Annotated in this window: 58 protein-coding genes and 3 pseudogenes; 27 read left to right on the top strand and 34 right to left on the bottom strand. The window is 69.6% G+C overall.

What is annotated here, in order from left to right:
- Window positions 1-92 precede the first annotated feature (92 nt).
- A complete protein-coding gene (locus AB0915_RS13360) occupies window positions 93-1,061 on the bottom strand; it encodes an EamA family transporter (protein ID WP_366691196.1) in 969 nt (322 codons plus the stop codon).
- A gap of 146 nt (window positions 1,062-1,207) precedes the next feature.
- On the opposite strand from AB0915_RS13360, the gene AB0915_RS13365 reads away from it, so the two are divergent.
- Window positions 1,208-2,098, top strand: a complete 891-nt coding sequence (locus AB0915_RS13365) for a LysR family transcriptional regulator (protein ID WP_366691197.1) — start codon at window positions 1,208-1,210, stop codon at window positions 2,096-2,098.
- A 95-nt stretch (window positions 2,099-2,193) separates the two neighbouring features.
- On the opposite strand, the gene AB0915_RS13370 is transcribed toward AB0915_RS13365, so the two are convergent.
- Window positions 2,194-5,019 (bottom strand): FAD-binding and (Fe-S)-binding domain-containing protein, encoded by a 2,826-nt coding sequence (locus AB0915_RS13370; RefSeq protein WP_366691198.1) that lies wholly within the window; start codon window positions 5,017-5,019, stop codon window positions 2,194-2,196.
- A gap of 268 nt (window positions 5,020-5,287) precedes the next feature.
- On the opposite strand from AB0915_RS13370, the gene AB0915_RS13375 reads away from it, so the two are divergent.
- From AB0915_RS13375 to AB0915_RS13410, 8 genes and pseudogenes are all read left to right on the top strand, one after another.
- Complete coding sequence (locus AB0915_RS13375) at window positions 5,288-6,766, top strand: ATP-binding protein (RefSeq protein ID WP_366691199.1); 1,479 nt, start codon at window positions 5,288-5,290, stop codon at window positions 6,764-6,766.
- A complete protein-coding gene (locus AB0915_RS13380) occupies window positions 6,763-7,200 on the top strand; it encodes a roadblock/LC7 domain-containing protein (RefSeq protein WP_366691200.1) in 438 nt (145 codons plus the stop codon). The genes AB0915_RS13375 and AB0915_RS13380 overlap by 4 nt, the downstream gene beginning before the upstream one ends.
- Complete coding sequence (locus AB0915_RS13385; RefSeq protein ID WP_366691201.1) at window positions 7,197-7,559, top strand: DUF742 domain-containing protein; 363 nt, start codon at window positions 7,197-7,199, stop codon at window positions 7,557-7,559. The genes AB0915_RS13380 and AB0915_RS13385 overlap by 4 nt, the downstream gene beginning before the upstream one ends.
- Window positions 7,540-8,178, top strand: a complete 639-nt coding sequence (locus AB0915_RS13390; RefSeq protein ID WP_366691202.1) for an ATP/GTP-binding protein — start codon at window positions 7,540-7,542, stop codon at window positions 8,176-8,178. Before AB0915_RS13385 ends, AB0915_RS13390 begins: the two co-directional genes overlap by 20 nt.
- Window positions 8,179-8,209: 31 nt before the next feature.
- Window positions 8,210-8,400, top strand: a pseudogene (locus AB0915_RS13395) (cytochrome P450); the annotation flags it as partial.
- Window positions 8,401-8,469: 69 nt separating this feature from the next.
- Window positions 8,470-9,678 (top strand): cytochrome P450, encoded by a 1,209-nt coding sequence (locus tag AB0915_RS13400; protein WP_366691258.1) that lies wholly within the window; start codon window positions 8,470-8,472, stop codon window positions 9,676-9,678.
- A 95-nt stretch (window positions 9,679-9,773) separates the two neighbouring features.
- Window positions 9,774-10,892 carry a phosphoserine transaminase gene (gene serC, locus AB0915_RS13405; RefSeq protein WP_366691203.1) on the top strand — a complete coding sequence of 373 codons (1,119 nt, stop codon included), beginning with the start codon at window positions 9,774-9,776 and terminating at the stop codon, window positions 10,890-10,892.
- Window positions 10,893-11,056: 164 nt separating this feature from the next.
- Window positions 11,057-11,668 (top strand): Uma2 family endonuclease, encoded by a 612-nt coding sequence (locus AB0915_RS13410; RefSeq protein ID WP_366691204.1) that lies wholly within the window; start codon window positions 11,057-11,059, stop codon window positions 11,666-11,668.
- On the opposite strand, the gene AB0915_RS13415 is transcribed toward AB0915_RS13410, so the two are convergent.
- From AB0915_RS13415 to AB0915_RS13430, 4 genes are all read right to left on the bottom strand, one after another.
- Window positions 11,669-11,806 (bottom strand): DUF4259 domain-containing protein, encoded by a 138-nt coding sequence (locus AB0915_RS13415; protein WP_366691259.1) that lies wholly within the window; start codon window positions 11,804-11,806, stop codon window positions 11,669-11,671.
- Between the two features lie 75 nt (window positions 11,807-11,881).
- Window positions 11,882-12,343, bottom strand: coding sequence for a hypothetical protein (locus AB0915_RS13420; RefSeq protein WP_366691205.1), 462 nt, complete (start codon window positions 12,341-12,343; stop codon window positions 11,882-11,884).
- Between the two features lie 159 nt (window positions 12,344-12,502).
- Window positions 12,503-14,314, bottom strand: a complete 1,812-nt coding sequence (locus tag AB0915_RS13425; protein ID WP_366691206.1) for an alpha/beta hydrolase — start codon at window positions 14,312-14,314, stop codon at window positions 12,503-12,505.
- Between the two features lie 9 nt (window positions 14,315-14,323).
- Window positions 14,324-14,782 carry a hypothetical protein gene (locus AB0915_RS13430; RefSeq protein WP_366691207.1) on the bottom strand — a complete coding sequence of 153 codons (459 nt, stop codon included), beginning with the start codon at window positions 14,780-14,782 and terminating at the stop codon, window positions 14,324-14,326.
- A gap of 246 nt (window positions 14,783-15,028) precedes the next feature.
- Here AB0915_RS13430 and AB0915_RS13435 point away from each other — a divergent pair, with 246 nt between their 5' ends.
- Complete coding sequence (locus AB0915_RS13435; protein ID WP_366691208.1) at window positions 15,029-15,640, top strand: Uma2 family endonuclease; 612 nt, start codon at window positions 15,029-15,031, stop codon at window positions 15,638-15,640.
- Here AB0915_RS13435 and AB0915_RS13440 read toward each other — a convergent pair.
- From AB0915_RS13440 to AB0915_RS13450, 3 genes are read right to left on the bottom strand one after another with little or no spacing between them, the layout of a single operon-like run.
- Window positions 15,615-16,142: a GNAT family N-acetyltransferase gene (locus tag AB0915_RS13440; RefSeq protein ID WP_366691209.1), complete on the bottom strand. Its 528-nt coding sequence runs from the start codon at window positions 16,140-16,142 to the stop codon at window positions 15,615-15,617. The two genes, AB0915_RS13435 and AB0915_RS13440, sit on opposite strands and share 26 nt — an antisense overlap.
- A gap of 36 nt (window positions 16,143-16,178) precedes the next feature.
- Window positions 16,179-17,006, bottom strand: a complete 828-nt coding sequence (locus tag AB0915_RS13445) for an ABC transporter permease (RefSeq protein ID WP_366691210.1) — start codon at window positions 17,004-17,006, stop codon at window positions 16,179-16,181.
- Window positions 17,003-17,971, bottom strand: a complete 969-nt coding sequence (locus AB0915_RS13450; RefSeq protein ID WP_366691211.1) for an ATP-binding cassette domain-containing protein — start codon at window positions 17,969-17,971, stop codon at window positions 17,003-17,005. The genes AB0915_RS13445 and AB0915_RS13450 overlap by 4 nt, the downstream gene beginning before the upstream one ends.
- 133 nt (window positions 17,972-18,104) lie before the next feature.
- On the opposite strand from AB0915_RS13450, the gene AB0915_RS13455 reads away from it, so the two are divergent.
- On the top strand, window positions 18,105-18,887 hold the full coding sequence (locus AB0915_RS13455) for a TetR/AcrR family transcriptional regulator C-terminal domain-containing protein (RefSeq protein ID WP_366691212.1): 783 nt from the start codon (window positions 18,105-18,107) through the stop codon (window positions 18,885-18,887).
- 41 nt (window positions 18,888-18,928) lie between these two features.
- On the opposite strand, the gene AB0915_RS13460 is transcribed toward AB0915_RS13455, so the two are convergent.
- A complete protein-coding gene (locus AB0915_RS13460; protein ID WP_366691213.1) occupies window positions 18,929-19,930 on the bottom strand; it encodes a WD40 repeat domain-containing protein in 1,002 nt (333 codons plus the stop codon).
- A 58-nt stretch (window positions 19,931-19,988) separates the two neighbouring features.
- On the opposite strand from AB0915_RS13460, the gene AB0915_RS13465 reads away from it, so the two are divergent.
- On the top strand, window positions 19,989-20,684 hold the full coding sequence (locus AB0915_RS13465) for a GDSL-type esterase/lipase family protein (RefSeq protein WP_366691214.1): 696 nt from the start codon (window positions 19,989-19,991) through the stop codon (window positions 20,682-20,684).
- A gap of 21 nt (window positions 20,685-20,705) precedes the next feature.
- Here AB0915_RS13465 and AB0915_RS13470 read toward each other — a convergent pair whose 3' ends face one another.
- The 4 genes from AB0915_RS13470 to AB0915_RS13485 form a co-directional block, all read right to left on the bottom strand.
- Window positions 20,706-21,323, bottom strand: coding sequence for an XRE family transcriptional regulator (locus AB0915_RS13470; RefSeq protein ID WP_366691215.1), 618 nt, complete (start codon window positions 21,321-21,323; stop codon window positions 20,706-20,708).
- A 36-nt stretch (window positions 21,324-21,359) separates the two neighbouring features.
- Window positions 21,360-21,998, bottom strand: coding sequence for a TetR/AcrR family transcriptional regulator (locus AB0915_RS13475; RefSeq protein WP_366691216.1), 639 nt, complete (start codon window positions 21,996-21,998; stop codon window positions 21,360-21,362).
- Window positions 21,999-22,328: 330 nt separating this feature from the next.
- Window positions 22,329-23,276 (bottom strand): hypothetical protein, encoded by a 948-nt coding sequence (locus AB0915_RS13480; RefSeq protein ID WP_366691217.1) that lies wholly within the window; start codon window positions 23,274-23,276, stop codon window positions 22,329-22,331.
- 185 nt (window positions 23,277-23,461) lie between these two features.
- A complete protein-coding gene (locus AB0915_RS13485) occupies window positions 23,462-23,890 on the bottom strand; it encodes a hypothetical protein (protein WP_366691218.1) in 429 nt (142 codons plus the stop codon).
- Between the two features lie 117 nt (window positions 23,891-24,007).
- Between AB0915_RS13485 and AB0915_RS13490 the strand changes: the two genes are divergently transcribed.
- Entirely contained in the window at window positions 24,008-24,784 is a 777-nt protein-coding gene (locus tag AB0915_RS13490) for a helix-turn-helix transcriptional regulator (protein ID WP_366691219.1), read from the top strand.
- The gene (locus AB0915_RS13495) at window positions 24,781-25,023 is read left to right on the top strand and encodes a DUF397 domain-containing protein (RefSeq protein ID WP_366691220.1); all 243 of its coding nucleotides are present in this window, start codon (window positions 24,781-24,783) and stop codon (window positions 25,021-25,023) included. The genes AB0915_RS13490 and AB0915_RS13495 overlap by 4 nt, the downstream gene beginning before the upstream one ends.
- An 82-nt stretch (window positions 25,024-25,105) precedes the next feature.
- Here the strand turns inward: AB0915_RS13495 and AB0915_RS13500 are convergent, their stop codons facing one another.
- The 8 genes from AB0915_RS13500 to AB0915_RS13535 all read right to left on the bottom strand — a co-directional run bounded on the left by AB0915_RS13500 (window position 25,106) and on the right by AB0915_RS13535 (window position 32,203).
- Window positions 25,106-25,354, bottom strand: a complete 249-nt coding sequence (locus AB0915_RS13500) for a hypothetical protein (protein WP_366691221.1) — start codon at window positions 25,352-25,354, stop codon at window positions 25,106-25,108.
- Between the two features lie 20 nt (window positions 25,355-25,374).
- Complete coding sequence (locus AB0915_RS13505) at window positions 25,375-26,238, bottom strand: peptidoglycan-binding protein (RefSeq protein ID WP_366691222.1); 864 nt, start codon at window positions 26,236-26,238, stop codon at window positions 25,375-25,377.
- A 42-nt stretch (window positions 26,239-26,280) separates the two neighbouring features.
- A complete protein-coding gene (locus AB0915_RS13510) occupies window positions 26,281-26,928 on the bottom strand; it encodes a hypothetical protein (protein ID WP_366691223.1) in 648 nt (215 codons plus the stop codon).
- Entirely contained in the window at window positions 26,925-27,119 is a 195-nt protein-coding gene (locus AB0915_RS13515) for a hypothetical protein (protein WP_366691224.1), read from the bottom strand. Before AB0915_RS13515 ends, AB0915_RS13510 begins: the two co-directional genes overlap by 4 nt.
- Before the next feature lie 101 nt (window positions 27,120-27,220).
- On the bottom strand, window positions 27,221-29,605 hold the full coding sequence (locus tag AB0915_RS13520; protein ID WP_366691225.1) for a hypothetical protein: 2,385 nt from the start codon (window positions 29,603-29,605) through the stop codon (window positions 27,221-27,223).
- Window positions 29,592-30,425, bottom strand: coding sequence for a hypothetical protein (locus AB0915_RS13525; protein WP_366691226.1), 834 nt, complete (start codon window positions 30,423-30,425; stop codon window positions 29,592-29,594). The genes AB0915_RS13520 and AB0915_RS13525 overlap by 14 nt, the downstream gene beginning before the upstream one ends.
- Window positions 30,426-30,470: 45 nt before the next feature.
- Window positions 30,471-31,418 (bottom strand): hypothetical protein, encoded by a 948-nt coding sequence (locus tag AB0915_RS13530; RefSeq protein WP_366691227.1) that lies wholly within the window; start codon window positions 31,416-31,418, stop codon window positions 30,471-30,473.
- Between the two features lie 23 nt (window positions 31,419-31,441).
- Entirely contained in the window at window positions 31,442-32,203 is a 762-nt protein-coding gene (locus AB0915_RS13535) for a hypothetical protein (protein WP_366691228.1), read from the bottom strand.
- A 21-nt stretch (window positions 32,204-32,224) separates the two neighbouring features.
- On the opposite strand from AB0915_RS13535, the gene AB0915_RS13540 reads away from it, so the two are divergent.
- Window positions 32,225-32,464, top strand: a complete 240-nt coding sequence (locus AB0915_RS13540) for a hypothetical protein (RefSeq protein ID WP_366691229.1) — start codon at window positions 32,225-32,227, stop codon at window positions 32,462-32,464.
- A 26-nt stretch (window positions 32,465-32,490) separates the two neighbouring features.
- Here AB0915_RS13540 and AB0915_RS13545 read toward each other — a convergent pair whose 3' ends face one another.
- Window positions 32,491-32,826 carry a hypothetical protein gene (locus tag AB0915_RS13545; RefSeq protein ID WP_366691260.1) on the bottom strand — a complete coding sequence of 112 codons (336 nt, stop codon included), beginning with the start codon at window positions 32,824-32,826 and terminating at the stop codon, window positions 32,491-32,493.
- Window positions 32,827-32,891: 65 nt separating this feature from the next.
- Window positions 32,892-33,182, bottom strand: coding sequence for a hypothetical protein (locus AB0915_RS13550; RefSeq protein WP_366691230.1), 291 nt, complete (start codon window positions 33,180-33,182; stop codon window positions 32,892-32,894).
- A 212-nt stretch (window positions 33,183-33,394) separates the two neighbouring features.
- Here AB0915_RS13550 and AB0915_RS13555 point away from each other — a divergent pair, with 212 nt between their 5' ends.
- The gene (locus AB0915_RS13555; RefSeq protein WP_366691231.1) at window positions 33,395-33,799 is read left to right on the top strand and encodes a hypothetical protein; all 405 of its coding nucleotides are present in this window, start codon (window positions 33,395-33,397) and stop codon (window positions 33,797-33,799) included.
- Window positions 33,800-33,839: 40 nt separating this feature from the next.
- Window positions 33,840-34,283 (top strand): Scr1 family TA system antitoxin-like transcriptional regulator, encoded by a 444-nt coding sequence (locus AB0915_RS13560; protein ID WP_366691261.1) that lies wholly within the window; start codon window positions 33,840-33,842, stop codon window positions 34,281-34,283.
- Window positions 34,284-34,702: 419 nt separating this feature from the next.
- Here AB0915_RS13560 and AB0915_RS13565 read toward each other — a convergent pair whose 3' ends face one another.
- The gene (locus AB0915_RS13565) at window positions 34,703-35,239 is read right to left on the bottom strand and encodes a GNAT family N-acetyltransferase (RefSeq protein WP_366691232.1); all 537 of its coding nucleotides are present in this window, start codon (window positions 35,237-35,239) and stop codon (window positions 34,703-34,705) included.
- A gap of 313 nt (window positions 35,240-35,552) precedes the next feature.
- Here AB0915_RS13565 and AB0915_RS13570 point away from each other — a divergent pair, with 313 nt between their 5' ends.
- Window positions 35,553-36,611: a hypothetical protein gene (locus AB0915_RS13570; RefSeq protein ID WP_366691233.1), complete on the top strand. Its 1,059-nt coding sequence runs from the start codon at window positions 35,553-35,555 to the stop codon at window positions 36,609-36,611.
- A gap of 305 nt (window positions 36,612-36,916) precedes the next feature.
- On the opposite strand, the gene AB0915_RS13575 is transcribed toward AB0915_RS13570, so the two are convergent.
- From AB0915_RS13575 to AB0915_RS13590, 4 genes are all read right to left on the bottom strand, one after another.
- Complete coding sequence (locus AB0915_RS13575) at window positions 36,917-37,780, bottom strand: ABC transporter permease (protein ID WP_366691234.1); 864 nt, start codon at window positions 37,778-37,780, stop codon at window positions 36,917-36,919.
- Complete coding sequence (locus tag AB0915_RS13580; RefSeq protein WP_366691235.1) at window positions 37,740-38,588, bottom strand: ATP-binding cassette domain-containing protein; 849 nt, start codon at window positions 38,586-38,588, stop codon at window positions 37,740-37,742. The genes AB0915_RS13575 and AB0915_RS13580 overlap by 41 nt, the downstream gene beginning before the upstream one ends.
- Window positions 38,585-39,040 (bottom strand): MarR family transcriptional regulator, encoded by a 456-nt coding sequence (locus AB0915_RS13585; RefSeq protein ID WP_366691236.1) that lies wholly within the window; start codon window positions 39,038-39,040, stop codon window positions 38,585-38,587. The genes AB0915_RS13580 and AB0915_RS13585 overlap by 4 nt, the downstream gene beginning before the upstream one ends.
- Before the next feature lie 172 nt (window positions 39,041-39,212).
- Window positions 39,213-39,719, bottom strand: a complete 507-nt coding sequence (locus tag AB0915_RS13590) for a hypothetical protein (RefSeq protein ID WP_366691237.1) — start codon at window positions 39,717-39,719, stop codon at window positions 39,213-39,215.
- A 63-nt stretch (window positions 39,720-39,782) separates the two neighbouring features.
- Here AB0915_RS13590 and pip point away from each other — a divergent pair, with 63 nt between their 5' ends.
- The 5 genes from pip to AB0915_RS13615 all read left to right on the top strand — a co-directional run bounded on the left by pip (window position 39,783) and on the right by AB0915_RS13615 (window position 47,924).
- Window positions 39,783-40,760 carry a prolyl aminopeptidase gene (gene pip / locus AB0915_RS13595; protein ID WP_366691238.1) on the top strand — a complete coding sequence of 326 codons (978 nt, stop codon included), beginning with the start codon at window positions 39,783-39,785 and terminating at the stop codon, window positions 40,758-40,760.
- A gap of 191 nt (window positions 40,761-40,951) precedes the next feature.
- Window positions 40,952-42,397: a Gfo/Idh/MocA family oxidoreductase gene (locus tag AB0915_RS13600; RefSeq protein WP_366691239.1), complete on the top strand. Its 1,446-nt coding sequence runs from the start codon at window positions 40,952-40,954 to the stop codon at window positions 42,395-42,397.
- Window positions 42,398-42,474: 77 nt separating this feature from the next.
- Complete coding sequence (locus AB0915_RS13605; protein WP_366691240.1) at window positions 42,475-43,473, top strand: NEW3 domain-containing protein; 999 nt, start codon at window positions 42,475-42,477, stop codon at window positions 43,471-43,473.
- A gap of 400 nt (window positions 43,474-43,873) precedes the next feature.
- The gene (locus tag AB0915_RS13610; protein WP_366691241.1) at window positions 43,874-45,310 is read left to right on the top strand and encodes an MFS transporter; all 1,437 of its coding nucleotides are present in this window, start codon (window positions 43,874-43,876) and stop codon (window positions 45,308-45,310) included.
- A 334-nt stretch (window positions 45,311-45,644) separates the two neighbouring features.
- Entirely contained in the window at window positions 45,645-47,924 is a 2,280-nt protein-coding gene (locus tag AB0915_RS13615; protein ID WP_366691242.1) for an N-acetylmuramoyl-L-alanine amidase, read from the top strand.
- 99 nt (window positions 47,925-48,023) lie between these two features.
- Here the strand turns inward: AB0915_RS13615 and AB0915_RS13620 are convergent.
- Window positions 48,024-48,152: pseudogene (locus AB0915_RS13620) on the bottom strand (aldo/keto reductase); the annotation flags it as partial.
- 51 nt (window positions 48,153-48,203) lie between these two features.
- Here AB0915_RS13620 and AB0915_RS13625 point away from each other — a divergent pair.
- Window positions 48,204-49,193, top strand: coding sequence for an aldo/keto reductase (locus AB0915_RS13625; RefSeq protein WP_366691243.1), 990 nt, complete (start codon window positions 48,204-48,206; stop codon window positions 49,191-49,193).
- Between the two features lie 196 nt (window positions 49,194-49,389).
- Window positions 49,390-49,503, top strand: a pseudogene (locus tag AB0915_RS13630) (alpha/beta hydrolase); the annotation flags it as partial.
- A 132-nt stretch (window positions 49,504-49,635) separates the two neighbouring features.
- Here AB0915_RS13630 and thpR read toward each other — a convergent pair.
- Window positions 49,636-50,199: an RNA 2',3'-cyclic phosphodiesterase gene (gene thpR / locus AB0915_RS13635; protein WP_366691262.1), complete on the bottom strand. Its 564-nt coding sequence runs from the start codon at window positions 50,197-50,199 to the stop codon at window positions 49,636-49,638.
- Between the two features lie 109 nt (window positions 50,200-50,308).
- Between thpR and AB0915_RS13640 the strand changes: the two genes are divergently transcribed.
- A complete protein-coding gene (locus AB0915_RS13640; protein ID WP_366691244.1) occupies window positions 50,309-50,899 on the top strand; it encodes a Uma2 family endonuclease in 591 nt (196 codons plus the stop codon).
- Window positions 50,900-50,975: 76 nt separating this feature from the next.
- Here the strand turns inward: AB0915_RS13640 and AB0915_RS13645 are convergent, their stop codons facing one another.
- Together AB0915_RS13645 and AB0915_RS13650 are read right to left on the bottom strand one after the other, a co-directional pair.
- Complete coding sequence (locus tag AB0915_RS13645; RefSeq protein ID WP_366691245.1) at window positions 50,976-52,310, bottom strand: MFS transporter; 1,335 nt, start codon at window positions 52,308-52,310, stop codon at window positions 50,976-50,978.
- 82 nt (window positions 52,311-52,392) lie between these two features.
- Window positions 52,393-52,833 carry a MarR family transcriptional regulator gene (locus AB0915_RS13650; protein ID WP_366691246.1) on the bottom strand — a complete coding sequence of 147 codons (441 nt, stop codon included), beginning with the start codon at window positions 52,831-52,833 and terminating at the stop codon, window positions 52,393-52,395.
- A 133-nt stretch (window positions 52,834-52,966) separates the two neighbouring features.
- Between AB0915_RS13650 and AB0915_RS13655 the strand changes: the two genes are divergently transcribed.
- Window positions 52,967-53,158, top strand: a complete 192-nt coding sequence (locus AB0915_RS13655; RefSeq protein ID WP_358862349.1) for a ribbon-helix-helix protein, CopG family — start codon at window positions 52,967-52,969, stop codon at window positions 53,156-53,158.
- On the opposite strand, the gene AB0915_RS13660 is transcribed toward AB0915_RS13655, so the two are convergent.
- Window positions 53,151-54,605: an NCS2 family permease gene (locus AB0915_RS13660; protein WP_366691247.1), complete on the bottom strand. Its 1,455-nt coding sequence runs from the start codon at window positions 54,603-54,605 to the stop codon at window positions 53,151-53,153. The genes AB0915_RS13655 and AB0915_RS13660 overlap by 8 nt on opposite strands.
- Window positions 54,606-54,611 lie beyond the last annotated feature (6 nt).

Below are 54,611 nucleotides of genomic sequence, written 5' to 3' on the forward strand. Positions count from 1 at the left end.
AGGTCATGTGGCGGAGCCACCTGTCCTGCGGCGCCGTGCGGCGAGCGTGCGTGCCGGGCGCCGGGGCGCAGGCGGGGAACTCAGAACAGGCCCTAAGGGGTGTCCGGCCTCGCGCGGCGGGCGCCGCGGACCTGGCTGCGGACCGCTCCCATGCTCGCCCCGATGACCAGGGCGATGGCGAGCGCGTCGGTGGCCGTCAGCGCCTGGTCAAGGATCAGGAAGCCGGCCGTCGCCGCGATGGCCGGCTCGAGACTCATCAGGACCGCGAACGTCGCCGCGGGCAGCCGGCGCAGCGCCATCAGTTCCAGCGTGTACGGCAGCACCGAGCTCATCAGGGCCACCGCCGCGCCCATCGCGAGCGTCGACGGGACCGCGAGCTTCGCGCCCGACTCCAGGACCCCCAGCGGGAGCGACAGGACCGCGGCGACCGTCATCGCCAGGGCCAGTCCGTCGGCCTGCGGGAAGCGGCGGCCGGTGCGGGCGCTGAAGACGATGTACGCCGCCCACATCGCCCCGGCACCGAGCGCGAACGCCGCGCCGACCGGGTCCAGGCGGTCGAAGCCACCACCACCCAGCAGGAACACCCCGCCCAGCGCGAGCCCCGCCCAGACGAGATTGATCAGCCGGCGGGAGGCGGCGACCGAGAGCGCGAGCGGGCCGAGCACCTCCAGGGTGACGGCCGCACCCAGCGGGATGCGGTCGAGCGCTTGGTAGAAGAGCATGTTCATGGCGCCCATCGCGACGCCGAACGCGACCACCGTCCCCCAGTCGGCCCGGGAGTGGCCGCGCCACTTCGGGCGGCAGACCATCAGCAGGACGACCGCGGCGACGGCCAGCCGGAGCGTGACCACACCGAGCGCGCCCGCCCGCGGCATCAGCAGCGCCGCGACCGCGGAGCCGAACTGGACGGAGAGTCCGCCCGCGACCACCAGCGCCACCGGAGCGAGCGCTGCCCTGCGGCCGCCCGGTCGTGCGGGGCCCGCCCCGTCGAGGGCGGACACCGCCTCCGGTACGGCGACGGCTGCTGCGGCCGGCTCCACGGCACTGCGCTGGTCATTCACGGGCGGCCTTCATCCTCGAAGAGTTCACTGTGTTGCACTTGGTAATTGAAGATACTGCACTCTTGTGGTGCGGCTCGTTTCTTCACCGTAGAGACGTCCGCGCGGCGCGTGAAATGCCGACTGCGCTCCCGTTATGCTCCACACGCATGAGCACAGGACAGGGCCCCGGCCGCACCGTCGAGCTGCGTCATCTACGGGCCTTCCTCGCCGTCGCCGAAGCGGGCAACGTCACACGCGCCGCCGCCGCGCTCCGGCTCACCCAGCCCGCCGTCTCCCGCACCCTGGCCGCCCTGGAGCAGCACCTCGGCGTCCGGCTCGTCGACCGCTCCACCCACCACCTCTCCCTCACTCCCGAGGGCGTCGTCTTCCGCGACAAGGCCGCCGCGGCGGTCGCCGCCTTCGACGAGGCCGTCGACCCCGGCGGTCTGCGTCGCTGGCCGCTACGGCTCGGACACGCCTGGGCGGCGCTGGGCCCGTACACCACTCCGCTGCTCCGCTGCTGGCAGCAGCGGCACCCGGAGACGCCGCTCGAACTGCTGCGGATCGACGACCGCACCGCCGGGCTCACCCGCGGCGAGGTCGACGCGGCGCTGCTGCGCGGCCCCGTCGACGCGCCGGGGCTCGTCACCGAGGTGCTGCTCAGCGAGGACCGGGTGGCGGCGGTGACCGCGGACGGGCCGCTCGCCGCGCACGCCACGCTCCGTCTCGCCGATCTCGCGGGCGGCCCGATCGTCCTGAACACCGTCTCCGGCACCACCACCGTCGACCTGTGGCCACGTGGAGCGCGGCCCTCCGCCACCGTCACCGTCGCCAACACCGACGACTGGCTGACCGCCATCGCGGCCGGGCGCGGCTCCGGGGTGTCGGCCGCCTCCACCGCCGGCATGCATCCGCACGCGGGGGTCGCTTACCGCCCGCTCGTCGACGCCCCGCCCGTCCCGCTGCTCCTCGCCCGGCGCGACGCCCCCGGCCACCCGGCGCTGCCCGAACTCGCCACACTGGCCCGCGAGATCATCGGGCAGAACATCAACCGGTGAGGGAATGCCCGGGCGGTGCCCGGCGGTTGTGGTGCGGTGAACGCCACGCGAGGGGGCTCGAGTCAGGCGCCGCAGGGGTGGAGCGGACGCTTGGGTCAGTTGCCGCAGCGGTGGGCAGCGGGCCCGTCCAGTCCCTCCGCCAGCAGCTCCGCCAAGTGCCTCGCCCGCACACCCGCCAGCTGTGCCAGCTGGGTCCGGCACGAGAAACCGTCCGCCAGGATGTCCGTGTCGGGCTCCGCACCCCGTACCGACGGCAGCAGCTGCTCCTCCGCGCACGCCACCGACACGTCCCAGTGGCCCCGCTCGAAACCGAAGTTCCCCGCAAGACCGCAGCACCCTCCGCTCAACTCGCCCTCCAGTCCAGCTCGTTCGCGCAGCCTGCGGTCGGCCGTGTCACCGAGGACCGCATGCTGGTGACAGTGGGTCTGGCCCGCGACCCGGCGGTCCAGGCGCGGCGGCCGCCAGTCGGGGGCGTACTCCTCCAGGTACTGCGCCAACGTCCGTACCGAACCGGCGAGTTCGGCGGCTCGGGGGTCGTCGGGGAGGAGCTCCGGCAGGTCCGTACGGAGGGTGGCGGCGCAGCTCGGTTCGAGGACGACGAGCGGGTCGCCCAGGAAGAACCCCATTCGGTCCAGGGTGCGACGCATGACGGTGCGGGCCTTGTCCAGTTGCCCCGTCGACACGTAGGTGAGTCCGCAGCACACGCTCCGTTCCGGGTGCAGGGCTGTCCGGCCCGCCGCCTCCAGGACCCGGACGGCTGCCTTCCCGACCTCCGGGGAGAGGTGGTTGGTGAAGGTGTCCGGCCAGACGGCCACCACCTGATCGCTCGACAGGATCACCGTCCCGCGGCTCCTGCGCTTTCGGGCCCACCGGGTGAACGTCTCCCCCGCCAGCACCGGAATCGTCCGCTCCGCAGTGATGCCCGCCAGCCGCTTCGCCAGTGCGGCGAACGGGCGGATCCGGGCGAGTGCGTTCAGCACGGGCGCGATCGGGGCCACGAGCCGCAGCCACTGCGGCAGCCGGCCCATCACGTAGTGGGCGGCGGGCCGCAGCCGCCCCCGGTAGTGGTGGTGCAGGAACTCCGCCTTGTACGTGGCCATGTCCACGCCGACCGGGCAGTCGCTGCGGCACCCCTTGCAGGACAGGCAGAGGTCGAGCGCGTCACGCACCTCCTTTGACCGCCAGCCGTCCGTGATCACCTCGCCGGCGAGCATCTCGTGCAGCAGGCGGGCCCGGCCGCGGGTGGAGTGGGCCTCCTCGCCGGTCGCCCGGAAGGACGGGCACATCACGTCCGCGCCCGCCGGCTGCGCCGTACGGCATTTCGCGACGCCGACACAACGTCGTACGGCCGCCGTGAAGTCGCCGCCGTCGTGCGGGTAGCCGAAGGTGACGTCCACGGGGCGTTTCGGCAGGACGTCGAAGCGGATGTTCTCGTCGAGGCGGGCGGGGCGGGCGAGGATGCCGGGGTTCATGCCGCCGTCCGGATCCCAGAGGTCCTTGAACCGGCCGAAGAGCGCGACAAGTTCGTCCCCGTACATCCGGGGCAGCAGCTCGGCCCGCGCCTGCCCGTCGCCGTGTTCCCCGCTCAGCGAGCCGCCGTGCGCGACGACGAGCGCGGCGAGTTCTTCGGAGAAGCGGCGGAAGCGGGCCACACCGTCGCCGCTCAGCAGGTCGAAGTCGATCCGCACGTGGATGCAGCCGTCGCCGAAGTGCCCGTACGGCGTGCCGCGCAGCCCGTGTGCGGTGAGCAGGGCGCGGAAGTCGCGCAGATACGGGCCGAGGCGGGCGGGCGGTACGGCGCAGTCCTCCCAGCCGGGCCAGGCCTCACTGCCATCGGGCATCCGGGTAGCGGTGCCGGACGCGTCCTCCCGGATGCGCCACAGGGCCCGCTGTCCGGCCGGGTCGGTGACCACGGCCGCGTCCACCGCGTCGGCCGCCCGCAGGATCCGTTCGGCGTGCGCCCGCGCCTCGGCCGGGGTGTCCCCGCCCGTCTCGACGAAGAGCCAGGCTCCGCCGCGCGGCAGCCCGGCCGGTTCCCGTACGAGATCGGCGGCCATGCCCTCGACCGTCAGGGGGCGGTACCGGAGGAGACCGGCGGCGGCTTCGGCGGCCGCGGACTCGTCGGCGTAACCGAGTACGGCGAGGGCGCGGGATCCGGGCGCCTCGACCAGTCGTACGGTCGCCTCCGTCACCACGCCGAGCGTGCCTTCGCTGCCGCAGAAGGCGCGGGCCAGGTCCGGGCCGCGCTCGGGGAGCAGGGCGTCGAGGGCGTATCCGGAGATGCGGCGCGGGAGTTCTGGGAAGCCGGTGCGGAGGAGCGCGAGGTGGGAGCCGACCAGTTCGCGCAGGCCGGCGGGGGCGCCGTCCCACCTCCCCCGGTCGAGCCGGAGCGTGTCGCCGCCATAGCGGGCGACCGTCAGTGCGTGGACGTTGTCGGCGGTGGTGCCCCAGGCCACCGAGTGGGAGCCGCAGGCGTTGTTGCCGATCATCCCGCCGAGCGTGCACCGGCTGTGCGTGGAGGGGTCGGGGCCGAAGGTGAGGCCGTGGGGTGCGGCGGCGGCGCGCAGGTCGTCCAGGACCACGCCCGGCTGGACGACGGCCGTCCGGGACGCGGCGTCCAGTTCGACGATCTTCCCCAGGTGACGGGTGAGGTCGAGGACCACACCGGTGCCGGTGGCCTGCCCGGCGATGGAGGTGCCGCCGCCACGCGGCACGACAGGCACCGCGTGCGCACGGCAGACGGCGAGCGCGGTGGCGATGTCGTCGGCGTCGCGCGGGGCGACGACGCCGAGCGGCACCCGGCGGTAGTTGGAGGCGTCCATCGTCGTCAGCGCCCGCGCGGTGGTGCCGAACTCCACCTCTCCGCGCACAGCGCTGCCGAGGGCCCGTACAAGAGCGGTCCGGTCCTGTCGTTCAGCCATGGGCCCAGCATGCCGCTGGTCGGGGCGGTGGGCCCGTCGCTCCCTCGCGTTTCCCCCGAATACGTCAATCCGTCGGAATACGTCGGATGCGTAGTCACATACGTGACAGAAAAGACCACAAGGCCTTCCCAAACAGATCGTCAATTCTCATATAGTGGCCCCGACTTGATTAGGAATTATCAACTCCGGTTGACCTCTTTCGCCCCCTGCCGTACTGAAGTGTCCGGATCCGCCCCCTGTCCGTAGCCGTCCGCCCCGAGGACTCCGCTTGCGCCCCACATCCCGGCCGACCGCACTGGCCCTGCTGGTCTCGGTGGCCGTCACCGGTTCCTGCTGTCTGTGGGCGGTCCTCGCCGCTCCCGCCTCGGTCAGAACCCCGCTGTCCTGGGGGGCGGGCGCAGCCGCCCTGCTGCTGTCCGTTGCCATGGCGACCGCCGTCCATGCCCGGGCCACCACGCGCCTGCTGCGCGCGCGCAACGCCGCCGAGGCCCAGCGGTTCACCGCCGAGACGTCGCGGCTGGTGTCGTCGTCCGCGGCCGACGCCCAGCGGTTCACCGCGGAGACGGCCAGGATCAAGGCCGCGGCAGCGGCCGAGAACACCCGGATCACCGAGCTGGCCGCCGCGGAGACCGCCCGGCTGGAGGACGAGGTCAAGCGGCTGGGCGACCGGCTGCGCGACGAGGTCGAGCAGCTGGGCGCGCGCGTGGCCCGCAGCGAGACCGAGCGCTCCGCCGCGATCGCCGCCTGCGCCAACGCCGCCGGACGGATGCAGGCGCTCGCCACCAGCATGCTCGCCGACCTGCGCGAGATGGAGCACCGGCACCCCGCCGAGGACATCCTCGGCGATCTGCTGCACCTGGACCACCGCACCGCCCAGGCGGGCCGGCTGGCCGACTCCATCGCCGTGCTGACCGGCGCCCGCTCCGGGCGGCGCTGGGCGAAGCCGATCGTGATGGAGTCCATCCTGCGTGGCGCGATGGGCCGGATCAGCGGCTATCAGCGGGTACGTCTCCACTCGACCAGCGACGTCGCGATCGCCGGTCACGCAGCCGAGGGCGTCATGCACGCGCTCGCCGAACTCCTCGACAACGCTGCCAACTTCTCGCCACCCACCGCGGAAGTCCATGTGTACGTGGAGGAGGTGCCCGCCGGCATCGTCCTCACCGTCGAGGACAGCGGTCTGGTGATGAGCGATGTGCAGCTGCGGCGCGCCGAGCGTGCGGTGTCCGCCACCCACCAGGACCTGGCCGGTCTGTCCGGCACCCGCCTCGGTCTCGCCGTCGTGGGCCGGCTGGCCCGTAAGCACGGTCTGACGGTGTCGTTCCGGCCGTCCGCGCGCGGCGGCACGGGCGCCCTGATGATGCTCCCGCAGGAACTGATCACCCGGACACCGGTGACCGCCCCGGCGCCCGCCCCGGTCGCGGAACCGGCGGCGGAACCGGAGCCCGTCCACACCCCCGCCCCGGCCGCCCGGCCCGCCCCCGAGAACGCGGAGACCGGCTCCGGCTCCGCGTCCGAGACCACCGGCAGCCTCCCCCGGTTCGGCGGGAGCGGCCTCCCCAAGCGCACCCGGGGCCGTACCCTCGCCGCCGCCGAATCCCGTAACAACGCGGGCGGCGCCACCGCCGGCGCCACCGCGACTTCCCTGCCCCGTACTTCCGACCCCAAGGAACAGGCAGCCCGCTTCAGCAGCTTCCGCCAGGCAGTACGGCCCAATCCCCCGCACCCGGAAGGCAACACCCGATGACCGCGACCACCGACGAGAAACTCAACTGGCTGCTGGAGGGGCTCCTGGAGCGCACCCCCGGTGCCCGGCACGCCCTCGTCCTGTCCAGGGACGGCCTCAAGCTCTGCCGTACCCCCGAGCTCTCCGTCGATCAGGCCGACCAGCTGGCTGCGATCTCGGCCGGTATCCAGAGCCTGTCGCACGGCGCCTCCGTCGAGTTCGGTGACGGCACCGGCGGTGTACGGTCCGCGATGGCCGAGTTCTACGGCGGCGTGCTGTTCATCGTCGAGGCGGGCGCGGGCGCTCATCTCGCGGTCGTCGCCTCGGAGGACTCCGACGTCGGCCTCATCGGTCACAACATGACCGAGCTCATCGAGCAGCTCGGCGAACACCTCAGCGCCCCGCCGCGCTCCTCCGCGACCTCCGGAGCCGCCGACGCGACCGCGGCCGTATGACCCGCCCCCGTCCCGGCCGGGACGACGACCCGGACCGGCTGTACACCCTCACCGGTGGCCGCAGCCGGTCCGGTTCGGACGTGTTCGACCTGGTGACGCTGGTGGTCTCCGAATGCGAGCCGGCCCCCGGTATGCAGTCGGAGCACGTCACGATCCTGCGGATGTGCCAGAGCCCCACCGCGGTCGTCGAGATCGCGGCAGGCCTCAGGCTGCCCGTCAGCATCGTCCGGATCATGCTGTCCGATCTGCTGGACACCGGCCGGATCAGCGCCCGTCACCCCCGTACCGCCCGTGTCGCGGACCGGCTCCCCGACCCCGACATCCTGGAACAGGTGCTCGTTGGACTCCGCAACCTCTGACCGTGCCGCCCTGCAGGCGACGGCCGACAACGGACTGAAGATCGTCGTCGTCGGCGGCTTCGGGGTCGGCAAGACCACCATGGTCCGCTCCGTCAGCGAGATCCGCCCGCTGAACACGGAAGAGACCATGACCCGCGCGGGCGAGGCCGTCGACCACCTGGACGGTGTGCAGTCGAAGACGTCCACGACCGTCGCCTTCGACTTCGGCCGGATCTCCCTCAACGAACGCTCGGTGCTGTACCTCTTCGGCGCACCCGGTCAGGAACGCTTCTGGTTCCTGTGGGACCGGCTGTTCTCGGGCACGCTCGGCGCCGTCGTCCTCGTCGACACCCGCCGGCTCGCCGACTCCTGGTACGCGATCGACCGCCTGGAGCACCACGGCACGCCGTTCATCGTGGCGTGCAACGACTTCGGCGGCCCGCTCCACACCGAACAGCAGATACGTGAGGCGCTCGACCTCTCGGACGACGTGCCCCTGGTGGAGTGCGACGCCCGGGACCGCTCGTCCAGCAAGTACGTACTGATCACGCTGGTCGAGCACCTCCATGCCCTGGCGGTCGGCACAGCGTCCGCCCCGTCCGCCGCCCGTCCGGAGAAGACCCCGGAGCCCACCCCGTGACCCGGCCCCCGGCGCCGCCCTCCGGCTGCCCCGCGACCACGGGGCCGTGGCACCCGTCGTCTTGGACGGCGACATCCCTGCCTGGCTGGTCCTCGGCTACCGCGACTGCACCAGCTCACCGGCGACCCGGTGCTGTTCAGCCGCGACTCCGGCCTGTGGAACCAGTGGGACCGCATCCCGGACGACTGGCCGCTGCTGCCGATGATCGGCCGCAAGCAGCCACCCCTGGCTGCGCGGTCTGACCGACCTGCCGGTGACCTTCACTCCCATCCCCGTCCTTGGAGGCCAGAGATGACCCGTATCGCCCTCGACCCCTTCGTCGCCGATCTCGACGGCGAGAGCGCCCGGCTGCGCGCGGCGGGTCCCCTCGCCGAGGTGGAGCTGCCGGGCGGGGTGCACTGCTACGCGGTCACCCACCACGCCGAGGCACGCCAGCTGCTCACCGACAGCCGGATCGTGAAGGACATCAACGTCTGGGGCGCCTGGCAGCGCGGCGAGATACCCATGGACTGGCCGCTGATCGGCCTCGCCAACCCGGGCCGCTCCATGCTCACCGTCGACGGCGCGGACCACCGCCGGCTGCGCGCGCTGGTCGCGCAGGCGCTGACCGTGAAGCGGGTGGAGCGGCTGCGCGCCGGTATCGAGGCGCTGACCACGGCGAGCCTGGACCGGCTGGCGGCGCTGCCCCGGGGCGAGCAGGTCGACCTGAAGGCCGAGTTCGCGTACCCGCTGCCGATGAACGTGATCAGCGAGCTGATGGGTGTGGACGGCGCCGACCACCCGCGACTGAAGGAGCTGTTCGAGAAGTTCTTCTCGACGCAGACGCCGCCGGAGGAGGTCCCGCAGATGATGGCGGACCTCGGCACGCTCTTCACGAGGATCGTCGACTCCAAGCGGGAGAACCCGGGCGACGACCTGACCAGCGCCCTGATCGCGGCCTCCGAGGACGGCGACCACCTCACCGACGAGGAGATCGTCAACACCCTCCAGCTGATCATCGCGGCGGGCCACGAGACCACGATCAGCCTGATCGTGAACGCGGTCGTCGCACTCCAGACCCACCCGGAGCAGCGCAAGCAGGTGCTGAGCGGGGAGGTGCCGTGGGAGAACGTGATCGAGGAGACCCTGCGCTGGAACACGCCCACCTCGCACGTGCTGATCCGGTTCGCCACGGAGGACGTCGAGGTCGGCGACAAGGTGCTGCCGAAGGGCGAGGCGCTGATCGTCTCCTTCGGCGCGCTGGGCCGCGACGAGGCGCAGTACGGGCCGACCGCCGGTGACTTCGACATCACCCGCTCCCCCAACCGCCACATCGCCTTCGGCCACGGCCCGCACGTGTGCCCGGGCGCGGCGCTGTCCCGGCTGGAGGCGGGGGTGGCGCTGCCCGCGCTGTACGAGCGGTTCCCGGAGCTGGAGCTCGCCGTCCCGGCGTCCGAGCTGCGGAACAAGCCGATCGTCACCCAGAACGACTTGTACGACCTGCCGGTCGAACTGGGCTGACCCCGGCCGCGCGATGTGGTCCACACGCCGGAGCGGGCGTCTCATCCGACGGACACGGCGCTCGACCGTGCCCGTGAGGTATTACGCTCCGGTTCGTGGCCGATATCCAGATTCCCGCTGACATCAAGCCCTCCGACGGACGCTTCGGCGCCGGTCCTTCCAAGGTGCGGACGGAGGCGCTCGACGCGCTGGCCGCCACCGGTACGTCTCTTCTCGGTACGTCCCACCGCCAGGCCCCGGTCAAGAACCTGGTCGGCGCGGTGCGTCAGGGTGTACGCGACCTCTTCTCCCTCCCCGAGGGCTACGAGGTGATCCTGGGCAACGGCGGCTCCACCGCCTTCTGGGACATCGCGACGCACGGTCTGATCGAGACGAAGTCCCAGCACCTCAACTTCGGCGAGTTCTCGTCGAAGTTCGCGAAGGCCGCCAAGCTCGCCCCGTGGCTGGCCGACCCGACCGTGATCGCCTCCGACCCGGGCACCCACCCGGACCCGCGGGCCGAGGCGGGCGTGGACGTCTACGCGTTCACGCACAACGAGACCTCGACGGGTGTCGCCGCGCCGGTCAAGCGCGTCGCGGGCGCCGACGAGGGCTCCCTGGTCCTGGTGGACGCCACCTCGGGCGCGGGCGGCCTGCCGGTCGACATCACCGAGTCGGACGTCTACTACTTCGCCCCGCAGAAGTCCTTCGCCTCCGACGGCGGTCTCTGGATCGGCGTCTTCTCCCCGGCGGCCCTGGAGCGTGCCGCGCGCATCCACGCGTCGGGTCGTCACATCCCGGAGTTCTTCAGCCTGCCCACGGCGATCGACAACTCCCTCAAGAACCAGACGTACAACACCCCGGCCCTGGCCACGCTGTTCCTCCTGAACGAGCAGCTGAACTGGCTGAACAGCCAGGGCGGCCTGGACTTCTCGGTCCGCCGCACGGCCACGTCGGCGCGGAACCTGTACGGCTGGGCGGAGGAGTCGAAGTACGCGACCCCGTTCGTCACCGACCCGGCGAAGCGCTCGCAGGTCATCGGCACGATCGACTTCTCGGACGAGATCGACGCCTCGGCCGTCGCCAAGGTGCTGCGCGCCAACGGCATCGTCGACACCGAGCCATACCGCAAGCTGGGCCGCAACCAGCTGCGCGTGGCAATGTTCCCGGCGATCGACCCGTCGGACATCCAGGCGCTGACGGCCTGCATCGACTACGTGATCGAGAAGCTGTAACGCGTACGCCCTCACGCACAGGAAGGGCCCCGCATCCATCTGGTACGCCAGGTGCGCGGGGCCCTTCGCGTTCACTCGACCGGGTGGCGCAATGCCTTCCGGGCGATCGCGGTCCTACCGTCCTACGATGATGGCCTCGACATCACCCCTTCAGGAGGCCCGCAATGTCTGCAGCAGCAGTCGAGCACCCCTGTGACGGTGAGCCGGAATCGCTGCTCGAAACGGCCAACAGCCTCATGGAACAGCTCACGGGTTACCGCGTCGAGATCATCGGAGGCGTCATCACCGTGGCTCCACCCCCGGACGGCCCGCACGCGGATGCATTGACCACGCTCATGATTCCCTTCCTGGCCGCGGGTCTCCACGGCCAGGAGACCAGAGTCCTCCAGGGAATCGGCCTGTGGCTGCCCGGCGGACCTGAGGACTACGCCATCCCCGACCTGGCGGTCGTCGACGCCGATTTCGGCGAGCACCTGGCCGAGAACAACTGCTACGACCCCGCCGTCTTCCGCCTCGTCCTGGAGGTCACCTCCAGCAACTACAACAACGACCTGCGCAACAAGGTCGCCGCCTATGCCGAGGCCAAGATCCCGGTGTATGTGATCGTCGACCGCAAGCACGGCCGGGTCCATGTCCTGACCGAGCCCATGGGCGGCGGCTACGACAGCCACCAGGTGTACGCCCCGGGGCAGACGGTCACGCTGCCCGATTCGATCGGCGCCCCGGTGACTCTCGACGTCGACGAGCTCATCCGGGTCGGCCGCCCCCGGATCTGATCAACCGGCCGAGGCCACCAGCACCTCCCGGAGCCGGGTGATGCCGGCCGTCCCCTTCTCGTTGTCCTCCCACAGCTCGCGCAGCTCCGATGCTTCGCCCAGCACCCGGTCGAGGGCCCGCACCGCGAGGGGGCTCAGGCCCGGCGAGCGAACCGGGTGGTGCGGACGGCAGACCGAGCCATCCCGCGCTCACCCGTCACGGAAGCGGCACCTTCAGAACCGCTGGACCTTCTTGCCGTCCGGCACCTGATAGCAGCCGGAGACGACCATCAGGCTCAGCTTCGGCGGATCATTCTTGGGCATCTGAACGATCTTGACGCTGTACTTCTTCTTGTCGTTGTCGGCCGTGAGGTTGATGTTCTGGTTCTTGCTTGTGTCCGGCCCGTAATCGACGACCTTCCAGCCGTGCTTGGGCAGCTCCTCCTTGAGCCGATCCATCGCCTCGTCAAGCTCGCTCGCCGATGCCGGGTAGAAGCTCCATGGGTGGAAGATCTGGAAGTACTTCTCCCGGTCCCTGCCCGAGCACTCCGTGACTCCCGGACGGCTGTCAGACGCCTTCCCCTTGATGCCGATCAGATCGTAGAGCCCGCTGGAGACCTGCTCCATCTTGTCGGCGGCGGCAAGCGAGGTGCTGGTGCCCGCGAGCGGAATGTCGGAGTTGTTGGTGCCAGTCATGCTGCATCCAGTGAGGGTCGCGAGGGCGAGGGACAGGAGGAGCGCCGGGGCGCTCAGTTTACTCTTCAAGTCGAAGGCCTCAATGAGTCGGACCGGGACACGGGCCGGTCATGTCGTCAGGTACTTCGTGGGTCGGTTCTCGGACGGGCACCGACACCCCTACTTCACATGCGCCCAGTGGTCCGGCGGCGGCTTCAACTTCACTTGGTCACTATGGCCTGCCACGACCTGGCCCTGGTTCCACAGGCTCTCGGTGTTCTCTTTCCAGTAGTCGCTGTGGCCCTCGGTGTCCGTGGTCATCTGGTTGGCGCCAAAGCGTTCGTCGCTGGGGATGGTCCAGAGGCCGTCCCAGTCGGTTCCGCCGTGCCCGTAGCGACCGATGTCCGGGACGGGGTCCCCATCGGCCTCCTGGTTCCAGACATGCCCCGCGGGCACGTCCAGTTGCTCGGCCTTGGGTACCTGGACACCGGGGCTGCCCGCGAGGATCACGTCATCGGCGTTCAGGTCGCCCTGCCGGGCCGCGGAACCGATGAGGGTCGTGCCGTACGAGTGGCCGATCGCGGTGCGGTGTGGTTCCGAGTCGCCGGTGTGCGACGCGTCGAGTCCGTCCATGAACCGGTTGAAAGCCGGGGCGCCGTCATTGGCGTAGTGGCTGAACGGCGAGTCCTTGACGATGTTCTGCGGGGCGTCGTACCCGAGCCAGGTGATTGTGGAGACCGACTTGCCGTCGGCCGCGTCGTTGGCCACATTCCAGACATTGACCATGCGGTCGATGTCCCCGCCGATGCCGCCCAGGTTCGACGTCGTACCCGGCACATAGACCGCCTGATGATCAGCCGTGTCCGGATTCCCGTTGGCGACGATCGCCCGCCCATTGCCCTCGGGACTGAATCCCAGCAGATACGCCTCCGGCAGGCCCTTGACGCCTGTCGCGTCGAAACGGTCCTGGATGCTCTGCATACCCTTGAGGGACTTGTTGAGCTGCTCGTACCGGTCCCCGTACTTGTTGTGCCACTCCATCCATTCGTCGGTGTGCACCTTGGACGGGTACATACCTGCGGTGATCCACGTCCACTCGTTGGCAGGCGGCTTCGGGATGGAGTCCAGCTCCAGCTGGAGTTCGCCCCGCTTCTCCGCGAGGACGACACGATTCGCCTCGTCACGGACCGTGGAGGACAGTCCGTCGAGCGCCCCCACGGTGTCGGGCCGGAGGGAGAGCCACGCCGCCTGTTCCTCCGGGCTGAGCCCCTTCCACCACGACGCGTTGTCCTTCGGGCTGCCGTCCTTCGGGGGCTCCGGCAGGGAGTCGAGATAGCCCTTCCCCGCCTCGCGGACCCCGCCCATGTCCGACTGCGCGTCGGCCCAGTCCCGCTTGGAGACCGTCAGATCGTCGTCGGCCTTCAGTGCGCGCAGCTTCGGCGCCCACTTCTCGTCCACATCCGTGGCTTCCTTCAGCGCATCGGCGATCCGGTTCGCATACCCCATCGCCCGGCCGTAGTTCGGGTTCGGGTGGATGTTCGCCGCCTGGCGCTCCAGGGCATCGGACGTCGGTCCGCCCCCAGTACTCCCGGTCACCGTCCCGCCGTCAGCGATCTTCTCGTCGCCGGGCTTCTTGCCTGCCGGATAAGCGACCGAGCCGTCCGCGTTCACCGTGCAGTGGTCCGCGCGAGCGTCCTCGATCGCCGCGTCCAGCTTCTGCTTGGCCACCGCCATATCGAAGGCGAAACCATTGAGCGCGGCGCTTGCCAGACCGCACTCGGTCTGCACGTAGTGGAAGTTCTTCGACAGCTCCTGGAGCTCTCGCAGGGCGGCCGTCGCCGCCTCGCCCTCAAGCTGGTTGCGCACCCCCGCACAGATCTGGTTGTCGATCGTGTCCTTCGCCGCACTGGCCATGTCACCGGTCGCCCGGTAGCCATCCCCGGATTCCTCGTACTCCGACGGCTTGAAGGCTTTCAGCGTCGCAAGATCCATGACCGCGAATCACTTCTCCTTCGCCTGGCCGCCGACGGCCTCCGTGTCCTCGTACTTCAGCGTCAGCTTGTCCAGCTCCTCCCTGACCGTCTGGTCGGACTTTGACAGATCGTGACCCGCCCCCTCCAGAAGCCCGCCCAACCCGTCACAGCGGCTGCTCACATCGCCGACGTACTTCTTCCAGGAGTCGTACAGCTCCTTCTGCGCCGCCGCGCTCTGGCACCCGCCGGTGTCACCCAGCCCCGCCTGCCCGTCGTCAAGCTTCGCCAACACCTTGTCTATGCCGTCCTTCAGGCCTTTGACACCCTCGCCGGCCTTCACCCATGCCTTCTTGTCCGACTTCAGATCCTCCGAAGCCGCGCGCCGGAGCCCCGCCCCCTGATCGGCCGGATACTGATTCAACTGCATCTGTGCGGAACCGCGCCCCACCGCATCGGACTTGAGCCGCTCCCACTCATCCCACGCCATCCGCAAGACCCTCCCCGTTTCCCCGTTCCCGGGTGACCCCGGGCCGAGCCGCCATAATCTCCGGCTCCGAGGAGCGAAATCAAACGCTCACACCCGGTACCAGCACCGGCCCGCCGCCGCGCAGAGCGCCTCCGCATAGGCCCGGCCGCCTCGTTCACTCGACCGAGTGGACGATCACCAAAGGGACATGTGGGGGCGCACCGCCCTACGATGATGCCCTCGACACCACCCACCAGGAGGCCCGCAATGTCTGCAGCAGCAGTCGAGCACCCCGGTGACAGTGAGCCGGAATCGCTGCTCGAAACGGCCAACAGGCTGATGGAGCAGAATCCGGGCTACCGCGTCGAGATCATCGGAGGCGTTATCACCGTGACCCCGCCCCCGGACGGCCCGCATGCCCGTGCACTGACCAAGCTCATGCGCCCGTTCCTCGCGGCAGGGCTCGATGACGGAGAGACCGAGGTCCTCCAGGGGATCGGCTTGTGGCTTCCTGGCGGGCCCGAGGACTACGCGATCCCCGATCTCTCCGTCGTCGACGCCGATCTCGACGAGCATCTGATCGAGAACAACTGCTACGACCCTGCCGTTTTCCGTCTCGTCCTGGAGGTCACCTCCAGCAACTACAACAACGACCTGCGGAACAAGGTCACCGCGTACGCCGAGGCGAAGATCCCGGTCTATGTGATCGTCAACCGCAAGCACGGCCGAGTCCACGTCCTGACCGAGCCCCTCGCCGACGGGTACGCCAGCCACCAGGTGTACGCCCCCGGCCAGCAGGTCGCCCTCCCCGCCTCCATCGGCGCCGAGGTCACCCTCGATGTCGCGGACCTGCTCAAAACCGGGCAGCGCCGGAAGTGACGTCCGTGCGGCGCCACCGCCGCTCCCCGTCCTCCCATTCGTCGGTGGGGACGAGTCCCGCCGCCGCGGCCACCGCGGCGGACGCGGTGTGGTCGGGGTGGATGTGCGCGACGACCGTACGGACCGTGCCCCCGGTCAACAGGTGCGCCACCAGTCCGGCCGCCGCTTCCTTCGCGTAGCCCAGGCCCTGCCACTCGGTGCCGACGACCCAGGCGATCTCGGCCCGGGGGCCCGCCACCGTGGCCTGGACCCAGCCCACGAGACGACTGTCGGCGGGCACCCTGAGTACCCAGTTCCACCAGTGTTCCGCCGGGTCGGGCGAGCCGGCTTCCCAGCGGGTGTAGCGGGCCCGGAGGGTGTCCAGGTCCTCCGGTTCACCGCCTGTGTAGACGTGCAGGGCCGGGTCGTCCAGCACCACCGCCATCTCGTCCGCGTACGCGACCCGCAGCGGCAGTGCGTCGAGCCGTTCGGTGGAGAAGGCCTCGGACCCCTGGTGCGTCATAGCGCCCGACCCTACGCGTGCCGTCCCGCCCCCGGTTCAGCGGCTCAGTCGCTGGAACCGCCGCACCGCCAGAGGCAGAAACACCGCGGTCAGTACCAGCGGCCACACCACCGCCATCAACAGGGCGTGTTCCTCCACCCAGGTGCCGCCGCCCGCCACCGGGTTGCCGAAGAGTTCGCGGGTTGCCGTGACCGTCGAAGAAATCGGGTTCCAGGCGGCTACGGTGCCCAGCCAGCCCGGCATCAGGGAGGGTGCGACCAGGGCGCTGGAGATCATCGTGGCCGGGAACGCGATGGCGTACAGACCGCCCGCCGACTCCGCGCTCGGGACCAGGAGTCCCAGCCAGACGCCGACCCAGATCAGGCTGAACCGGAGCAGCAGAAGCAGTCCGAACGCGCCGACGGCGGCAGTCGGGGCGCCGTCCGCACGCCACCCGATCGCGAGGGCCGTGGCCGCGAGGATCGCCAGCTCGGCGCCGGCGACCAGCAGATCGGCGAGGCCGCGCCCGGCGGAGACCGCGGACGGTGCCATCGGCATGGAGCGGAACCGGTCGACGACGCCTTTGCCGACGTCGGTCACCATGGCCATCGCGGTGTTCATGAAGCCCATGGCCATGGTCGTGGCGAACATGCCCGGCATCAGGAACTCCCGGTAGTCGCCGCCTCCGGGCACCTTCATGGCACTGCCGAAAACATACCCGTACAGCAGCACGGAGAGGATCGGGAAACCTAACTGCCAGATGATGGCCGCCGGTTGGCGCTGGTAGTGGGTGAGACTGCGTCGGGTGACGTTCCAGCTGTCGGCGAGCGCCCAGTGGAGTCGGCCGCGTGCGGGGCCGGCCGTGTGCAGTTCGATGGCGGTCACACCATCACCTCCTCTTCGGGCGTCTCCGTACGGTGTCCGGTCAGGCTGAGGAACACGTCGTCGAGGCTCGGTCTGCGCAGCCCGATGTCCTCGACCTCGATGCGTTCGTCCTGGAGGGTGCGCGCGACCTCGGTGAGCGCGGCGACCCGGTCGGCGACCTGGGCGTGGACGCGGCGGTCCGCCTCGTCGGAGACGACAGGACCGGCGCCCGCGACTCGTTCCACGGCCTTGACGACCGCGGGCAGGTCGGCCGCCTCGCCCGCGACGACCTCGATCCGGTCTCCCCCCACCCGGTTCTTCAACCCGTCCGGGGTGTCGTCGGCGATGGCCCGGCCCCGGTCGATGACGGTGATGCGCGAGGCGAGCCGGTCGGCCTCCTCCAGGTACTGGGTGGTGAGCAGCACCGTCGTACCATCCGCCACCAACGCCCGTACGCTGTCCCAGACTTCGCCCCGCCCACGCGGATCGAGCCCTGTCGTCGGCTCGTCCAGGAACAGCACCTGGGGTGCGAGGATCATCGATGCCGCCAGGTCGAGGCGGCGCCGCATGCCGCCGCCGTATCCCTTGACCCCCTTGTCGGCGGCGTCGCGCAGGTCGAACTGTTCCAGCAGTTCCGCAGCCCGCCGCCGGGCACGCGCGCCGCCCAGATGGAAGAGGCGCCCGAACATCTCCAGGTTCTGCCGCCCGGTCAGGATCTCGTCGACGGCGGCGTCCTGCCCGGTGAGCCCGATCCTTGTGCGTACGCGACGGGGTTCGCGCGCCACGTCCAGCCCGGCAACCTCGGCTCGCCCGCCGTCGAACCGCAGCAGCGTCGACAGGGCGCGTACAGCAGTGGTCTTGCCGGCCCCGTTGGGACCGAGCAGCCCGTGCACGGTGCCGGGCCGGACGGCCAGATCGAATCCGTCGAGAGCCCTCTTCTCCCCGCTGCCCTTCTTCCCGCCGCGCTTCTCTCCGTACCGCTTCATGACCCCTTCGGCACGTACGGCATATCCGCTCGCATCGATGACAGAACCCCCTTCACTCCAATAAACTGAGTACGCTGTACCCAAATGAGAGTACACCGTACCCACTTCTTGTCCAGAGGCTTACGCTGAGCTCATGACGAAGAGCGATTCAGCGGGTGGCGCGGACGGAACGACGGCCGGCAGTGGCGATATCGCGCGCAGCCTGGAGCTCCTCTGGGGCACCGGCGACCGCCCCAGCCGCGGCCCCAAACCGGCTCTCACACTCGGCCGGATCGTCACCACCGCCGTGGCGATCGCCGATGCGGAGGGCCTGGCCGCCCTTTCGATGCGCCGGCTCTCCACCGATCTGGGCACCGGCACGATGTCGCTCTACAGGTACGTCCCCGGCAAGGCCGAGCTGCTCGACCTGATGCTCGACCACGTCCTGGGCGAACCCCTGGACGCCACCCCGGCCGACGGACCGGCGGACTGGCGCGCCGCCCTCGACACCATGGCCCGCACCTACCTGGAACAGCTGAGCCGCCACCCCTGGCTGCTCAAGATCAACCAGGCGCGTACCGTCCTCGGCCCCAGCGCCCTCCGAGGTCTCGAACTGGCCCTCGCGGGTATCAGGGGCATGGGTCTGACCGACCCGGAGCTGATCTCGACGATCATCACGGTCAACAGCTTCGTGGAAGGCATCGCCCGCACCCGGCTCCAGGCCACCGAGGCCGTGCAGCAGACCGGGCTGAGCAATGACGCCTTCTGGGAGGACCAGCGCCCCTACCTGGAGCGGGCCATGAGGAGCGGCGACTATCCGCTGATGGCAGGGCTCTCCGAGGACGCGTTCAGCTACGAGAACGACCACTTCGCGTTCGGCCTGCAACGGCTGATCGACGGCTTCGAAGTGCTCGTCGAGAGGCGCACCAGGGGGTGACGCGGCGCCCTGGCCGTGCACCGATGGAAACCGGGCAGCGGTCAGCCGCGCTTGCGGCGCCGGTTCATGAAGACGAGTGCGCCCACGGCGGCGAGCACCAATGCTCCGACCAGGGTGCTGCCCTTCGTCTGGTTGCCGCTCCCGTCACCGGCGACGGCCGACGCACCGCCGCCGTCCTTCGACGGCGACTTGGCGTCGCCGCCGTTCCTGTCCGCGCCTGCGATGTCCACCCGCACCACGTCGCTCCGTGCGCCCTCCGAGCCGAACATCAGCGCCGAGCCGTCCGCCGTGTACGTCACCGACTCGGACTGTCTCTGCAACGGCGCGCTGACCGGGTGGTCGGCGCCGAGCCGCCCGTCCTTGAACGCGTAGCCACGGGCGCTGAAGTAGGACCGCAGCACCAGTTCCTTCCCGTCCGGCGAGAACGCACCGTCCGTCACCCACGGCACCTCGCCGACCCGCCGGAACACATTGGTCCGTCCGGTGGAGAGCTCGGCGGGCCCTTCGTACAGTCCGCCGCCGTCCTCGTTCTTCGAGGCGATGTAGACCCGGCCGGTCTTCGGGTGGACCATCAGCGCCTCGGCGTTGCGCGCCCCGTCCGCGTACTTCACGTCGAACTGGGTCGCCCGGACCGTCGCGTCCTTCAGCACCTTCGGCTCCGGGAACCGGTAGATCCAGACGTGGTCCCAGCTGCCGTTCAGGTTGTCGCCGATGTCACCGACGTACAGATTGCCGTCGGGCCCGAGCGAGATCGCCTCGACATCGCGCGGCCGCCCCACCCCCCGCATGGTGATCGTCGCGACGGTCTTCCCGGTGCGGGAATCGACGGCGTAGACGTACGGCCCGTCCTCGCTGTCGTTGTGCGTCCAGTAGATGCCCGGGTGGGCGCGGCTCGCGGCGAGACCGCTGGACTCGGTGATCCGGGGGTCCTCGATCGTGAAGCTGCGGTCGGCGGACCCGTCGTCGGCCGTGGCCGGGGCGGCTGCCGCCCCGGTGAGGACGAGCAGCGCGGCGGCACCGGTGACTGTCAGATACGAACGCATGGACCAAGTGTCCATCGTCACGTCGCAGCTCCGCGCGTTGATCCGCGATGATGGCGCCATGCGTTTTCTGTTCGTCGGCGATTCCATGACCATCGGCCGCGCCGGCGACTTCACCTGGCGCTACCGCATGTGGCAGCACCTCGAAGCGGCTTTCGACGGTCCGTACGAGATCGTCGGCCCCCGGACCGAGCTGTACGACACCGCGACGAACACCCCGGTCTCGTACGCGTACGGCGCCCCGGATTTCCCCGCCCGGGCCCGCCGCCATCTGGCGGGCTGGGGCGAGGGATGGCTGCACATGGCCCCGGTGATCGCGGACGTGGTCAGCGCGTCGCGTGCCGACGTGCTGCTCGTCTCGCTCGGCCTGATAGATCTCGGCTTCTACACGGAGAGCGGGCAGACCGCCGAGAACGCCCGCGCGTTCATCGCGGCGGCCCGCACCGCGAACCCGCACATCAAGACCGTCCTCCTGCCGGTCATCCCGAACATACGGGCCGAGTCGGACGCTCCGTTCGCCGCCGAGTGCGACCGCTTCAACGAGCTCCTCGCAAAGGCTGTCGCCGACCTCGACGAGCCGATGTCACCGATCCTGCTGGCGTCGCGCCCGCCCGGGTACGACATCCACACGGACACGTACGACGGCACGCACCCCGGTCCCACGGGCGAGCAGAAGCTGGCCGCGACATTCGCCGACGCGATGCACCAGGCGTGGGGCATGGGCGGACCGTACGCGGGCGGCCGCGCGGAAGCGTGACGCCCGGCCGTCCCGGCGCCCTCACTTTTTGGTGGGCCGGGCCCGCACATGCATCCGTTCGCCCTGCGGCCCGAACAGGCTGAGAATCTCGACCGGTTCCGGCCCCGCGCTGGACCAGGCATGGGGCGTACGCGTATCGAACTCGGCGACCTCCCCGGTGGTCAGTACGACATCGTGCTCGCCCAGCACCAGCCGCAGCCGCCCCGCCAGCACGTACAGCCACTCGTAGCCCTCGTGCACCCGCGGCTCCAGGGGCCCGGTCGCCCCTCGCCCGCCGGGCAGCACCATCTTGTACGCCTGGAGGCCACCGAGGTGGCGGGTCAGCGGCATGAACTTTCTGCTGCCGCGGGTGAAGGGGCGCAGATGGACGCGGGGGTCACCCGTGGCGGGGGCGCCGACGAGTTCGTCGAGCGGGACCCCGTACGCCTTGGCCAGCGGCAGCAGCAGCTCCAGGGTGGGTTTGCGGCCGCCCGACTCCAGGCGGGAGAGGGTACTGACCGAGATCCCGGTCGTCTCGCCCAGCTGGGCGAGGGTCGTGCCGCGCTCCCGGCGCAGGGCCCTCAGGCGCGACCCGACCCCGGTCAGGACAGCGGCGAACTCATCGCCGGCACCCGCATCCGCCTTCGCTCCGTCTCCCATCTGCCCATTATTCGCCGTACGGGAGAGCAGGGGCGGTCAGGGCGAACCGAGCATCGTCAGGGAGAGCCGCGTGAGCTCTTCGGTCAGCCAGTCGGGCGTGACCTGGCGGGGGCGGCGGGCGTGATGGGCGAGGAGTTCCTCGACGGAGTGGGTCATCACCGTGACCGCGACCCGCTGGTCGCCGTCACCCACCTCACCCCGCTCGGCGGCACGCTCGGCCTCACAGGTCAGGAACTCGGACCACATCGTCCGCCACATCGCGAGGTGCTCGTCGACGGTGCGGCTCACGCCCAGCACCTCGACGAACGCCACCCGCGCGGCACGCGGATCAGCGGTGACCCCGCCCACATAGGCGGCGAAGAGGCGACGGAACCGTTCCTCCGTCGAGCACTCCTCCATGTCGTCGGAGAGCATCGCCTCCTCGGACGCGCGCAGTCCACTGGTCGCCACCTCGTCGTACAGCGCGATCAACAGCGCCTCCCGCGAGGTGAACTGCTGATGGAACGCGCGAATCGGCACGCGCGCCTCGGCGCACAGTTGCTCGATGGTCGTGCTTGCGTAGCCGTATGCGGCGAACAGGTCCCGCCCGGCCCGCAGGAGCCGGCCACGCCACTGCGCCCGGTCCTCGGCGGACTCGGTCACCCCTGTTCCGCGGCTCACCACGGCATTCACCACAAGTCCTCCTTCGTCGGCCCGAAGTCGCTGTCATTGTCCTCGCTGCGCCCCGACGGCGGCGGATCCGCCACACCCACAGGCAGCGGCGCGTCGCCGGACGACGACGTCTGACATCGTGGAGCCATGGCCTGTCCCGACACCGACGGTGACGACATCGACGCCGACCCGCCCCTGTGGTCGGTAAGAACGGCCGCGGGTGTGGACGGTGCCTGCGGTGTGCGTCACCGAGATGTGGGACCCCGAACTGCCGACTCGCTTCCAAGTAAGCCACGGGCTCACCCGAAACACAGCACGGGTCGGATCGGCGGATACGAGACGACCTGATCCCCGTCAGGTCGTCTCTGTCGAGCTCGCGGCGAGGGCGGCGACGCGGTCCCGCCACGGGGTATGGGACGGCTGCTTCGCGTACGCGGCGGCCCCGTACGCCCGGGCCCCCTCCCCGCGACACGGACCGCAGCGCGTCTCGTCCCCCACGGGCCGGAACACGTGATCCTCACCGGGCCCCTCACAGACCACCAACTCGGCGACCCGTGGCGCGGGCCGGACGTCGACGGTGGGTGGCGGTACCGCCTCCGGGAGCTTCTGTACGAGCCGGTGCCGCAGGAACCCCACAGCGGATCGCACCCCACCCTCGGGCAGCCCACTGGTCAGCGCCCGCCGCAGGTCAGCAGCCGAGGCCCCGCGCCGCAACCACTCGGCGGCGGCCTCCGCGAGACCCCGCGCCTCCCGCGCCCCCAGATGCAGCTCCCGGTGCGCATGCCGCAGCGAGAGCAACACCCGCTCGCCCTCGGCCACTTCCGGCGCGGATTCAGCTTCGGGTTCAGCTTCGGTGGGTGGGTGGGATGAGTTCTTCCCCAGTTCTTCATCTACCGGTTCATAGCCACCGATAACCCGACCCCTCGGCTGATCGACCGTCCGTTTCTGCGCACTCGGTGGCACCTCGGCACCCCACCCGTCCCGGAGCCCGACCGCCGCCGCGCCCGTGACCGGGGAGTTGGCGAAGAGCTGTACGGTCACCCACCGCCCCCGGTCGTTCTGCTGATGCCACTCGTGCAGGAACCCGTCCTCGACCAGCATCCTCTTGGCCCGCTGATAGGCCCGCCCCGTGATCCCCAGCTGCCGCGCATGCTCGCTGAGCGGCTTGTCGGCCAGACCTTCGGGGAGCCCCTGCACGTACAGGAGCAGAATCTTCGCGTCACTGTTCAGACGCGGATGACGCACCACGTCGTGCGAAGCCTTCGTGAAGCGCCGAGACGGCGCGATAGCATGCCAAAGCATCCCGGTGGACTCTCGTTCCACTTGTGGTGAAGGCCCTCGGACTGGTGTTGGTAGCACCGCCGGGGGCCGCCCCGTATGCGGCTGCATACAGAGCGTGATGACGACGTCACCGTACCGCACCCGGCTCCCCCTTCACCACGCAAACGGACATTGCACCCGGCAACGCGCCTGCCGTGAGGGCCCCTTCAGGAGACCTCCGCCTCATCCGCCAGGACTCCCATAGTCAGCTCGTGCAGCAACGCCGCATCCACGAACGGCGTCTCCGCGGTCGGCAGCGAGCGCCAATCCAGGGGCCAGGTGAGCCCGTGCAGCGCGGGCACCCCGACGAACGCCGCTGTCCGTCCGCCCCGGCTCATCGCCTCCGCACCGGCCGGCCAGCGGTAGGCGGTCACGGTTTGCGGCGGCAACAGAAAATACGTGCTCCGCGCCCCGATCCGCGAGCGCACGACGGGACCCGCCCGGAAGTCGGTGAACTGCATCAACTCGTACGCCACTTGCTCGCCCCGCATGCCGGTGATCCGTACGGCGTCGAAGTGAATGCCCGCATAACGAAGGGCATGCCCGCTCGCAGGCACCCACGAGGGCACCGGGTCCAGTGAACTTTTCCGTTCCATACGGAAAGCGTCGCGCCCCACACGTACCGTGACCAGGGACACAAGGCGTCTGTGCACTGTTGTGCACTCGGGAGGTGGGTTGTGCACTCCGGTGGCCAAGGGGGTGGCAACGCCCAGATGTTCGGGACGTTATTGCGCTTCTTCCGGGAGCGGGCGGAGCTGTCGCAGGAAGCCCTGGGGCTGAAGATCGGCTTCTCGAAGTCGCAGGTGGCGATGGTGGAGCGGGGGCAACGGCCGCCGAAGGGCGACTTCGTCACGCGGGCGGATGAGGCGCTGGGTGCACAAGGTGCACTGCTGGCGGCCGGGACCGAGCTGGTGTTCAGCCATTTGGCCTCGTGGTTCGAGCAGTTCGCCGCTGAGGAAGCGACAGCGTCTGCCAGGCACGAATACGAGACGCATGTAGTGCCCGGGCTGCTTCAGACCGAGGAGTACGCCCGCGCGGTCCTGGGCCATACCCATCCATCGGTCGACGATGAGGAAATCGAGGGGCGCGTCGCAGCCCGTCTGGAACGCCAGAGCCTCTTCACTCGCAAGCCCACACCGGACATCGGATTCGTACTGGAGCTGAGCGCCCTCATCAGACCCATCGGGGGGCGTCATGTGCGCAGTAGGCAGCTGCGGCACATTCTCGATGTCGCCCAGCTCCGCAACGTACAGATGCAGGTGATGTCGCCGGACAGGGAGGTCCACGTCGCACTCGACGGACCGTTCGTCCTTCTGGAGACCAAGGAGCGGCGCCAACTCGCCTACATCGAAGGGCAGGGCGGCAGCTTCTTCATCAGCGAACAGCCGACTCTGGGCAACCTGTTCGGGAAGTATGGCATTCTGCGGGCGCAGGCTCTCAGCCCCGAAGAGTCCATGAAACTGATCGAACAGGCGGCAGAGGAACGATGAGCACCGGCCTCAGTTGGATCAAGAGCAGCTACAGCGGCAACGACAGCGGCAACTGCGTCGAGGTTGCCCTTGCCTGGTCCAAGTCCAGCCATAGCAGCGAGGACAGTGGCAACTGCATCGAGGTCGCGAACTGCCCCCACACCGTCCACGTCCGCGACTCCAAGGACCTCACCGTCCCCGCCCTCGCCCTCTCCCCCGCCGCCTGGACCGCCTTCCTGGGATACGCCACCGCTCAATAGGGTGCCGTAGGTGCAGCTGTATATGCGTGAAGGGGCCAGGAGGTGAAAACCTCCCGGCCCCTTCACGTGCTCCTTCGCTTAATCAGTGGCGCCCCGTCGCCTCCCAGACCGCGACGGCCAGCGCCGCGCAGGACGTCAGGGCCGCGAGCGACGGCAGCGGCCAGCGGGTGCGCTCCAGGGCGTCCAGGCGCTCCTCGTGCTCGCCGAGCGTCTTGTCGGTCTGGTCGGCGCGTTGCAGCAGCAGCGCCAGGTCGCCGCGCGTGGTGGCGAATCCGACGTCGACGCTGCGGCGCAGCCGCTCCAGCTCGACGGCGACAGTGCCCTCGCTCATGGGGGTCTCCTTTCCGGGTCTCAGGTGCGGGGTACGCCGAGCCGGTCCCAGCTCGCGCGCCCCGGAACCCCGTCCGCCGCGGCCCCCACGTACCCGAGCCTGCGCTGCCAGGCGGCGTACGACAGGACGTCGGCCTCGCCCCACACGGGCCCGGGCCCGACGTGGTAGCGCCCGCAGCCCTCCGCGACGAGCCGTCGGCCGACCGCGGTGACGAGGTCGCTGCGGCGGCCCGGGACGAAGAAGCCGGCACCCGGGAACGGCGCGTACGACGGGGCAGCGGGCGGCACGGGCCGCACCCCGAGCCGCGCCTCGATCCGCATCCGCATCCCCGGCATCGAGAACGACGGGTCGATCTTCCGCCCTGTCCACTCCTTGTGCCCGATCACGCTCGCCGCCGACCAGCCGTGGGCGCGGCACAGGGCGGCCGAAAGGCGTTCCACGGCGGCGAGTTGGGCCGCCGGATAGGGGTCGTGGCCGTTGCCGAGGTTCTCGATCTCGAAGCCGTAGAAGTGGGTGTTGCCGTCGACGGCGTCCGGTCCCGGCGGGCCGGGGAGCGGGCGCTCGGCGCGTACGGCGTCGAACACGGCGGACGAACCGGCGCCCGCGTGGTTGGTGCGGCCGTAACCGGCCAGGTGCACGGTGCCGTCCTTGGCGACGAGGCCGATGCACAGCGGGCCCGGCAGGGCGGCGGTGCCGTCGCGGCACAGGGTGAGGCTGTCGCGGCCCGCGGTGTGGTGCAGCATCACGCCGTTGACCGGGCCCCAGGGGCCCTTGTGATTGCGGTTGTGGGTCTGCCAGTTCAGCTTGTCGGTGTGTTCCGCGAGGCGTACGCCCTCGTCGCGCAGGGCGCGGGCGAAGGCGTACGCGGTCAGGGGTGTCGCCACAATGTGCTCCAAGTGCCTTGGCTCGAAGGCGTTCAGGGGCCCTTACGGGATGGGGTCCACACGGATGAAACGCGTGTCGAAGAACGACGTGTTCGTGCTGGCGCTGGACCGGTAGGCCGGTGTCGCGGTGTGGGTCGTGCCGATGGCAAGGCCTGTGACCTGGAACTGGGCCGACACCGACGTCCTGTTGGGGATCGACACGGCGGCGGCGCGGTTGTCGTCGGCGGCGAGCACAATCACGTTGGAGGCGTTGCGGATGTTCGCCGACATGAAGGACGTCGCGGTGGTGGAGGTACGTATGTAGCTGCCCACGGTGATGATGACCTGGCCGGACGCGGGCACCGTGAACGTCGCCGCCATGGGGTCGCCGCCGGCGTTCGCGAGGGTTTCCACGTACGTGGTGGACGTGGTGTCCCCGTCGTCGAGGTTGACCCGGAAGACCGGCACCGGAGCCACCGGGACCCAGGCGGTGCCGGTGTAGTACATCATCCGGCCGGGGGTGCCGATCCAGGCCACCATGCCCGCGACGGGAGCGGCCAGCTTGGCGTCGCGCGTAGCCGTGTCGGGGAAGCGCAGCACGGTACGCCCGTCCGCGGCGTCCGCCAGGGCCTTCAGATGGGCCGGCAGATCGGCGGGGTCGGAGGCCTGCGGGTAGGGGAGGCTGCTGATCGGCGTGTACTGGGTGGTCATGCGGACTCCTCCTGGGGTGCGGGTTCGATGGGGTCGACCGTGACGGTCAACAGGCCGTCGGAGGGCTGCTGTTGGGGTTCCTCCGGTGCGGGGGCGTAGGGGTCCGTCGCGCGGGCGAGGGCTTCGGCCAGCTCGCGCATCAGGTCGTCGGGCGGCGGCTGGGGAGTGGGATCCGGCGAGGGTTCGGACATGGCGGGGCTCCGTTTCACACGACGTGACTTCGTACGGCGTGACGTGGGGTGACGTGGCTTCGTACGGCGTGACGTGGGGCGGGCAAGGGACGGGCGCGAGGTCAGTCCGTCAGGTCCGCCCACGTCGGGTTCGCCGCCAGCAGGGCGGCGAGGGTCGGGTAGGCGGTGGCGACGGACGCGTAGGCCGGCGCGGTGTTCGGCGCGGGCGGCAGCGCGGGCGCATCGGGAGTCAGTCCCGCGTCCGCCGGTACGCCGTTGGCCCTCACCCCGCGCAGGCTCAGCGTCTGCTGGACGCCGCCGCCCGCCGCCGACGAGGTGGTGATGCCGACGACCCAGGCGAGCGTGTCGAGGGCCGCGCCCGTCGTGTCCACCACGCGGACGACATCGCCGAGCTGGATGCGCGGATCGTGCAGGACCTGGACGTCCTCGAGGACGGGCACCGGGTACTGGCCGGCCCTGCGCATGGCCTCTGCCAACTGCTGTGCAGTGGCCAGGTCCTGGACCCAGTCGGACTGCTCGCCGTAGAACTCCTGGCGTCCGTACCAGCGCTCGCTGTCGCCGCCGGGGACGTAGGCGACCGCCTGCCGCTCCACCGGACCCCGGTCCGGGCGCATCGGCACGATGCGGATGGACGGTGAACCGTCCTTGGCCACGGTGTAGAGCCGCGTCGAGGTGCGGTTGGTCAGGCGCAGCACGATCGTGCCGTCCTCGCGTCGTACGAGCGCGTCCACCGCGCCCTTGACCGCGGTCGTGCCCACCGCGTTCCGGGTCGCGACCCGGAAGGTGGATCCCAGGGTGATCACCGAGTCGTCGTCGGTGTCCGGCGGGCCCACGTCCAGCTCGTCCTCGCCGAAGGCGTACGAGATGGTGAGGGAACCGCCTCCAGGGATCTCCCGCACCACGGTGTCGTACACGGCCTCCCCCCCGACGGTGCGCGCCGCGCCCCAGTCCTTGGCGGGCTGGGTGCAGAAGTTGCGGCAGGCGTCGATCTCCTCGGTGACGGTGAGCGCGGCGATGTCGCGTACGGAGGTCAGGGTCAGGTCGGGGACGGTCGGCTCAGTGGCGAACCGGGTGAAGTTGCGCCACCGGAAACGCCCGCGCTCGTCGATCTCCGCGGTGGACATGCTCGCCTTGGCGATCTGGCCGATCGCGTCCCACTGCGAACCGGTCACCCTGGGCACGGTGCGCAGCGGCAGGATCACCTCGTCCAGTTCTGCGGTCTTGCTCCAGGTGCCCGACTGGCTGAACTCGGCGACGCTCGGTGGACCGGTCAGACCGCTGGTGACCTGGACGCTCTCGGTCGCCATGGAGGTGACGAGGCGGACCTTGCGCAGCTCGGCGACGGGCTGGGGCCCGGTGGCCGCCGTGAAGACGGCGGCACCGCCAACCCAGGTGGTCCCGTCCGGCGCGGTGAGCAGCGGGATGACCGAAGGCAGAGCCTGGTTGTTCGTCGACGCGTACACATCGACGTACGCGCCGATGTGCCAGACGCCGCGCTGCGACTTCATCGCGGCGGCGTTGGAGCCCCACTGCAGTGCGCTGCCCGGCACCGCGGGATCGGAGCTGAGCGATGTCGCCAGGACGGTGCCGTTGGTGAAGTCGACGGCGAGGGAGATGGTGCCGACGGCCGTCCCGGTGCGGTTCAGCTCCAGGTCGAGGCGGACGGTGGAGCCGATGCCGACGGCGTTGTTCACCCACGCCTCGGCGAGCAGCCTGCTGCCGGGCACGGTGACCCGGCTGCGCGGGAACCACGAGGCGGTGATGCCGCTGTCGCCCGCGGGCAGACCGCGCGGCACCAGGGCCATCTCGTGCGGGGCGCCGGTGCGCGACCACGTGTAGTGGCGCGGGTCGGGCAGGTCCTCGGGCATGCCGTACGGGGTGGTGAACCCGCCGTGCAGAGTGGCGTGCACGAGGGTCAGAGGCTGTCCTGCGACGAACTGGGGCGCGCGCGCCGGCGGACTGGTCAGCAGCCCGGCCTGCCGCAGCAGCTCGTCGACGCACCAGGTGGCGCTGGAGACCGGGCGCCCCCAGTACAACCCGGTGTACGGGCGCGGGAGTTCGGCTGGTGCCCGCAGCCGCTCGGCGCCGTCGAGCGCGGTGAGCTGCACGGTGTCGGAGCCGGATGCGGCACTGCGGTTGCGCAGGGTGCCGCGGAAGGCGGGCAGGGTGGCGCCGGCCCCCACACCCGTCGCGTGGGTGACGCTCTGCCCGGGGCGGGCGAGGTCACCGGTGGCGTGGCCGGCCCACGCGGAATAGAGCTCGGGCGCCAACTTGCCTGTAATACCGCCCAGTTGGAGCTGCAACTGGGCCGCCGAACTTCCGGAGAACGCGCGCATCGCGGCGGGCAGATCGGTCGCGTACGACCGCTCCACCTGCCACGACTGCACCTGCGCCGACACGTCCGTACCGCCGAGCCGGGTGATGTGCGTGGTGGTGCGCTCCCCGGCGGCGAGCGCTGCCTTGGTGGCGTCGTCAGCCCGCTGCACCGGACACCTCCACCAGGTCGACGCTGATGCTGCGGTAGGGCAGCGGCCGCCCGGGACTGTCGCTGTACGACGTGATGGCGAGCGGCGGCAGGCCGTCGCCGGGGGTCGTGTGCGCGGCCCCGTCGTCGTACGCGAAGCAGGCACCGGCGAGGGAGTAGGTGCCCGCCGTGCCCGGAGTCGCGCACGGGGTGGCGTACACGGCTCCGGCGGGCACGGTCGTGGCGATGTACGGGCCGCCGGCCGTGGGCCCGGACAGATAACTCCCGTCGGCCTTCTTGAAGTCGATGTTGACGCCGACGGTGCCGAGGGCGGCGAAGGCGGCAGGGGCACGGAAGGAGACACGGGTGCCAGGCGCGACGGGGAAGTTGCCGCCCCACGGCACACTCCGCCAGGCCACCTTGCTGGTCGCGTCGGCGGCTGTGAACGTGAACGTCCCCGGCGCCGCGGCGACTTCCGCGACGGTCCCGGTCGTCGACACCTTGAACCACTGCTGAAGCCCGGCCGCCCCGGTGTCGCCGCGGCCCGCGGCCTGCGCGGCGCCGAGGACGTTGCCGGCGGCCGGGTCGATGACCAGGACCGGTCCGGGGCCGCCGGCGACGCGCCGGGCGAGCCCGTCCAGGACCCGCGCGTCGACGGGCGGGAGCCGGTCCCAGCTCAGCTTCATCCGGCGGGAGGGAGCCGGGGTACGGGTGACGGTGATGCGGCCGCCGAGCGACTTGAACTCGCTGACACCGAGCTCGACACTGCGGTCGAAGGACGTGGCGGCCTGGTCGATCTCGTAGAGGGCCCCTGGGGGGCCTATCCACAGGTTGCTGGGCATGGCGTGTACCTCCGGGTTCTCGTACGGGTTCTGGAGGAGGGGCGACTACCGCCGGGCGAGCTGGCGCTGCCCCAGGAACACGGCGCGGGCGATGGTCTGCGAGTCGACCTGTACGTGCACGGGCCGATCGGCGAGCGCCTCGACGGCGGCGGCGAGCCGGTGCAGCGCGGCGCCGCCTCCCGGGTGGTGGCCGAGCATGCGGCTCAGCTTGGACAGCGGGATGACGGCCTCGTCCTCGCCGCCCTCACCGATGACGGCGAGGCGGCCGCCGGAGCGGGCGGAGACGACGCCACCCTCGGCGAGCGTCGGAATGTTGGGGATCTTGGGGATGTGGATCCCGAATTCCTTGCCGCCGAAGACCGGTACCCAGCCGGGAATCTTGACGTGAATCCCGTTCAGGCCGCCGATCATGGCGTTGATTCCGCTGATGTAGGCGCGGGGCAGGGCGGTGAAGGAGTTGATGATGCCCTTCATCACACCCTTGATGGGCCCGGCGTGCGACTTGATGGCCCCGGAGATGGCATTCCAGGCCCACTTCACGCCCGCCGCCAGGGCCTTGGACACCTTGTCCATATTGATGAACTGCCCGATGATCGGCGCGAGCAGCGTCATGACCAGCCCGAAGGCGTTGGCCTTCATGGCGGTGTTGAGGCCCTTCTGGGCCAGGGTCGCGCCCTTGAGCCCCTTCCCAAGACCACCCATGGACTTGCCGCCGCCGGTGGCGGCCTTGCCGGCCTTGCCGACGGACTTCTCCACGGCGTCGGACTGGCGTTTTACGTCGCGGAGGGCGGTGTTGGCCTTGCCGGACGAGGACTTGAGGTGGTCGAGCGAGGTCTTGAACTTCTTCGTGGAGCCAGCAGACTTGCCGAGAGAGACGTCGGCCTGCCCTGCTCTGCTCTTGATGGTGTTGAGGGCGCCGCCGGTCGAACCTGCCGCTGAGCGGAGGCGGTTGAGCGCGGTGATGGCGCGGTTGAGGGACGGGACAAGTGCCATGGGAGATCCTCCGATCGACAGCTTCAGGTGCCGCTGGTGCCGCCGACGGCACGGGAGAGTTCCTGAAAGCGCTCGGTGAGGGTGTGCGTGGCGCTAGCGAGGTGGCCGACGTCGGCATGCTTCCCGGCGGCCGCGGTCAGACGTCCGGCGGAGTCGGCGAGCCGCTTCAACTCCCGGGAGGAAGGAAGCTCTCGCGCTCTGGAGCTGTAGGTGTGTATTTCGCCATTCAGGTTTTTGATTGCTTCCGTCACGTCATTGACTTGCTCCAATGACGGAAGTCTCATGCCCTGAGGTTGCTCGGGAACGGCACGGGTTATTCGGCCATTCTCGTTCGTTGTCACTTCCTTACCGTTGGACAACTTGCGCGAGAGGGCCTGGGTAGCTTTCTGGATGTCGAATAGCTTTATTCCGATAGCGGAAAGCCCTGCTTTGATCGCCACGATCCCAAGCACTATGTAGGCTGGCCCGCCTCCTGCCTTGAGGACCGCGAGAATCTCCTTCAGAACGGGAAGCTCCTGGAGGGCGCCCTTGAAGTCTGTCTTCTTGTCCTGCGGCCCATCCGCGATGGCCTTTTTTAACCCTGTTATCTGCTGGCTGAGTTCTCTGTCCGTAACTGGCGACGAGTTTCCGTTTGAGCGGGAGGGTTTGACTGAAAATTCAAGGTCTGACAGTTTATCGTAGATTTCATCTGTCGTATGTTTACCCATGCTCGATTCCCAGTTCGTCTGCGTATACCTTGACTTTCTGATCTCTCGCGGCAAGGATTGCGGCGCAATGGCCTCCATGGAGCAGAGTGAGGGTGGGGAATGACTCAGCTTGCAGATGCGACCGGGATGCAGATCTTGGCGAGGGGCGCTGGGGTCATCATGTCGGCATTAGGTGCCATTTTTATCATTTTCTTCCTCGTAATGCGTGGCGCGGTTGACGAAGAGAGGGAGAAGGGGGATCTGGAGGCGGCTGCGCGAGTCAAGAGGAACGTGCTGATCACTCTGGGTATCGGGGCTCTCTTGCTCGGTGGCGGCGCTTCCCTCTATTTCTTTTCCTAGTGCCCGGGCGAACTGAGGACGGGATCTCAGGCGAAGAACCTGCTGAGTTCCTGCGGGGGCGGCAGCGTGGTCGCGTCCTCGCCCGATGTGTCCTTTCGGGCCGGCTCCGCCTGCCCGGGGCGGTGGATGGGCTCCGGGCAGTCAAGGGGGTCACTGTCTTCGTCCCGGTTGACGGTGGCGAACATCCAATTGGCCTCCTGGAACAGGTCCACCACGTGAGCCAGCAGGTAGTCCGTCACGCTCCATTCGGCGGCATCGCCATGCAACTCACGTGTGAGGGCGCTGTCGCGCGGCATGTGCTGGACTAGCACCGCGAGCCGGCGTGAGGTGAGCCGGCCGCGGTGCCAGTCCAGGAGGTCGATGCCGTAGTGGCGGAGCAGGTCCGCCTCGATGGCCTCGGCGTGCTCGTCGACGAGCGCGTCGAGGCTCAGTCTTCCCCCAGGCCCAGCCCCGTCTCCTTGCCGTAGGCCTCCAGGATCGCGGCGATGTCCTGCATGGTGATGTCGTGCCGCTCGAAGCGCCCGAACTGCTGCTCACCGAGCAGGAGTTGGAGGAGCCCGTCAACGTCGTTGTCGTCGAGGGCGCGGAGCTTGCGGGCGGTGCCGCGGCCGAGCTCGGTCGGCAGCTCGAAGGTGTCGTCGTCGAGCGTGAAGGTCCAGGCGCGGCCGAGCGCTTCGAGGCGCTGGGCGCGGGCGGCGTTGACGTTGAAGCCGGGCATGCGGGAACTCCTCTGTGCAGGGCGAGGTGGTGGGGTGGCCCGGCGCGCGCTGACGAGCGCGCCAGGCCGGATGGCGCGGGAGGCCGCGATGCGGCCGGTCCCGTTACACGTATGACCCATGTATTCGGAGGCAGAGTTACTGGTTCCCAGGTCTGCGAACGGCTAGAATTCCGGATTGCTGGATTCGGGTGGAGCTGGAGAGGTGCGGGATCATGCTTGACGGGCTGCACGGATATGCGATGGATATTCTGGTCTTCGGAATTCCCGTACTGGCCGGGGCGCTTCTATTTATCTGGCGCAATGGAAATCTTCGTCGCAGAGGTGTCGTCATTCGCGCCGTGTGCGTCAATAAGGCCTTTGACGGAAAAGGTCTGGTCACCTTACGCCTGGAGTACGAAGTCGCAGGCCTGCGCTATTACTGCGACAGCATGCCGTATAGATTTCCTCCGGTTGGTGTCGGTCAGCGGCTGGATGTGATCTATGACTCCAAAAAAACCCGGCTACTCGGAGGTGGTGGAACAGCGGGGCCGCGGCACAGTGCCCTGGATCGTCGGAGGTATCGCGTTCACATTTCTCCTGCTGGCAGGTATTTCTTACCTCTGACCTCGGGGGTCTAGCTAGGTAAAGAAGCGAGTCATTTCGCCATGGCTCGGCAGCCTGGACTCGGCAGGCTCCGTCTCGTTCTTCACCAACCACCACCCGGCTCTCGACGACGAGGAGATCGAGGGACGGGTCGTGGCTCGAATGGAGCGGCAGAAGCTTCATACCCGCAGACCGGCGGCCGACATCGGCTTCGTGCTGGAACTGCATCCGCTCACGCGGCCCACCGGAGGCCATCAGGTATGCAAAGAACAGCTCCGCCACATCCTCGATGTCGCTCAGCTGCGGAACGTACAGATTCAGGTGATGGCGCCGGACCGGACGACCCACGCGGGGCTCAACGGCCCGTTCGTTCTGCTGGAGACGGCTGAACGGATCCGCCTCGCCTACGTGCGGACGGTGGCGGACGTGCAGCGCATGCTGAGGCTGTTGCCGGATGTGCCCGTGGACCCCGTCGAGCTGGAATCCTTGCTGGCCGTTGTTGCTACGTCCTGGCGTTGATCGGGGTGGTCTGGGCGTTCGGCGCGTGGCGGCGCTACCGGAAGCTGCGTGCGGGGGTGCAACTGAGCGTGCGGTCGCTGGTGCGGCGGATGTTCTGGGCGCGGCTGGTGCTCGTGCAGGCGGTGCTGGGGACTCTCTGCGCGATGGCGAACGCGGCAGTGCCGTGGACGGACCGGGGCGTTGCAGGTGGTCTTCTGGGTGGGGCTCGCACCGACGCTGCTGACGATCTGGTTCTACCGGCCGCGCACGCGGCAGGCGCCCCAGTCCCGGCAAGCTCTGCCCCGTCGCACTGCCCGGCACACCCGCTCGCCGCGTTGGCCACAAGCCCTGGTAGCTCCTTCCCCAAGCTCTCAGCTTCGTTCGAGCAGGGGAGACCCCATCCAAGGGCTTCCGGTTGCCGGGCCAGGTATCCGTCTCACTCACCCGTGCGGGGCCGGCGAGGACCCTTCCGTGGCGGCCAAGGTGCGGGTCAGCACGCGAGTGGTGCTGCCGTCGTCCTCGCTGATGTCCCGGACGTGCTCAAAGCCGATCCTGCCCAGCAACGTCAGCGAGGCGCTGTTCGCTGCAGCCACAGTGGCGTGCACCTCGGTCAGCCCGAGAGTGCCGAAGCCATAGGCGACGACGGCCTCGGCCAACTCCGTCCCCAGGCCCGATCCCCACACCGCTGGAGCCAGCGCGTAGACGATCTCGTGGCCCCCGACCACATCGGTCGGCTTGATCTCGGCATGCCCGATCAACAGACCGTCCCTGCGAACGGCCCAGACATCGAACAGGTTCTGGGCATAGACCTTCGTGAAAATCCGCCCGAAAAGGGCCCGATCCTCTGCCTCGGGAGCCGGGCCGTCACCCATCCACCGCGACACCCTCACATCCTGGAACAGGGCCATGAAGCCCTCTTCGTCCTCGGGGATGTAGGGGTCCAAGAGCAGTCGCTCAGTGCGCAGAGTCGGGGTCATGGACGGCGACGCTCACCACCGGACACCGTGCCCGCAAACCACTTTCACCAGCATGAACGGGACCTGGACAAGCCCTGCACCGCTACAGCACCTGAAGTCGCCGCCTGCGGCAAGGAACCGCCTGAGGCAGCAATTACCAGGCCGGACCCCCAGCCCCGAAGGTCCGCAGGTGAGCCCCTTTTGAGGAACGCACCCGGGGCCGTACGTCGTGCGTTGCTCAGTTTCCGACTTCTGGAGCAGCGCCGTCGGCCTCCCTCCGTAAGGTGAAGGCGTCAGGTACTCGCATCTCGCGCCACCCATCTCGGAGGATTCCGTGACCTTCGCCGCTCGTCTCATTGCCACGGTCGCCGCTCCGCTGGATCCGGCGTCGGCAGACGCTCCACAGGTGCTGCGCTGGCCTGGGCGCAGGCTGCTGGTGCAGCGCGGTGACACCGAGCTGGCCGTCCGCGACCTGGACGGGGAGGGGACGGAGGTACGCTTCCCCGCGCCCTGGCCTCGCCAGTACGGCTCGGTGACGGTCTCCCCCACGGGGGATGTCGCCGTGTTCGCCGGCGTGCACGCGCTGCGAGCCGTGGATGCGACCGGCGCCGTGCGGTGGGAGATCCGGCACGGTTGCTGGTCCGCTGCCGAGTGCACCAAGGCCCATGCCTCGTTCTCCGAGTACGCCGGCGACCACCACCACGCCCACGCGGACAGCGGCTCGGCGGCCTTCTCCTCGGACGGCAAGCTCCTCTGGGCCCACATCCGCACCTATGTGGAGGGCGACATCGAGGAGGAATGGCTGATCCTCGACCCCGTCGACGGCACGGTGCTGACCCGCGCCGAGACGATGACCGTGGGATCGGGCTCCCTCCACTTCCCCCATCCGAACCCGGCGATCATGGGGCTGACTGTCGCCGAGGGCGAGGAGGACTCGCCCGCGCTGTGGGGACACTGGGACGGCTCCAAGCTCACTGTTGAGCGGTTCGTCGAGGAGGTCTTTCTCGCCGTGAGCCCGTCCGGAGAGCACTTCCTGACCACGGATCCGGGGCAGTGGGCCCTCTACCTGCACCGGGCGGAGGACGGCATGGAACTGCGGCGTCTGAACGCCGAGGAAGCCGTGCCCCCTCCCTCAGGCAAGGACGACGACCGCGTTCGCTGGGACTACGAGGCGGCGTTCCCGTACGACGACACCGCCGTGGCCGGCACCGAGTACTACGCGGACGTCCCCCGCCACTGGCTCGTCGACGTGCGCGGGATGACCCTGCGCGGCGAAGTCTCCTATCCCTTCCCTGTCTCGGGATCTCCCCGATCGGCGGGGGACGGCACCTGGTACACGGTCTCCGCGGACCGGACGTCCCTGCATCTGTGGCACCTGCAGGACGCGCGCTGAGGAGGCAGCGTGCGGTGCCAACAGCGGGCCCCAGACGCAAGAGCGCGTCCGGGGCCTGGTGGTGGATGGGGCTAGAGCCAGAGGATCCGGCCGTCAGAACACTCGTTCAGTCTGTCCCGATCCTCCTTCAGCAGGGGGCTGACCTCTCCTCCCGGAATCGACAGGAATCCCCAGTCGACCCGCTCGGCGATGACATGCCCCGCCGTGACGCCGCCGTCGACGCGATAGACCGTGGCGCGACGGCCGGCTGGGATGCCCCAGCCGGGATTCGGGCCCGAATCGCCGAGAACCGTCGTACGACGCGGTCAGCGGGCGAGCCGGCCGAGGAGCGAACCGGCGGCGGCGATGCCGACGCACGCGGCGAGAGCGAGTACCGCGACATCGAGGCCGAGGTGGGCCGGCGTGCCGATGAGCAGTCCGCGCAGGGCGTCGACCTCGTAACTCAGCGGATTCGCCTTGCTGATCGCCTGGAGCCAGCCGGGCATCAGCGCGACCGGGTAGAGCGCGTTGGAGGCGAAGAACAGCGGCATGGTGATGGCCTGACCGATCCCCATCAGCCGGTCACGGGTGAGGACGATCCCGGCGATCGACATCGACAGGCAGGAGAAGAACGCCGACGCGAGAACGACCACCACGACCACGCCCAGCAGCCGCAGCGGATTCCAGGTCATGCCGACGCCGAGCGCCGCGGCGATCACGATGACGACCGCCGCCTGGATCACGGCTTTCACCCCGGCGGCGAAGGCCTTGCCGGCCACCAGGGCGGTCCTGGGCGTCGGCGTGACCATGAGCTTGGTGAGGACGCCGGAGTCCCGCTCCCAGATGATCATGATGCCGTAGAAGATCGCGATGAACATGGCGGACTGGGCGATGATCCCGGGCGCCAGGAAGTCGAGATACGGGACGCCGCCGGTGGGGATGGCGTGGATACGGGAGAACGTCTGGCCGAAGATCAGCAGCCAGAGCGCGGGCTGGACGGCGCGGGTGTAGATCTCGGTGCGGTCGTGGCGCAACTTCTGCAGTTCGACGGCGCACATCGCCGCCACCCGTGCGGGGACGACGCGCCAGCCCGTGCGGGCGGGCGGCGGCTCCAGGAGGAGGGCGAAGCGGCCATCGGGCGAGCCCGGTTCAGCCGCGGCGTGATGCGGTGCGACGGGTACGGAGGACATCGTTGAAAGCTCCCTTCTCTCCGGGAGAACCGGGGTCGCCCAGGCCGCTTCCGGAGTGGTACCGGAAGACGTCCTCCAAGGTCGGTGACGGCAGATCCGTATCGCCGGACTCCTCTCGGTGCGCGACCAGTTCGCTCTTGAGCTCGGCGGGCGTGCCGAGCGCGCGCAAGCTGCCCAGATGCATCAGGGCGAGCCGGTCGCAGCGCTGGTCCGCCTCGTCCATGGAGTGGGTGGTGACCAGCACCGTCATCCCGGTGCCGACGCGGATTTCGTTGATGCGGTCCCAGACACTGTCGCGGGCGATCGGGTCCAGACCGATGGTGGGCTCGTCCAGGATCATCAGGCGGGGTGCGCTGACCAGCGCCTGAGCGAGTTCGAGGCGGCGCACCATGCCACCGGAGTACGTGGCGGCGAGCCGGTGCGCCTCGGGACCCAGCCCGACCGCGTCCAGCGCCTGCCCGACACGGGCCGCGCGCTGCCGACGGGGCACGTCGAAGACGCGGGCGAAGAGGGCGACGTTCTCCCGGCCGGTGAGACTGGCGTCGGCCGACAGCTGCTGCGGCACGTAACCGAGCAGACGCCGTACGGCCATCTTCTGCCGGGCCGCGTCGTGGCCGAACACATCGATGACGCCGGGGGGTACAGGCAGCAGCGTGGTGATCGCACGCAGGGTGGTGGTCTTGCCCGCGCCGTTGGGCCCGAGGAGTCCGAAGACCTCGCCGGGGCGGACGAGCAGGTCCAAGCCGTCTACGGCTTTCGAGGTGCCGAAGGAGTAGGTCAGACCGGTGCAGCGGAGGGCGGGAGTCATAGGGTCTCCTCTCCTTCGCGCAGTGACTCGGCGAGTCTGCGCAGTGACGGAAGCGCGGCGGTCAGCGCGGCCCGGTCGGCGGCGTCGAGTTTCGCCACGTGTTCGCGGAAGAGCGCCTCGCGCCGGGCCCGCCAGTCGCGCAGCCGGCCGACGCCCGCCGGGGTCGCGTGGAGGAGCGCGGCCCGCCCGTCGCCGGGGTCCGGCTCCCGCCGCAACAGGCCTTCCGCGACCAGATGGTTGACCAGGGTGGAAACGGAGTTGGGCGCGAGGCAGAGTTCGCGCGCGGCCGCCGAGACCCGAATTCCGGGCCGGGCGGCCACCAGGCGCAGCAGTTCCGCGTGCGCTCCGCGCAGCCGGGGCGTGGGCAGACCGCCCCACAGCCGCCGCCGGGCGAGCCGCTGGATGCGGAGCAGAAGTCCGGCGAGTTCATCGGGGAGATCACCCGCCACCACCCGTCCATTTTACCTCTGTTTGCGACGTATTACGTGGCAGAGCACCGGCGAAGGGGGCCACCGCCGAGCAGTGCGTCAACGGGCCGGGGCGCGGCCGCGCCCCCTGCTACGGCAGGACCGCGAAGTCCACTTCGGACGCGGGCAGCACGCGGATGCTCCGCCCGCCGTCATCTCACCCCTCCGGGAACCGCTCCCCGCACCGGCTGCAGAACACCGGCGCCGGGTCCGGCGAGAGGCGGCCGCACTCGGGGCAGACCCGGTCCAGCATGCAGGGCCCCTCGCCGCCTTCGTGCGCCACCGACGCGTGGACCGACGGCTTGATGGTCAGACCCGGGCGGCGGCGGTGGACGGTCAGGTACGCGAGCCCGTCCGGGCCCGCCGCGAGGGCGCGGCGGGAGGTGCGGGGAAGCCAGACGGCCGTGGTGGGGGTCAGCTCCAGCGTCTCCGTGCCCGTGCCCGTGCGTGCGAGGACCCGGCCGCTGCCCGCGATGACGACGAGGAGGACGTCGAGGATGTCCTCCTGATGCTCACCGACCTCGGCGCCGGGCGGCAGACGCACCAGATTGGCGTCCAACTCACGCCCCTGTTCAGCCAGTTGCCACAGGGCGCCGCGCTCCTCCGGGCCCGCTTCGGTGAGCAGTTCGTCGAGTACGGCCAGGATCCGGGCGGTGGAATTCACGGCAGCCAGGTTACGCCCCGCCGTAGTCTGGCCCCTTTGCCCTCGGACCGGAAGGACACCGCCATGGACCGTGAACCCGACGAGAAGTACCCGCCGATCGAGCCGTACGACCACGGGATGCTCGACGTCGGCGACGGCAACCTCGTGTACTGGGAGGTCTGCGGCAATCCGGACGGCAAGCCCGCGCTCGTCGTCCACGGGGGCCCCGGGTCGGGGTGCGGTGCGTGGGCGCGGCAGTATTTCGACCCGGACCGGTACCGGGTCGTCCTCTTCGACCAGCGGGGCTGCGGGCGCTCGACCCCGCACGCGAGCGACCCCGCCGCCGACATGCGGTACAACACGACCGGCCACCTGATCGCCGACATGGAGCGACTGCGCGTCCACCTGGGGATCGACACGTGGCTGCTGTACGGCGGGTCCTGGGGCTCGACGCTGATCCTGGCGTACGCCGAGGAACATCCGGACCGGGTCTCCGAGATCGTGATCCCGGCCGTCACCACAACCCGGCGCAGCGAGATCGACTGGCTGTACCGGGGCGTAGGGCAGATCTTCCCGGAGGCGTGGGACCTGTTCCTGGCCGGGGTGCCGGAGGCCACGGGCAAGCCGACCCCGGACGTCCTCGCCGCGTACGCCCGGCGGATGGAGAGCCCGGACGCGGAAGTACGGGCGAGGGCGACGGCGGGCTGGTGTGCCTGGGAGGACGCGGTGCTCTCCCACGAGACATACGCGGGGCCGCCCCCGTACAGCGGCAGGCCGGGCAGGGCGCAGCAGGCCCTGGTGCGGATCTGCTCGCACTACTTCTCCAACGGAGCCTGGCTGGAGGAAGGACAGTTGATCCGGAACGCCGGGCGGCTGGCCGGGATCCCCGGGGTGCTGGTGCACGGCCGGCTCGACCTGGGCGGGCCGCTGATCACCGCCTGGGAGCTGGCCCGGGCTTGGCCGGACGCGGAGTTGACCGTGATCGACGGGTCGGGGCATCTGGGCGGCGCGGCGACCAGCCGGGCGGTACTGGAGGCGCTGGACCGGTTCGCGTCGCGCTAGGGCGTGCGGGGGTCGGCACGCAGATCTGCGGCGGGCCGCCTCACCGTGCACGCAGTTGCAGCGGAGCACAGGCCGTGTTGTTCATTTATGAGCGCAGGAGCGATTTTGCAATCATCTATTGACATGCATATGTAACGCGCGTCACAGTCGTCCCGCCAGTGATCCCGACCACGTCGAATCTGGAGTCCTTCATGTCTGAAGTCCCCGCAGTCTCGCGGCGATCGGTTCTCGGAGGGGCGGTGGCCACGGGCGCGATCGCCATCGGCTTCGGAGCCGCCGGGTCCGCCCCCGCGCTCGCCGCGCCGGGCGCTTCCGGTGCGGTCACGGCCTCCGAGCCGCGCCGCACCGCCGGCCAGACCTCCATGATCAACGTGCCGTACGAGGCGCACCGGACCGTCCGGGTCGCCGTCATCGGCCTCGGCAACCGCGGCGCCAGCATGACCCCGGGCTGGTCCGCCGTGCCCGGCTGTCAGGTCACCGCCGTCTGCGACATCCGCGCGGACCGCGCCAAGCGCGTCGCGGACAACCTGGTCAAGGCAGGCAAGCCGCGCCCCGCCGAGTTCGGCGGCTCCGCCGACTCGTACGCCGAGATGCTCAAGCGGGACGACATCGACCTCGTCTACATCGCCACACCCTGGGAGTTCCACTACCCGCAGGGCAAGGCCGCGCTGCTGGCCGGCAAGCACGTCATCGTCGAACTTCCCATCGCCACCCAGCTCGACGAGCTGTGGGACCTGGTCGACACCTGCGAGCGGACCCGACGGCACCTGATGCTCGCCGAGAACTGCTCGTACGGCCGCAACGAGCTGGCCATGCTCAAGATGGCGCACGACGGAGTGTTCGGTGACGTCACGAACGGCCACGGCGGTTACCTGCACGACCTGCGCGCCCTGCTGTTCTCCGACACGTACTACACGGACTCCTGGCGCCGCCTGTGGCACACCCGCAGCATCGCCTCCTTCTACTCGATGCACGGTCTCGCCCCGATCGCCGCGGCGATGGACATCAACCGCGGCGACCGGATGACCACGCTGCGCGCCACCGCGACCGCTCCGAAGGGCCTGGCCGACTACCGCGAGCGCTTCGTCCCCAAGGGCCACCCCTCGTGGAACGAGACCTACATCAATGGCGACCTCGTCACCTGCATGATCGAGACCGCCAACGGCCGGACGATCCGCGCCGAGCACAACGTGAGCGAGCCCCGCCCGTACAGCCGCATCAACAGCCTCGCCGGCAGCCGCGGCATCTTCGAGGACTACGCCGGAGACTCCTCCACCGGTGCTCGGATCTACTTCGAGCCCGACCACGGCGACGACGCCTGGCGGGACTTCGAGTCGTACCGCAAGGAGTTCGACCACTGGCTCTGGAAGAAGATTGGCGACGACGCCGCGAACAACGGCGGCCACGGTGGCATGGACTACGTCATGCAGTGGCGCACCGTGCAGCTGATGCGGGCCGGCCTCGTGCCCGACATCGACGTGTACGACTCGGCGGCCTGGTGCGCGTCGGTGCCGCTGAGCGTCATGTCCCTGGAGAAGGACGGCAAGCCGGTAGCGATCCCGGACTTCACCCGGGGTGCGTGGGTGAACCTCCGTCTCGGCCTCGACTCGCGCATGGTCGAGATGCCGCCCGTGTGACTCCGGCCCACGTCCAGCCCTGCCCCCTGAACCCTGGCCGAGCACTGCCCGAACCGTAAGAGAAGGAGCGAGCATTCATGTCCGTACATGTGACCGCAGCCCGCAGAGCCGCGGCGGCCCTGGCGGTGGCGGCGGCGGCGTTCACCTCCACCCCCGCGAGCGCCGCGCCGCAGGACCCGGCTGCATCCGAGGCGCGCACCCAGGTGACGATCGCCCCCATCGACCTGAACGGCCCTGCCATCTCGGAGGTGAAGGTCACCGTCACCAACGCGGGACCCGAGCGCCTGAGCCGGCTCAATGTCACCTTCAACGGCCCCGCCGGCTGGGCCGTGCAACCCGCGGCGGTCAACGTCGACGGAACGTACAAGCCGGGTGCCACGGCCACGGCGGAGTTCCGGATCCAGGTGCCCGAACAGCGCACGGGGTTCGTCATGCGCACGTTCACGGCCACCGCCACCTACAAGGGAGGCGACGGCCAGGGTGCCGCCACCGGCACGCGGGTCGAGCGCTCCGGCTCCGCGCTGGCTCGCCTCTCCGACGCGTACAACAAGGTCGCCATCACCGACGAGAACGACACCAAGGCCGGTAACTTCGACGGTGAGGGCAACAGCTTCTCCGCGCAGAAGCTCGCCGCGGTCGGGTTGACGCCCGGAGCGTCCGTCAGCGCCCTCGGCGCCCAGCTGACTTGGCCTGCCGCGGCCCCCGGCACCAAGAACAGCGTGTCGAGCACCGGACAGGCCGTGAAGGTCGCCGGAAAGGGCAGCAAGCTGGTCTTCCTCGGCTCCGGCGTCGGCTTCGGGGCCGCCGGCACAGCGACGGTGATCTATGCCGACGGGTCGAGCACCACCGGGTCGATCGGCTTCCCCAACTGGTCGTTCCAGGAGGACACGGCACACGGCGCGACGCTTGTGAAGTCGTCGGACGGCCGCAACCGTCCGGATGGGTACGGCAACGCGGGCATCGCCTACCGGGTCTTCGCGCACTCCATCGCCCTGGACCCGGCCAAGCAGGTCGAACTCGTGGTGCTCCCGGCCAATGCCAGCATCCATCTCTTCGACATCGCGTTGGCTCCGTAACTCCCCTCGAACACCACGTGCGCCGGCCGGCGGAGGACACATCCTCCGCCGGCCGGCGCGGTTGTTGAAGCATCCCCGTTGCCGATGCCGACAGGGGGCACGGCGGCCCGGTCCTCCCCGGGAGGATCTGTGAGCAGCCAAAGGCGTGGCACAGTCTGCGCGGCGGCCACCGAGGTCTGAAGGCGGCGAAGCACCGGGGCTGTACGCAGCTACGTCAACCACGCTCCGCATCAGGCGATTTGACCGTGCGGCGCGCGGCAGCCGACATGAACCGCCTTCTTCTCACAGGCATGCCCCGCCTTCGCGGAAATGCGCTCCGATCCATTGCCATCCAATACCCCTAGGGGGTATGTTTTCTCGCGTTCAGGGATACCCCCCAGGAGTATGTGAGGTGAGTGAGATGTCCGCAACATCGCCGCAGCCGTCCCCGCGCAGATGGTGGGGGCTGGCACTGATCGCCATGGCGCAGTTCATGGTGATCATGGATACGTCCATCATTGGAGTGGCCCTGCCCGAGATGCAGACCGACCTGGGGTTCACCCAAGGCAATCTGTCCTGGGTGTTCAACGCCTACGTCATCGCGTTCGGCGGACTGCTGCTGCTGGGTGGCCGGCTGTCCGATCTCCTGGGCGCCAAGCGGGTATTCAGCGCCGGCTGGGCGGTGTTGGCCGTCGGGTCGCTGATGGCAGGGCTCGCGAACGAGGTGTGGGTGGAGCTGGCCGGGCGCGCCGTGCAGGGCGCCGGCTCGGCGCTGATCGCGCCCTCCGCGCTGACCTTGCTGATGATGCTGTTCGGATCCAACCCGAAGGAGCTGACCAAGGCGTTCGCCCTCTACGGCGCGGCCGCGCCGGCCGGCGGCACGGCAGGCGTCTTCCTGGGCGGCGTCATCACCCAGTACACGAACTGGCCGTGGGTGTTCTACCTCAACATCCCTGTTGCCGTGCTCGCCCTGGTGGCGACTGTGGGCCTGATGCCCTCCGCCCCACCCGCGCGCGGCTCGATCGACATTCTCGGCGCGCTCACCGTCACCGCCGGCCTCGGCGCCATCGTCTACGCGGTGGTCCGTGCTCCCGAGGTCGGCTGGGCAGCGGGCGAGACCTGGCTGGTGATGATCGCAGGAATCGCGCTGACCGGACTGTTCGTCGCTCGTCAGGCCAAGAGCCGTGCACCCCTGATGCGGCTGAGCATCCTGCGCACGCCCAACCTCGCCGGCGCCAACCTCGCGCAGCTGCTGCTGGCCGGGGCGTGGATCCCGATGTGGTTCTTCCTGAACCTCTACCTGCAGCAGGTTCTCGACTTGGGAGCCTTCGCCTCCGGAGCCGCCCTGCTGCCGATGACCGGCGCCGTGATGCTGATGATGATCGTGTTCGCGCCCCGGTTCATGAACCGCTTCGGGCCGCGCACGATGATCGTCTCCGGCATGGTGGCGCTCGCCGCCGGCATGCTGTGGCTGTCCTTCGTCCGCCCCGACGGCTCCTACGCGGTCGACGTGCTGCCCGCCTCACTGCTCGCCGCCGTCGGCATGTCGCTCGCCTTCATCCCCTCCCTCGGCACGGCCATCTCCAGCGCCCGCCCGGAAGAGGGCGGCCTGGCTTCCGGCATCGTCAACACCAGCTACCAGATCGGCTCCGCCCTCGGCCTGGCCGCGATGACCGCCATCGCCGCCTCCCAGGGCGCCGACCAGCTCGGCAACGCATCCGCCCTGACCGACGGATTCTCCGCAGCCTTCCTCGGTGCCTCCGCCATCGCCGCCGCCGGAGCCGCCCTCGCCCTCACAACACTGCGCGCCAAGCAGCCGGCCGCGCAGCCCGAGCCGGAAACGTCCCCCGTCGCCTGACCACCGGCCGACACTCTCACCGCACACGCGATCGGCCGCGAATCCCGCAGGGTTCGCGGCCGATCACTGGCACACGCGCAGGGCCGCCTGGCACACCATTCCGGGTCGGCCCCGGCGGCGGTCCCTGCGGATCACGCAGCCGGAGCGGCACCAGGACCCTTTTCTCGGATCAGGCCGGGCTCCCCGATGGGGCTCGATTCCAAAGAAATGCCCTAGTCGCCGGGGGTGCGGGACGGGCTGTCGGACGGTCATGGAAAGCTGTGCCAACGCCGTGATTCGAACGGCTGCTTGCCACCCCCCGAGCCACCCCCCGTGACACCCCGAGGGATACGACGTGAGATCGCACCGAAAAATTTGGACCACGGCTGCCGTCACAACGGCAGCCGTGGCAGGTTTCGTGGTGTTCCAGAACGTGACCGGCGACTCCGCAGACAACAGTGACAGCAAGGCCGGTCCGGTCAGGACCGACGTACGGAAGACGGAGCTGAAGGTTGCCGCGGACGGCAGTTCCGCGTCGCTCGGCCGACGGGACACCGCACCGTTCAGCATGCTGGGGGTCACCTGGACCGACCCGGCCGCGAAGGTGACGGGAGCGGTCGAGGTACGGACCAGGTCGGTCGCGAACGGCACCTGGACCTCCTGGACGCCGCTGGAGACCGACATCGACGGCCGTATGGAGGCGGGTCCCGGCGTCCGCGGGTCCACCGAACCGCGGTGGGTCGGCCCGTCCAACGGTGTCGAGGTACGCGTCACCGCGGGCGCCAAGGTCTCCGCGAAGCTGCCCGCCGGGCTGCGGCTGGACACCGTCGACCCCGGCAAGGGCTCGTCGCTGCACGCGGCCCCGGCCGCCTTCGCCGTCGAGACCGACGCCCCCACCGACGACCCGTCATCGTCCGACTCCCCCGCGGCCGATCCGACGGACAGCTCGGAACCGAGCCCCACGGCCACGGAGCCCGACACCGCCCCGGCATCCGAGACGCCGTCCGTGACACCTTCCGAGACGGCGACGGACAGCCCCGCGCCCACGCCGAGCAACAGCTCCTCGCCGACCGCGAGCACCTCGCCGTCCGCGTCGCTGCCGCCCGCGCCGCCGTCGACCGTGCCGAAGCCGCCCATCACCTCGCGTGCGGGCTGGGGCGCCGACGAGTCGATCAGCCCGGAGGCGCCGGAATACACGGACACCGTCAAGGCGGTCTTCGTCCACCACACCGCCGGAACCAACACCTACTCGTGCGCCGACTCCGCGGCCGTCGTGCGCAGCGTGTACGCGTACCACGTCAAGAGCAACGGCTGGAAGGACATCGGCTACAACTTCCTGGTCGACAAGTGCGGGACGATCTTCGAGGGCCGTAAGGGCGGGGTGGACCGGCCGGTCTTCGGCGCGCACACCTACGGCTTCAACCGGCAGACGGCCGGCATCGCGGTCCTCGGTACGTACACGGACACGGCCGCCCCGAGCGCGGTGACCACCTCGGTGGCCCGGATCGCCGCGTGGAAGCTCGGCCAGTACAAGGGCGACCCGGCGGGCAGCACCATGCTCACCGCGGGAGCCACCGGCAGCAACCTCGCCGGCACCAAGTTCACCGCCGGTACGCAGTACTCCTTCAAACAGATCTCCGGCCACCGCGACGGCTTCGCGACCGAGTGCCCCGGCACCAAGCTGTACGGGCAGCTGCCCGCGATCCGCAGCCTCGCCGCGGGCCCCGTCACCGGACTGGCCATCAAGTCGGTGACCGGCGCCACGCTCTCCGGGACGTCGTACTACACCAAGTCCGCGATCACGGTCGGCTGGTCGGCGAGCACGCCGAGCGCCTTCATCTCCAAGTACGAGCTGCTGGTCGACGGCAAGAGCGTCGCCAGCACCGCGGGCACCGCCACTTCGGCGAAGGCCACCCTGGGCGCCGGCACGCACACGGTCCAGGTCCGCGCCACCCACCAGTCGGGGAAGACGTCCCTGTCCGCCGCGGCGACCGTGGTCGCCGACCAGACGGCGCCGAGCTTCACCACCAAGCCCAGCCTCGATCTGCGCACCGGCACGGTGGACACCACCGCCGTCCCGCTCACCCTGAAGTGGAAGGCGACCGACACCGCGGCGCTCAAGGAGGTCCGGCTGACCGCGCCGGTCGCCAAGACCTACGGCCCGACCACCACGAGCGCCTCGCACACCGCGAAGTCCGGCGTGGCGACCACGTGGTCCATGAGCGCGTACGACCTCGCGGGCAACACCGCGGCCGCCTCCGTCGCCGGCACCCCGGTCATCCTCCAGGAGACCTCGGCCACGAAGACCGGCACCTGGACGACGAAGTCCTCGTCCTCGTACCTGGGCGGCAAGTCGTACTCCAGCTCCGCCAAGGGCGCAAGCCTGAGCTGGACGTTCACCGGCCGCTCGGCTGCCTGGGTGGTCTCGCGCGCCTCAACGTCCGGTCAGGCGTACGTGTATGTCGACGGTACGAAGGTGGCCACGGTCGACCTGAAGTCGTCCACCACCAAGTACCGCGACGCCCTGTGGACGAAGAGCTGGTCCACCAGCGCCAAGCACACCGTCAAGATCGTCGTCGTCGCCACCTCGGGCCGCCCGGCGGTCACGACGGACGGCCTCGTCTACCTCAAGTAGCCGCTGCGGTCCGCTGACGGACGTACCCGCATGACCTGAGCCCGGCTCCGCGCACCTGTGTCGCAGAGCCGGGCTCAGGCGTTCCGCCGGCCGCGTCGCCTACCAGGCGAAGGCCTCCGGCGACGGACCCTGGCCCGGGAAGATCTCGTCCAGGGACGCGAGCACCTCGTCCGACAGCTCGAGGTCCACCGCGCGCACCGCCGAGTCCAGCTGCTCCCGCGTGCGCGGGCACCTGATGCCCTTGCCTGGAGCGGACTCGAAGCAGTTGGCTTGTGGCCCATGAAGTACACGCAGCTCGGACGCACCGGACTCAAGGTCAGCCGACTTGTCCTCGGCACGATGAACTTCGGTCCGCAGACAGACGAATCAACCAGCCACGGCATCATGGACGCCGCTCTCGACGCGGGTCTGAACTTTGTAGACACGGCCAACGTCTATGGGTGGGGTGAGAACAAGGGCCGTACCGAGGAGATCATCGGCACTTGGTTCGCCCAGGGTGGCGGACGGCGCGACAGGACGGTCCTCGCCACCAAGGTGTACGGGAACATGGCGGGCGACGGGGACGTCTGGCCCAACCACGACCGGCTCTCCGCGGTGAACATCCGCCGGGCCGTCGACGCCTCCCTCAAGCGGCTGCAGACCGACTACATCGACATCTACCAGTTCCATCACATCGACCGGTCGACGCCGTTCGAGGAGATCTGGCAGGCGATCGACGTCCTGGTCCAGCAGGGCAAGATCCTTTACGCGGGGTCGTCCAACTTCCCCGGCTACAAGATCGCCCAGGCCAACGAGACCGCCGCCCGGCACGGCCGGATGGGCCTGGTCAGCGAGCAGTGCCTCTACAACCTCGCTGAGCGCCGCGCCGAGATGGAGGTCATCCCGGCCGCGCAGGACTACGGCCTCGGTGTCATCCCCTGGTCTCCGCTGCACGGAGGACTGCTCGGCGGCGTTCTCAAGAAGGAGGCCACACAGGGGCGCCGGGCGAGCGGCCGCGCTGCCGACGCGCTCAAGGACACCAAGACGCGCGAGCAGATCCAGGCGTACGAGAACCTCCTTGACAAGCACGGCCTGGAGCCCGGTGAAGCGGCGCTCGCCTGGCTGCTGACCCGCCCTGGCGTCACCGGCCCGATCGTCGGCCCACGCACGCAGGAGCAGCTGGACTCGGCGCTGCGCGCCCTGGAGCTAAAGCTGAGCGAGGAGCTGCTGACGTCTCTGGACGAGATCTTCCCCGGCCCCGGACCGTCTCCCGAAGCCTTCGCATGGTGAGGTAGCGGGTCTGTGTGAGGGGCCGTCGCCTTCTGCTTGCGTTCGAAGCGAGTTGGAGGCGGCGGCTTCGCCGTTTCCACTCGGGGTCCACAGGAGCGGTGAGCGTCAGCGATGCGCTGCTGTGCAACCTGGCGTCAAGGTTGCCAGTCGGCAATGTCAAAGAAGTTGACGCCTGCGTCCAGCGCGGCGTCCATGTCTCGTCGCAGCCGGGGTGCGGGTCGTGCCGGTCCCGGAGTGCGGGCACAACATCATGCTGGACAACCCCGAGGCGTTCGCGAGGGGGACCGCCCAGGGGTTGGGGCTCGCCTGACGGGAGCCGGTGCCGGCCGCTCAGCCGCCGAGCGCGGCTGCCACGGCGACGACGGCGAACATCAGCACGAGCACGGCCGCCATGACGCGGTTTCTGGTCTTCGGGTCCACCCGTCGAGCGTAACCGCACCGCTCAGTGTCCCAGCGACCAGGATGCGACCACCTCGTACCGCGGCTGCTCCCCCGGCACCCCGGAGACCGGCAGATTGCTGCGTACGAGAGCGACCTCACCGACCTCCCACGGTGTGCCCTCGAAGGTGTCCAGGGCCTCCAGATAGGGGTGCAGGTCCGCCTCGGCGCGGCTGCGGGCGAGGGTGAGGTGCGGGGTGTAACGGCGGTGCTCGTCCATCGGCACGCCGGCGCGGCGGGCGGCGGCGTCGGCGCGCTCGGCGAGGAGCCTCAGCGTGTCGAGGCCGCCCGCGGCCCCGGCCCACAGCACATGGCCGTCGAACCGGCCGCCGCGGTGGATGCGCAGCGGGAACCGCTCGGTACGACCGGCGGCGCGGGCCAGCCGCTCGTGCAGATCGGGCAGCAGCGCGTCGTCGACCACACCGAGGAAGGCGAGCGTGAAGTGCCACGCGTCGGTTCCGGTCCAGCGCAGGCCACCGGCGCCCGGAAGGGTGTGCAGCGGGGCGACGGCGCGGCGGAGCTCCGCGATGGCGGTGTCGGGCGGCAGGACGGCGACGAACAGTCTCATGCGGCTCATGAACCGAGTGTCGCACCGTAACGGTGTGTCCCGGTCACCGTGCGTATCGTTGCACTACGTGGCTGCCCGCGCCCTCGCGGCAGCGGGGAGGAGCGCCACGATGACCGTCGTAGACACCGACAGGACCGAGATGGCCGAAGAGCGCGACGAGCGGACTCTGGACTCCATGTTCGAGTGGCTCGAGAAGATGCCGGTCCCCGAGGGAATCAAGACCGAGATCGTCGGGGGAAACATCTTCATGTCGCCTCAGCGGAACACCCACTGGGACATCACTGCCGACATTTTCGAGCAACTGCGGGCCACGTATCCACGCAGGCGCGCGATGTCCGACGTGCGGGTCGACTTTCCTGGACACCTGAACGGGTTCGCGGCAGATGTGCTGGCGCTGAGGGAGGACGCCGCGAAGGACAGCAAAGGAAACTGGCTGTTCTCGGGTGTGGAGTTCGTGGCCGAGGTGACCTCGAAGGGCACCGCGATGAACGACTACGGACCGAAGAAGGACGCGTACGCGGCGGCGGGCGTTCCGGTGTACGTGATCGCCGACGGGTACAGCGGCGAGTGCCACGTTTTCCGGAATCCCACGAACGGCGTGTACGGATCGAAGCTGACCGTGCTTTTCGGCACAGACATCGACCTCACCGACACCTCCGCCGGTATCACCCTCAGGACCGACGAGTTCCCACGCGACTGACGTACTCCGCACATGCAGCGGCCCCGACCGGCAGGTTCACCGGTCGGGGCCGTATCACGTCCGTGACGGACCGGCCTCAGGCCGCCGTCGCCAGCTGCTCGCGCGGGACGAACCGCACATGCGGGTGGCCCGGCCGCAGGTCGACCTTGAGGCGCAGGCCGCCGACGCGGGCCAGCATGAAGCCGACGCCGAGCGCGGCCAGCAGCGAGAACGCGCCGCCGACCGCCATGGCGGTCCGGACGCCGTACGCGTCGCTGATCCAGCCCACGATCGGGGCGCCCACCGGCGTACCCCCGACAAAGACCATCATGTACAGGCTCATCACCCGGCCGCGGATGGCCGGGTCGGCCGCCATCTGGACGCTCGTGTTCGCGTGGATGTTGGTCGTCAGGCCGATCATGCCGATCGGGACCAGCAGGATCGCGAAGAGCCAGACGGACGGCGACAGGGACGCGATGATCTCCAGGAGACCGAACGCGGTGCCCGCCGCCACCAGCATCCGCAGCCGCGAGGAGCGGCGGCGGGCGGCGAGCAGGGCGCCGGCCAGGGAGCCGGCCGCCATGAGGATGTTGAAGAACGAGTACATCCCGGCGCCGCCGTGGAAGATCTCGTCCGCGAAGGCGGTGAGCCAGATCGGGAAGTTGAAGCCGAACGTGCCGATGAAGCCGACGAGGACGATCGGCCAGATCAGCTCGGGGCGGCCGGAGACGTAGCGCAGCCCCTCGCGCAGTTGCCCCTTGGCGCGCGGCACGACGACCGCCTTGTGCAGTTCGCTCGTACGCATCATCAGCAGACCGGCGAGCGGGGCGAGGAACGACAGACCGTTGAACATGAACGCCCAGCCGCTGCCGACGGTGGTGATCAGGACACCCGCGACGGCGGGGCCGACGAGCCGGGCGGACTGGAAGTTGGCCGAGTTCAGGCTGACCGCGTTGCGCAGCTGGGCCGGGCCGACCATCTCGGAGACGAACGACTGGCGGGCCGGGTTGTCGACGACCGTGACCATGCCGAGAAGGAAGGCGATCAGGTAGACGTGCCAGACCTGGACGACTCCGGAGAGCGTGAGGACGGCGAGGGCGATGCCGCAGAGGCCGAGCGCGGCCTGGGTGACGAGGAGGAGCTTGCGCTTCGGGAGCCGGTCGGCGATGACGCCGCCGTACAGGCCGAAGAGCAGCATGGGAAGAAACTGGAGGGCCGTGGTGATGCCGACGGCGGCGGCGGACCCGGTGAGGCTCAGGACGAGCCAGTCCTGCGTGATGCGGCTCATCCAGGTACCGGTGTTGGAGATCACGGCGCCCGTGGCGAACAGGCGGTAGTTGCGGATCTTCAGCGACGAGAAGGTCCCGCCGGGCTTGCTCTCGTGGGTGGACGTCGGTGCGGGGGCGGAGTCTGCTCCGGATCCCGTACTCAAAAGGGTTCGCCTCCTCGGCGTGGACTTTTCACTGACTGACGAGGCAGTGACGGCGGTACCGGACCGTGGTCCGGTACCGCCGTCACAGATGGGCGAGCTTCTCCAGGACGGGCGCGGCCTTGCGCAGCGTCTCCCACTCTTCCTCGTCCAGACCCTCGGCGAGGGTGGCCAGCCAGGCGTTCCGCTTGGAGCGGCTCTCCTCGAGCATGGCTTCGGCCTGCTCGGTCTGGCTGACCATCTTCTGGCGACGGTCATCGGGATGCGGTTCCAGTCTGACCAGCCCCTTGGCCTCCAGCAGCGCGACGATGCGGGTCATCGACGGAGGCTGCACGTGCTCCTTGCGGGCCAGCTCACCGGGGGTGGCGGAACCGCAGCGGGCGAGCGTGCCGAGCACCGACATCTCGGTGGGGCTCAGCGACTCGTCGACGCGCTGGTGCTTGAGGCGTCGGCCCAGCAGCATCACGGCGGAACGAAGGGAGCTCACGGCGGCCGCATTGTCGCCGTCGTGGATCAGGTCAGGCATGTTCATTAGGATAACTCATTACCCACTCTAAAGACCATTCGGTGGTACACGCACGCCCGATCACTCACCCGAACGAGTGAGTTGGGCGCGGAAAGTGACGCCAAGCGACCTCTGAGGCCTAACCCTGCTTGCCATGGGATCGACAGTGCTCAGCCTGCGGCTTGACGGTGAGCTGCTCGACCGGCTCCGGCAGCACGCCGCCAAACGCGGAATGAGCGTCCAGGACTATGTGGTCCGGACGCTCATTCGGGACGACTTCGACGAGCGCTTCAAGACGGCCGTCGACGAGACGCAGAAGTTCTACGGGGCGGAAGAGGTCACGTGAGGCCGAGAGACGGCATCGCGTAGTAGAAGACGAAGACCGCCGACACCACGTACATGGCCACCGGCACCTCGCGCCAGCGCCCGGCCGCCACCCGCAGCACGGAGAAGGCGATGAAGCCGACGCCGATGCCGTTGGTGATCGAGTAGGTGAACGGCATCATCACCATGGCCAGGAAGGCCGGGATGGCGAGCGTGTAGTCGCTCCAGTCGATGTCCCGCACCGAACCCGCGATGATCAGGAAGCCGACGGCCAGCAGCGCCGGGGTGGCCGCCTGCGACGGGACCATGGTCGCCAGCGGCGTCAGGAACAGTGCCACTGTGAACAACAGACCGGTGACCACGCTCGCGAAGCCGGTGCGGGCACCCTCGCCGACGCCCGCGGTGGACTCCACGAAGCAGGTTCCCGCGGAGGCGGAGCTCGCACCGCCCGCGGCGACCGCGATGCCGTCCACGAACAGCACCTTGTTGATGCCGGGGAAGTTGCCGTCCTTGTCCATCAGCTTGGCCTCGTCGCCGACGCCGAGGATGGTGCCCATCGCGTCGAAGAAGCAGGACAGCAGCACGGTGAAGACGAACAGGATGCCGGTGAGCACACCGACCTTGTCGAAGCCGCCGAACAGACTGACGTGACCGATCAGCCCGAAGTCGGGAGTGGCGACCGGATTGCCCGGCCACTGCGGGACGGTCAGGCCCCACGCCTCGCCCGGCAGATCGGCGACCGCGTTGATGATCAGCGCGACGACCGTCATCGAGACGATGGAGATGAGGATCGCGCCCGGCACCTTGCGGACGATCAGCGCGAGGGTGAGCAGCGCGCCGAGGATGAAGACCAGGACCGGCCAGCCGTGGAGGTGGCCGTCGCTGCCGAGCTGGAGCGGCACGGTGGTGTGCGCGGCGTCCGGGATGCGGGAGACGAAGCCCGAGTCGACCAGACCGATCAGCAGGATGAAGAGACCGATACCGATGGCGATGCCCTTGCGGAGCGACGTCGGCACCGCGTTCATCACGCGTTCGCGCAGCCCGGTCGCGACCAGCAGCATGACGACGATGCCCGCGAGGACGACCATGCCCATCGCGTCCGGCCAGCTCATCCGGGGGGCGAGCTGGAGGGCGACGACGGTATTGACGCCGAGGCCCGCGGCCAGCGCGATCGGCACGTTGCCGATGACACCCATCAGGAGCGTGGAGAACGCGGCCACCAGCACGGTGGCGGTGACCAGCTGACCGCCGTTGAGCTGGTGCCCGTACATGTCCTTCGCGCTGCCGAGGATGATCGGGTTCAGCACGATGATGTACGCCATCGCGAAGAACGTGGCGAATCCGCCACGGATCTCGCGCGCGACCGACGACCCCCGCTCGGAGATCTTGAAGAAACGATCCAGGCCGCCGTGCGGCTGCGGAGCCGCAGGCTGCTTGGAGGCGACCGGAGCGGTGGCCGAGGGGGACATGTATGA

The sequence above is a fragment of the Streptomyces sp. NPDC048411 genome (assembly GCF_040704695.1).
Lineage (GTDB): Bacteria > Actinomycetota > Actinomycetes > Streptomycetales > Streptomycetaceae > Streptomyces.

Excerpts from the sequence above, each read along its gene's own strand:
- AB0915_RS13365 (WP_366691197.1), top strand. The coding sequence starts at position 1,208 with ATGAGCACAGGACAGGGCCCCGGCCGCACCGTCGAGCTGCGTCATCTA.
- AB0915_RS13370 (WP_366691198.1), bottom strand. The coding sequence starts at position 5,019 with ATGGCTGAACGACAGGACCGGACCGCTCTTGTACGGGCCCTCGGCAGC.
- AB0915_RS13380 (WP_366691200.1), top strand. The coding sequence starts at position 6,763 with ATGACCGCGACCACCGACGAGAAACTCAACTGGCTGCTGGAGGGGCTC.
- AB0915_RS13385 (WP_366691201.1), top strand. The coding sequence starts at position 7,197 with ATGACCCGCCCCCGTCCCGGCCGGGACGACGACCCGGACCGGCTGTAC.
- AB0915_RS13400 (WP_366691258.1), top strand. The coding sequence starts at position 8,470 with ATGACCCGTATCGCCCTCGACCCCTTCGTCGCCGATCTCGACGGCGAG.
- AB0915_RS13410 (WP_366691204.1), top strand. The coding sequence starts at position 11,057 with ATGTCTGCAGCAGCAGTCGAGCACCCCTGTGACGGTGAGCCGGAATCG.
- AB0915_RS13420 (WP_366691205.1), bottom strand. The coding sequence starts at position 12,343 with ATGACTGGCACCAACAACTCCGACATTCCGCTCGCGGGCACCAGCACC.
- AB0915_RS13425 (WP_366691206.1), bottom strand. The coding sequence starts at position 14,314 with ATGGATCTTGCGACGCTGAAAGCCTTCAAGCCGTCGGAGTACGAGGAA.
- AB0915_RS13430 (WP_366691207.1), bottom strand. The coding sequence starts at position 14,782 with ATGGCGTGGGATGAGTGGGAGCGGCTCAAGTCCGATGCGGTGGGGCGC.
- AB0915_RS13435 (WP_366691208.1), top strand. The coding sequence starts at position 15,029 with ATGTCTGCAGCAGCAGTCGAGCACCCCGGTGACAGTGAGCCGGAATCG.
- AB0915_RS13440 (WP_366691209.1), bottom strand. The coding sequence starts at position 16,142 with ATGACGCACCAGGGGTCCGAGGCCTTCTCCACCGAACGGCTCGACGCA.
- AB0915_RS13450 (WP_366691211.1), bottom strand. The coding sequence starts at position 17,971 with ATGAAGCGGTACGGAGAGAAGCGCGGCGGGAAGAAGGGCAGCGGGGAG.
- AB0915_RS13455 (WP_366691212.1), top strand. The coding sequence starts at position 18,105 with ATGACGAAGAGCGATTCAGCGGGTGGCGCGGACGGAACGACGGCCGGC.
- AB0915_RS13460 (WP_366691213.1), bottom strand. The coding sequence starts at position 19,930 with ATGCGTTCGTATCTGACAGTCACCGGTGCCGCCGCGCTGCTCGTCCTC.
- AB0915_RS13465 (WP_366691214.1), top strand. The coding sequence starts at position 19,989 with ATGCGTTTTCTGTTCGTCGGCGATTCCATGACCATCGGCCGCGCCGGC.
- AB0915_RS13470 (WP_366691215.1), bottom strand. The coding sequence starts at position 21,323 with ATGGGAGACGGAGCGAAGGCGGATGCGGGTGCCGGCGATGAGTTCGCC.
- AB0915_RS13480 (WP_366691217.1), bottom strand. The coding sequence starts at position 23,276 with ATGCTTTGGCATGCTATCGCGCCGTCTCGGCGCTTCACGAAGGCTTCG.
- AB0915_RS13485 (WP_366691218.1), bottom strand. The coding sequence starts at position 23,890 with ATGGAACGGAAAAGTTCACTGGACCCGGTGCCCTCGTGGGTGCCTGCG.
- AB0915_RS13490 (WP_366691219.1), top strand. The coding sequence starts at position 24,008 with ATGTTCGGGACGTTATTGCGCTTCTTCCGGGAGCGGGCGGAGCTGTCG.
- AB0915_RS13495 (WP_366691220.1), top strand. The coding sequence starts at position 24,781 with ATGAGCACCGGCCTCAGTTGGATCAAGAGCAGCTACAGCGGCAACGAC.
- AB0915_RS13500 (WP_366691221.1), bottom strand. The coding sequence starts at position 25,354 with ATGAGCGAGGGCACTGTCGCCGTCGAGCTGGAGCGGCTGCGCCGCAGC.
- AB0915_RS13510 (WP_366691223.1), bottom strand. The coding sequence starts at position 26,928 with ATGACCACCCAGTACACGCCGATCAGCAGCCTCCCCTACCCGCAGGCC.
- AB0915_RS13515 (WP_366691224.1), bottom strand. The coding sequence starts at position 27,119 with ATGTCCGAACCCTCGCCGGATCCCACTCCCCAGCCGCCGCCCGACGAC.
- AB0915_RS13525 (WP_366691226.1), bottom strand. The coding sequence starts at position 30,425 with ATGCCCAGCAACCTGTGGATAGGCCCCCCAGGGGCCCTCTACGAGATC.
- AB0915_RS13530 (WP_366691227.1), bottom strand. The coding sequence starts at position 31,418 with ATGGCACTTGTCCCGTCCCTCAACCGCGCCATCACCGCGCTCAACCGC.
- AB0915_RS13535 (WP_366691228.1), bottom strand. The coding sequence starts at position 32,203 with ATGGAGGCCATTGCGCCGCAATCCTTGCCGCGAGAGATCAGAAAGTCA.
- AB0915_RS13540 (WP_366691229.1), top strand. The coding sequence starts at position 32,225 with ATGACTCAGCTTGCAGATGCGACCGGGATGCAGATCTTGGCGAGGGGC.
- AB0915_RS13550 (WP_366691230.1), bottom strand. The coding sequence starts at position 33,182 with ATGCCCGGCTTCAACGTCAACGCCGCCCGCGCCCAGCGCCTCGAAGCG.
- AB0915_RS13555 (WP_366691231.1), top strand. The coding sequence starts at position 33,395 with ATGCTTGACGGGCTGCACGGATATGCGATGGATATTCTGGTCTTCGGA.
- AB0915_RS13565 (WP_366691232.1), bottom strand. The coding sequence starts at position 35,239 with ATGACCCCGACTCTGCGCACTGAGCGACTGCTCTTGGACCCCTACATC.
- AB0915_RS13575 (WP_366691234.1), bottom strand. The coding sequence starts at position 37,780 with ATGTCCTCCGTACCCGTCGCACCGCATCACGCCGCGGCTGAACCGGGC.
- AB0915_RS13580 (WP_366691235.1), bottom strand. The coding sequence starts at position 38,588 with ATGACTCCCGCCCTCCGCTGCACCGGTCTGACCTACTCCTTCGGCACC.
- pip (WP_366691238.1), top strand. The coding sequence starts at position 39,783 with ATGGACCGTGAACCCGACGAGAAGTACCCGCCGATCGAGCCGTACGAC.
- AB0915_RS13600 (WP_366691239.1), top strand. The coding sequence starts at position 40,952 with ATGTCTGAAGTCCCCGCAGTCTCGCGGCGATCGGTTCTCGGAGGGGCG.
- AB0915_RS13605 (WP_366691240.1), top strand. The coding sequence starts at position 42,475 with ATGTCCGTACATGTGACCGCAGCCCGCAGAGCCGCGGCGGCCCTGGCG.
- AB0915_RS13610 (WP_366691241.1), top strand. The coding sequence starts at position 43,874 with ATGTCCGCAACATCGCCGCAGCCGTCCCCGCGCAGATGGTGGGGGCTG.
- AB0915_RS13625 (WP_366691243.1), top strand. The coding sequence starts at position 48,204 with ATGAAGTACACGCAGCTCGGACGCACCGGACTCAAGGTCAGCCGACTT.
- thpR (WP_366691262.1), bottom strand. The coding sequence starts at position 50,199 with ATGAGACTGTTCGTCGCCGTCCTGCCGCCCGACACCGCCATCGCGGAG.
- AB0915_RS13640 (WP_366691244.1), top strand. The coding sequence starts at position 50,309 with ATGACCGTCGTAGACACCGACAGGACCGAGATGGCCGAAGAGCGCGAC.
- AB0915_RS13650 (WP_366691246.1), bottom strand. The coding sequence starts at position 52,833 with ATGCCTGACCTGATCCACGACGGCGACAATGCGGCCGCCGTGAGCTCC.
- AB0915_RS13655 (WP_358862349.1), top strand. The coding sequence starts at position 52,967 with ATGGGATCGACAGTGCTCAGCCTGCGGCTTGACGGTGAGCTGCTCGAC.
- AB0915_RS13660 (WP_366691247.1), bottom strand. The coding sequence starts at position 54,605 with ATGTCCCCCTCGGCCACCGCTCCGGTCGCCTCCAAGCAGCCTGCGGCT.